Raw genomic sequence first — 57671 nt, 5'->3', positions numbered from 1 at the left:
CCCACACCGAGACGGTACCTCCCGCCGCCGCGCTGGAAGAGGCCGCGCAGCGCCTGATCGCCCAGCACGCCGATGCCTTGCCAGATCTGTCCGGCCTCATCGTGCTCCTGCCCAGCCTGCATGCCGTCGCCCCCTTCGCGCGGGCGCTGGCGCAGGCCGCGGGTCGATCCACCCTGATTCTGCCCCGCCTCACCACCCTGCCCCAGCTCGCCGCGCAAATGCCTCTGTTGCAGCCGACGACATCCGAGCTCGAGCGCCAGGGACTGCTCTACGGCGCCCTGCGCGAGCGGGGCTGGTTGCGCGAGCAAGACCGCTGGAGCATGGCACGGGCGCTTATGAGCCTGTTCGATGAGCTCACCTTGCACCGGGTGGCCTTGCCCGAGGACGAGGCAGACTTCGCCCGCCGTCTTGCGGCGGCCTATGGCGCGCGCGAGGGCCCATCCCTGCGCTTCGAGGCCCGCCTGGTGCACAGCCTCTGGCAGGTGCACAATGCCGTATTGGCCGATCGCCCAGATGCGACGGCGGCCTACGTGTTGCGTCTTTCCCGTCTCGCACGCGAGGCGCCCGCGCCCCTTTATGCCGTGGGTCTTGGCCAGCTTGCGCCGGTGGAGGTGGAGTGTCTCCTCCGTTATGCCGAGCGCCAGCCGGTCCGCGTGTTCGCCCCCGCCCTGCTGGAGGCAAGTAAGGACCCTGTGCAGGAGGTGTTGGCCGCGGCCTGGATGGCCGGCCCGGACACGCTGGGGGAGCGGGCGCTTCGACTGCGTGAACGTCATCCGGCAAGCCCCCTCGCCAACCGCTTGCGTCTTTCGGCTGCCCACGGTCTGGAACAGGCAGCGCAGCTTGCCGAGCATAAGCTGCGCCGTTGGCTCGCCGAAGGCAGGCAAAGCATCGCCATCGTGGCCCAGGACCGGCTGGCGGCACGGCGGCTGCGGGCGCTTTTGGAACGCTGCGACATCCTGGTGTCCGACGAAACGGGCTGGACGCTGTCCACGGCGGCGGCCGCTTCGGTGGTGATGCGCTGGCTGGATCTAATGGCCAGCGACTTCCATCACCGGGAACTCCTCGATTTCCTGAAGTCGCCGCTTATCTTCTCGGATGTGCCCGCGCCGGCGCGACGGGAAGCGGTGTACGAGCTGGAGCGACTCATTCGCAGCCGCAATCTAGTCTCGCGGCTCGCCCACTACCGGATTGCGGCGCGCGAGACGGGTTCCACAAGCCTGGCCCTGCTCGACCGCCTGGAAGCGGCGCGCAGACTCTGGCCGCGCGAGGCTAAACCACTTGCCGACTGGTTCGCCACGCTACGGCAGACGCTGGACGGCCTGGGTATCACCCAGGCCCTGCGGGCGGATCTCGCCGGCGCGCAATTGTTTGCGCTGCTCGCCACCCTGGAAGAGGATGCACAGAAAACACCTGGTCGCTTCCATCTCGCCGAGTGGCGGCGGCTGCTGGACGAAGCCCTGGAAGCGACCACCTTCCGCGATGCCAGCATCGACAGCCCCGTAGTGTTCACCCATCTGGCGGCGACGCGGCTACGCCGCTTCGATGGCGTCATCCTGTTGGGCGCCGGCGCTGAGGAACTGCCGTCGCGCCCCGAGGGCAGCCCCTTCTTCAACGAGGCCGTGCGCGCCGAGCTCATGCTCCCCACGCGCCGGCAGACGCTGGAATCCCAGCGCAAAGATTTGGCCGGCCTGCTCTCGGGGGCAAACGAGGTGCTCGCCATCTGGCAAAGCGAAAAGGATGGGGAAACCCATCTGCCCAGCCCCTGGTTCGACGTGCTGGCCACGCTGCACGAAATGGCCTGGGGGGATGATCTCGCCCTGCGCGAGGAGTTGCGCCCGATCTCGCCGCCACGCAGCGGCGCGACACCGCGGCCTGCCCCGCGCCTGGCGCCGGCGCAGGTGCCCACCCGCATTTCCGCCAGCGGCTACAACAGCCTGCTGGCCTGTCCCTATCAGTATTTCGCCCGTCACGTGCTTGGCCTCAACGAGGAAGACGAGGTGACGGTGGAAATGGAAAAGCAGGATTTCGGCCAGGTGGTGCATCGCATCCTGGCCCGCTTCCACGCTCGCCATCCCGTCATCACGCGACTCGGCGAAGAAGAGGCCGAGCGAATCCTGCGCGCCATCACCGAGGAAGTGTTCGCGCCGCTTTTGGCGCAAAACTACCTCAACCACGCCTGGAAGCTCGCCTGGGAGGCGGTTTTACCCGACTACCTCGCGTGGCAGCGTAGCCGCGAGCAAAACGACTGGCGCGTGGCCGGCCAGGAAATCGCCCGCCGTCGCCGGCTCGCGCTCGACGACGGCACGGCCGTGGAGCTCGTCGGCACCCTGGACCGGCTGGACCGCGCCGATGACCGGCTGGCGGTGCTGGACTATAAAACCGGCGATCCCAGCCGCCTGCGCAAGCGGCTAAAGGATGCGGGCGAAGACGTGCAGTTGCCGGTCTATGCCCTGCTCGCTGGAGAGCAAGTGGCGGAAGCCGCCTACATTGTCCTCGCCAAAGAGGGCCCGACACTGGTGCCATTCGCCCGTGATATTGCCAGCGAGGCCGCTTTGGTAGAGGCGCGGCTCGTGAACATCCTGGGGAACTTGCGGGCCGGTGCGCCCCTGCCCGCCCATGGACGTGAGGAGAGCTGCCGCCATTGTGAAATGGCGGGCCTGTGCCGACGCGCCTTCTGGGAGACCCTGCCATGAGTAGCGCCAGCGGCCTTGTGCGTCAGGCCCTGGATCCTCACGCCAGCGTGGTGGTGGAAGCCTGCGCAGGCAGCGGCAAGACATGGCTACTGGTGTCACGCATCCTGCGTCTGTTGCTGGCCGGCGCCGAGCCTTCCCAGATTCTCGCCATCACCTTCACCCGCAAAGCCGCGCAGGAAATGCAGGCCCGCCTCAACGCGTGGCTGCGCATGCTCGCCACCTGCACGGAAGGGGAAGCACGTGAGTTTTTGCTCGCGCGTGGCCTCACCGCCCAAGCCCTCCCCGACGTGCTGCCGCGGGCGCGGCACCTGTTCGAGCACGTGGCTGCCGCCGAGCCCGGGCCCACCATCGACACCTTCCACGGCTGGTTTCTGAAGATCTTGCGCCACGCGCCCTTGGCTTTCGCCGCGGCGGGTAACGTTACCCTGCTGGAGCACACGGCGGCGCTGCGGGAGCAAGCCTGGCAGGATTTTGCTGACCGCCTCGCCGCTCAACCGGACGGACCGGAAGCCCAGGCACTGGGCACGTTGTTCCGGGAATGGAGCCTTTCCAACACCCGCAAGGCGCTCGACGATTTCTTGCACAAGCGCACGGAATGGCAGGCCTACACCCGTGGCGCCGACGACCCACTAGCCCATGCCGCGGTCCGCTTGCGCGAAACCCTGGGCCACGTCCCAGGGCGGGATGCGGTGGCGGAATTTTTTGCCGCCGGCGGTGAAGAGGACGCCCATTTCCTCGCCCACCTCATGGCGCAGGGGACGGAAAAACAGCGTACCTGCGCCGCCACCCTGGCCCGCGACGGGCGCGCCGACGAGGACTATTTCCTGGCGATCCGCGAAGTCGCCCTGACCCGCGAAGGCACGCTGCGCAAGGAATGGGTCAAACTTGCCGAGCGCCATGGCGGCCCAGAGGCGTTGCAACGCTGCGAGCGGCTTGCCCAACGGCTGCGCGACGTAGAGGAGGCGCGGCTTGTCGCCCGTATCCAGTCTCTCAACGAAGCGGCCTTGCGCTGTGGCGCCGCTTATTCTGACCACTATCAGCGTCTCAAGGAAGCGCGCGGCGCGCTGGACTTCGCCGACATCGAGCTATTCGCCTGGCGGCTTCTGGCGCAAGGCGACTACGCCGAATACCTGCAGTACAAGCTGGATGCCCGCTACCGCCACATCCTGCTGGACGAGTTCCAGGACACCAATCCCGTGCAGTGGCAGATCCTCAAGACCTGGCTCGCGGCGGCCGAGGCCGCGGATCGTCGTCCCACGGTGTTCCTGGTGGGCGATCCCAAACAGTCCATCTATCGCTTCCGGGGCGCGGAGGCACGCCTGTTCGATCTGGCCAAGGATTGGCTCATGCGCCACTATGGCGCAGTGTATCTCGCCCAGGACGAATCGCGCCGCTGCGCGCCCGCGGTGATCGATCTGGTCAACCGCGTGTTCCAAGACGTGTCGGACTTTCCCCATTTCCGTTCCCACACGGCCCACGACGCGACCCTGCCCGGCGGCGTGCTCGTGCTGCCCCTCGCGCAAGTCCAGGAAGAGGCGGCTGCGCCACGCGCCACGTTGCGCGACCCGCTGCGAGAACCCCGACCCGAGGACCAGGACGCCCACGCCCTGGAAGCCAGCCAGCTCGCCGCCACCCTGCGCGACCTGGTGGGTCGGCTGCCGGTGCGTGAGGGAAAGACCGAGCGGCCCGCCCGCTTCCGCGACATCATGGTGCTCACCCGGACGCGCACGCCCCTCATCCACTTCGAACAGGCCTTCAAGGCCGCAGGCATTCCCTACCTGACCGCACGTCAAGGCGGGCTGCTCGACACCTTGGAAGCAGCCGACCTCACCGCGCTGCTGGAATTCCTAGTGCTGCCCTTCGCCGATTTGCGTCTCGCCCAGGTGTTGAAGAGCCCCCTGTTCGGCGCCGACGACGCGGACCTGCTGCTGCTGGCGGGCCGCAACGAGCGCACCTGGTGGCAGCGCTTAACCGCCCTGGTGGCGGAAGGCCAGGCGCCGCCCTGTCTTGCGCGCGCGGCGGAACACTTGGACCGCTGGCGCAGCCTCACGGACCGGCTGCCGGTACATGACCTGCTCGACCGCATCTACTTCGAAGGCGAGCTGCACGCCCGTTACGCCGCGGCGGTTCCCGCAGCGCAACAGGCGGGCGTGCAGGCCAATCTGCACGCCTTCCTGGAGCTCGCCCTGAAGATACAGAGCGGCCGCTACCCCTCCCTGCCCCGTTTCCTACAGGAGCTGGCCGCCTTGCGCGAGGCTGGCGAAGAGGCGCCGGACGAGGGCACGACGGATGCCGGGGGCGATGCCGTGCGCATCCACACCATCCACGGCGCCAAGGGGCTGGAGGCCCCCATCGTCTGTCTCATCGATGCCCAGCGCCGACCCAACGCCAACGACAGTTACCGGGTGCTGGTTAAGTGGCCGCCGGGCGCGGATGCGCCCACCCATTTCTCCTTCTACACCAAGCAGGACGAGCGCGACCGCGCGCGGCTCACTTTTTTGCAGGAAGAAGCGCGGCTGACCCGCAACGAGGAACTCAACCTGCTATACGTGGCCCTCACGCGGGCAAAGCAATATCTGATCGTGAGCGGCTCGGGCAAGCCGCAAGCAGAAAGCGGCTATGGCCGCATCCTGGCGGCGCGATGCAGCCATCCCCTCGATCTCGCCACTCTGCCGCCGCCCGTGGCCGCAACCGCCCCGCCCGCGCCCATAGACGCGCCCGTGGCCCCGCCCGCCGCGACAGCCGTGGGCCGGCGACTGGCTCCTGTCCACACGCCTGCCATCCAGCGTGGCATTGCCCTGCACCGCATCCTGGAAGTGCTCACCACACCGGCAGGCCCCCACCTCGACGACGCGCTGCGGCGGGAGCTGGGGCTTGCCCAGCCGGAATTCGAGGCCCTCTTGGAAGAAGCGAAAACGCTACTTACCGCCCCCCAGCTCGCCCGCTTCTTCGCAGACGGCCAATATCGCCGCGCAGTGAACGAACTTTCCTATGTGGGCCAAGACGGCGAGTTGCGCCGCATCGACCGTCTGGTGGAATTCGACGACGAAGTGTGGATCCTCGACTACAAGATGGGGGAGAGCGCCCCGGCCAATCCACCTGCGGCATACCGCGCCCAGCTCGCCGCCTATCGCGCGGCCATGGCGCCCATCTATCCCGAGCGGCGCGTGCGTGCCGCGGTGATCTTCGCCGATGGGCGGCTGATGGAAATCCTCGCGGATGACATGCGTGACTGATAGCTTCCCACTGCCGGCAATCGCGGCCAAAGCTGCTCCCACAGGGGGCGCGCCGCTTTAACAGCGATCTCGAGGCGGCAACCGCGTCGTCACCCTATCGCCTGCGGCCCGCGCCAACCACTGGGTTTCAGCGCCGGGGCGCGGCAAGCCGCGCATAGGCGCTGGCGCTAAACAGGAAGACCAAGGAAAGCGCAACTTCCAGCAGGGCCAGGCGCGAGGCCGGTGGCGCATCGGATGCGGCACGCACGATCCCCTCGGCGAAATAGAGCAGGATCAACATGGCCGACCACTGGTAGGTGTAACGCCTGCCGCGCAGGATGCCGAACAAGGGCAAAAGCAGCGGCAACACCTTGAGCACGAAAAACGACCCGCCGGGGCGCAGCGGCGCCCAGACGAGCTCCCAACCCAGGCAGAGGAAAATGAGCGCGGTGAGACTGATGATGGCACCGTAGTGGGCGACAGCGAGCCTCATCAGCCACCTCGATCAGCTTGCGCCAGGTTCACCAGCGCCTGGCGCACGCCCTGTGCATCCCATACCGGCTGGGCAAAGTCGATGCGCAATAGCCGGTCCCCGACGCGCAGATCGAAGCCATCGCAATCGATGCCCACCAGGCTGACCGCCCCCGGCGGCGCCACGCCCGCTCGCCGCGCATAGCGGCTGAGCACATCCCGGTGTTCCCGGTTCATGTGGGCGATGATTTCGTCCTCCACTTCCGCGAGCCGGCTTGCCAGGGCGAGATAATCGCCGGCGGTCACCCATACCGCCGCGCCGAAGCCGGGGATGCTGCGTAGCCGCACCGGCTCGAGGCGCCAAAAGGCAAAATCCAGCGCGAGGTAATCCGCCGCGTGGGGCAGATAGCGCAAATAGCGCGCGCGGCACTGCTCGATTTCGCCGTCCGGCACCAGGCGCGCCTCGCCTACCAGGGTAAAACGCGGAGAAGCCAGCACGTAGCCCTGCCACACCTCGGCCGCGGCGAGACTGAGACGCGCTTGATAGTGCAGGTTGCGGGTGTGTTCCGCCAGCGCACTGATCAGCATCACGGGCCGCCCCTGGTGGTCCGCCACGTATTCCACGAAGGACGCATAGGGAAAGCCCGGCATGTCGTGGGAATGGGTGGCGATCACGCCGGTGTGGCAGCGGCGCACAAGGCGCCGCGCGCGTTCTGCTGGATTCATGGCCCCTCCGATGGCTTACTCGGCGTGGCGATTATCCTCCATTTCCCACCGGCCGGCCTTCACCTTGACGCTCGCGAAGAGGCGATGCTACCGTCCGCCCCATGTCTGCCCGCCCCGCCCCGTGGCGCGTCCTGCGCCGCAGTCCGGCTTTCCTGCGCTTCGTCCTGCAGCGCTTCCTCGCGGATCGCTGCCCTCAGACCGCCGCGGCGCTGGCCTACACCACGCTGCTTGCCCTGGTGCCCTTGGTGACCGTGGCCCTGGTGGTGCTGGCGGCCTTCCCGGTGTTCGAGGAGATCATCACCGCGCTGAAGATTTTCTTGCTCACCCACATGGTGCCGGAGATCGCGGGCAGAATCATCACCGTTTACATGCTGCAGTTTTCGGAAAAGGCAGCGCGCCTCACCCTGGTGGGCATTGCCTTTCTCATGCTCACCGCCTTGATGCTGATGCACACCATCGAGGAATCGTTCAACGCCATCTGGCGCGTGCGTCAGCCGCGGCGACTCGCCCAGCGGTTCGTCACCTACTGGGCCGTGCTTACGGTCGGGCCGCTGCTCCTGGGTGCGAGTCTTTCCATCACGTCCTATCTGGTGAGCCTGTCCTTGGGTTACACACAACGCATCCCGTTCATCGGCGTGTACCTGCTGCGGCCGGTGCCCCTCGTGCTGATGTCGCTCACTTTCGCCCTGCTCTACATGCTGGTGCCCAACCGGTCGGTGGCATTCCGGCACGCGCTGGCAGGTGGGCTGGCAGCAGGACTTGCCTTCGAACTCATGAAAAAGGGCTTCGCCTGGTACATCACCAGTTTTCCCACCTTTCGCCTGGTCTATGGCGCCTTCGCGGCCTTACCCATCTTTCTCGTCTGGGTCTATCTCTCCTGGCTGGTGGTGCTGGCGGGCGCGGTGATCACCGCGAGCCTGCCCGCCTGGATGGCGGGCGCGACGGCAACTAGGCACAAACCCGGCTGGCATTTCGTCGCCGCGCTGGAGTTGCTGCTCGCGCTGGCCGCCGCCCAAGAGCAGGGCGAAACGCGCACACTTGAGGCCTTGCGGCGAGGACTCCCGGCCGATGTCGAGGAAACGGAGGCGCTGCTCGACACGTTGCGCACCGCCGGTTTGGTCGCCCGCAGCGACAATGGTGACTGGCTGCTGGCGCGGGCGCCGGGACACATCGCCTTGCGCGACGTGCATCGGCTATTTGTCTGGGATGCCAAGGCCACGTCCAGCCGCCATCCCGGCATCACCCGTTTCCTCGCCGCCCTGGCCGAAACGGGTGAGGGCGTGCTGGCGGCCACGCTGGCCGATCTCGCCGCCGGGCATCATTCCTGAAAGTCCGAAAGCCTACCGCAGGCAATCGCCCCACGCGGGCCACGGCGTCCTACTCGAACGCGAAGATCTCGAAACTGTCGGTCTGTTCCAGAAGCTGGCCGGCGCGCACGATGCGGCTTTCGTCTGCGCTGCGCAGCTCCAGCTCCCGCCGTGGATGAAACGTGCCGCGCGTGGCGAGCAGCCGCTCTGGCTGTTTCAGGGTAGGCATCGCAGGCAGCAGCAGCGCCGGCTGATAGGGGGCATCCGCCGCGGTGATGGTGGGTCGCACCGCGACGGGCAAGGCGCGGGGAGCGACGAACTGAGCCCCGACATGGAGGCGCTCACCGGTTTCGGTTTGGATCCAGCGCACCGCGGCGATGCCCCAGTCTCCTTGGCCGGTGCGCAAGCCGATCACATCGCCGACCCGGATGCGAGTCGCGCCCTGGGGCTCGTTGACCAGGGCCACACCGCCTGCGCTTTCATTGACCACTTGCCAAGTGGCGCAGTTGTAGGTGGCGTGCTGACCGGTGCGGTCGCCGGCCTGGGCCAACTGCACTGTAATTTGCATTTCCTCTTCCTGTTCGGGCCGCGCGGCGCCAAGCAGATCGTTCGTGCCCGCCAGGGTATGGTAGAGCGCGGACAACCCTGTGCAGATGTAGGCGGATTGATCTGCCGCCAAACGCTGGAACACCCGCTTGGGGCCTAGCCCCCACTGGGGCAGCAGGCGCTTCAACAAGGCGCGCGTGGCCGGATCGGCGGCTTCCGGCAGACCCGCATCCGCGGCGGACCGACCCGCCTCCACCGCTTGCAACTGCTGGTGCAGATGCCGCACGAAGGGCAGCGTGTTGAGGAGGATGTCGCTGCGGGCGTCAGTAGCGCCGCTGTGTTGAGCCAGTGGCCGCGGCGGCCTGTCCTCATCCAGCCGCACCAGGAACAAGCCGTGAGGCACGTCCGCTTTTGCCACGGGTTGCAACAGCGCCAACCCGGCGGTGCGGGCCAGATAGGCCTTCACCCGCGCCAGCTGGCCCTGCAAGAGCCGGTAGGGATCGGCCAGGGCGGTGAGGAGGATGCGCTTGTAGCTGTCGTTGACGCTGCCGCCCCCTTCCTCGGACGGCAGCGGTGTGTCGTGGTGCTGCTCCCGCGCCGCATACCAGTACACCTGGTTAAGCTCGGCCCACAGCCCCGCGGGCGTGGGCGCATAGGTTTCGTAACAGATGTCGAGCAGTTCCCCCAGACCCTCGACGATGCGCGCAGCGGCAAGGGGCACCAGTTTCTGTCCACCCAGCACGATGCGCCGCTGGGCGAGTTCCATCAGCGTAAGCTTGTAGCCATTGGTGAGCTCGCTCACGAGTTCCCGCGCCAGCTGGGCCGCCTGTTTGGGCCGCCCGCCCAGGGGAAGGGGTCGCCCCTCATATTCCTGACGTAGCGCGGGCAACAGGGCATGGATGGTCTGACGATATTGGCCGAGAAAGCGCAGGCGCGCCTCTTCGGAAAGCCGCACGCCCCGGCTCGCCACCAGGGCATCCGTCAGCTTGCGCGCAGCCTCGAAGCCGTTGGCCAAGGGCAGGGCTTCCAGCCATTCCTTCACCTGCCGGGGTCGCGTCTCCAGCACGATGCCCGAAGGCCGGGAAAGCGCTGGGATGGACAGCTTGAGGGTCATAGCGTCTTCTTTCCGCCCCTGGCACGACTGACTGTATCGCGGGATTGTGACATAGGGGCCAAGGGCGCGGCAATCGCGATCATGCCAGCAGAATGCCTCCACCCGTCAGCGCCGCAGGCGCCAGGCGAGCGCCAGGGCGCACGCGGCCAGCGCCCAGACGATCACCGCCCCCGCGGGCAGATCCCACAGGGCCGAGGCGGCCAAGCCTAGGGCGTAGCCCGCCGCACCGCACGCCAGGCCCAGGGGCACGGCACGCGCCTTAGGCAGGTGACGCACGGCCAGCGCCGGCACGATCAGGCTGGCGAACACCAAATACACCCCCACCATCTGCACCGACGCCGTGACCGCGCAGCCGAACACGCCATAGAACAGGAAGCGGGCCCGACTGCGGCGGCCAAGATAAAGTACGCCTGCGAGCACGGCGGTGACCCCCGCCAGGGCTGCCACCTGGGACCAGCCCACCCACAGGATCTGGCCGGCCAGCATATCCTGCAAATGCTCCCCGCCGTGGGGATTGTGGACCACCAGCAGAATGCCTGCGCTCGCCGCCAGCACGAATAGCACGCCGATCAGCGCTTCCTGCACCTCGGGCCAGCGTCTTTCCGCTTGGGTCAGGACGAATCCCCCCAGGAGGGCGGCGCCCACCGCGACCAGTTGCATGGCCAGGCCATGGGCTTCCCAGCCCGCCAGTTCCGCTCCCAGCACGCCCAGCGCCGCGAGCTGGGCGATGGCCAGGTCGATGAAGACGATGCCCCGCGCCAGCACCTGCAGCCCCAGGGGCACGTGGGTGACGAGCACCAACAGGCCGGCCACGAAGGCGGGCGCAAGCAAGCTGGGATCCAGGGTATTCATCGCGCCGCCTGCGCCGCCAACAGGCGGTTCAGAATGTCATCGAACAGCGTGTATAGATCGCGCGCTTGCGGCGTACCGCCCACGGTGGCTGGCAAGGCGACGGCGGGAATGCCTGCGCGCTCGGCTAGCCACACCGAGGCGCGCTCATCCTGGTAACTTGCGCGCAGCACCATTCGCGCGGGCTCGCGCCGCAAGGCCTCCAGCACCGCGGCGAGATGGGCGGCGGAGGGCTCGATGCCGGGCTTGGGTTCCAGCACCGCGACTTCCTTCAAGCCTAGCCAATGGAAGAGGTATTCGAACACCTTGTGATGCACCACCACCGGCATGTTCCTGAGCGGCGCGGCCTGCTTCTCCCAGCGCGCGATCGCCGCCTGAAAGCGCCCCCTGAAGTCCTCGAGCCGCGCCCGATAACGGGCTTCGTTGGCCGGGTCCAGTTCACCCATGCGCGCGGCGAGCGCCTCCGCCACCCGTAGCAGGTTGCGGGGGTCGAGCTGGATATGGGGATTGCCCGCGGGATGCACGTCGCCCTCGGCGCGATCCACCCGCAGCGGCACCTCGAGCAACCGCACGGCGGTGGCGGCCTCGAAGTAGCCCCGCCGTCCCGGTTGCACCTTGGGATTGGCCGCCTGGCGCAGCACCAGTGGCAACCATCCCACTTCCAGATCGGCGCCCGTGCACACCACCAGATCGGCCGCGCGGGCGCGGGCGATGAGGCTGGGACGGGCCTGGATGCGATGGGGATCCTGGAGCGCCGTGGTCGCCTCGTAGGCATGCACCTGATCGCCCCCGATTTCCCGCGCCAGCGCAGCCCATTCTGGCTCGCAGGCAAAGACCTCCAGCGCCGCCTGAGCGGGCAGCGCCAACAGCAACAAGCAAAACGCGAACAGTTTTTTCAGCATGGCAAATCTCCACTATCGAGGCAGACGTCCCTGCGCGAGACCTTTCCCTCGTCCGCGCGAGCGGGTATCACGGTCCACACGCAGGCCGTCCGCGATCTTGTAACGCTCGCAACCAGAATGGCCGCGATTCAAAAGGCATGGGCGCCATGCGCCCCCAGCGAGAGCACGTACTGCAAAAAGACCTGGTTGTCCGTCACGTCCCGCCGCGCGGCGTCGCGGGAAAACTGCAAGCGGAAGCGACTGTATTCCGACGGGCTGTAATCCACCATCATGCTGGCGCGATGGGGATCGTAGGCAGCGAGGAGAGGCAGTTGGCCGGTGTTGGCACCCGCATCCAGCGTCCCCGCATGCAGCCGGTCGTAACGAAGCCCCACCCGCCAGCGTGGCATGAATTGATAGACGCCTTGCGCATACCAGCCGGACTGCACACTGCGAAAGCCATCAGTAAACTCGTTCGAGCCTCCCAGGTCGTAGGTGAGACTGCCTTCGCTTCCGGCACGGTAATACTCCGACTGGAACTTGAAGTGGCGGACGCTTGGGTTACCCGCCGGCGCCCACTTCCACACCAGACTGGCAAGCCACAGATTGGAGCGGCCCGCGAAGGTGTTGGTGACGAGGTTGCCGCTGGCGTCATCTGTCTGGAACTGCCGGTCCCGCGGCCGCGTCTGCAGATAGGACAGGCCCGCCAGCCAGGCGTGGCTCACCCCCACGTCGCCACCGATGCGCGCCCCCAGCGACCACGCCCCGACCCCGTTCTTGTTACGTTCCGCTCCCGGGAAATTTTGGCCGCGGCCGACCTCCGCACCCAGCTCCAGGAAAGTCTCCGTGGGAGCGAGCCACTTCAGCTGCACCCCGTCTTGGGCATATTGCCCGCCCAGGAAGGCCTGCTGCGCCAGGGGTGCATCCACGAAGTCCCAGGCATGGGCGTGTTGCTCGTTGATGTAGCCAATGCCGGAGTAGAAGCGCCCAGCCTTGAGCGTGAAGCCCTTGGGCAGAGCCAGCGTCTGCAGATAGGCGTTCTCCACCGCGATCGAATTATCGGGGGCGGCGGCGAGCATGAATTCCCCTCGCAAATACGGATCGATGTTGGCGGCCAGCACGAGTTCGGACTCGCCCAGACTGAAACTGCGCGGCGGCGGCCCCACCTCGCCGCCGCTGGGCACGAACCCATCCAACCGGCAGCTCGCCGGATCGCGCTGCAGATTGGCGTAGGTGCCCGAGAGAATCAAAGAGATCGCCGGATTGAAGGCCGTGGCGGTGTTGCTGGGGCTGGGCTGCGCCCCCACGGACGCGCGCTCACGCTCGGCTTGGGCAAGTTTCGCCTCCAGTGCCGCGATGCGCGCCTCGTACTGACTGCGCAGGGCTTCAATTTCCGCGCGCAGCGCGGCGATGTCGGCATCCGCCGCCCAGGCGAATGCGGGCAAGGCGGCCAGAAGGCCGCCTGCGATGCAATGACGCAGGAACATAATCCCTCCTCGCAAAGAAGCTGTTCACGGCCGAGCCCGGCATCGGGCTCGGCCACCGAAACCACTTCAGGCAAGGACGGGTGGCGCGCGGGAACGGGTGGCAGTGAAGAAGCGCGGAGAAAAGCCCTGCGCCGGCGCAGGCACGGCCAGCGGCACGGGTGAAGCAGGCGCGAACAGGAGCGGCTGCGGCGTAAGCCCCGCACCCAGAGGCGCGTGCGCCACGCATTGCTCGCAGGCCGGCGAATGGGGCAGCTGCTTCTCCGCCGGCGCCCGGCTGCCATGCAAGTGACTCAAGGCATGGACGAACCCACCCTGCTGCGCGAACAGCAGCGCAGCTGCGAGTAGCAAAGACAGCCAGATGCGGCGCACGTAACCCCCGTTGGGCAAGCGGCTCATACTATTGCGCGTTACGTGAGTAGGCAACAGTCTTGTGTCGTCCCCGCGAAAGCGCTGACCCTGGAAAATGGCGAAGAATACACTGGATTCCCGCTTTCGCGGCAATGACGTTTGACTTACGCAGCCTGGCAACGACTTGCGTCACGCTCAATAGCAGCGTGGTGGGTCGAGCACAAGACGCTGGATTCCCACAGAAAACAGTGTCCCCGTGGCGGCTGGGCGTAGGCCACGGCCGGTTCAGTCCCCGCGCAGCGTAAGCTGGGCGTGGCCGCTTGCCAGTTCCAGCAGCAAATCGAGCTCGCAGTATTCCGGCTGCGGCTCCACCGGTGTGGGATCATCTGCACAGCTACAGCCGGCGAGGATGCCAGCATAGAACACGCCCACCCGTGCCCGCACCACGTTGTCCGTGCCCTCCACCCGGATCACACGCACCTGGTGAGGTTCGGGCGCCAGATGACTGGTCCCGCTAAGGCCTTCATTAAGTGGCAACGCCTCAGGCGGCAGGGCTTCCAACTCTCTTTGCAGCACGGTGAGGAAGTCCTCGCGACCCCAGGCGCGGGCAGACAACGGTAGCTTCAGGGGACTCGACATAGCAATCCTTTCAGATACCCACCCTCCGGAAACGATAGCCGCACCGGGTGGTCGGGACTTTGGTGGAAGCGCGCGACGATGCTTGCTTCCACGCCCGCATCGAGCGCGGCACCGGCGACGATTTTCTGGAACAGCGCTTCGGAGACACCGCCCGAGCAGGAGAAGGTCGCTAGCCACCCACCCGGCGCCAGCAGACGCAAAGCCAACCAGTTGATGTCCTTGTAACCCCGCGCGGCTTTTTCGACCTGGGCCGCAGTGGGCGCGAACTTGGGCGGATCCAGCACGATGAGGTCGAAACGTCGCCCGGCATCTCGATAGGCGCGCAGCATACGGAAGACGTCGCCTTCCACCCATTCCACGCGCGCGGCATCGAAACCATTGAGTGCCAGCTGGCGCTGGCCCCAGGCCAGTGCCTCGCCGGCGCTATCGATGGAGGTGACGTGGGTCGCCCCCTGCGCCAGGGCATGCAGCGTAAAGCCACCGGTGTAGCAAAAACAATTGAGCACGCGTCGCCCCTGCGCCAACCGACCCACTGCCTGCCGGTTGACCCGCTGGTCCAGATAGAAGCCGGTCTTGTGCCCACGGTGCACGTCCACCAGGAAACGCACGCCCGCTTCGACAATCTCGATCGCCTCCGGTGGCGCATCACCGCGCAACACGCCGACGCGTGGGGCAAGCCCTTCCAGCGCGCGCACGTCCAGGTCGGAACGCTCGAACACACGGGCCACGCCCGGCAGCGCCATGAGCGCATCGGCAATAGTCTCGCGCCAGGCGTCCGCGCCGGCGGTGCTAAGTTGCACGACGACCGTATCGCCATAGCGATCGGCGATCACCCCCGGCAAGCCATCGGCTTCACCATGGATCACGCGGCAGAAGTTGGGATCCAGATCCGGATGATCCCGGGCCGCCAAGGCCGCAGTAACACGGCGGTAAAAGAAGGCTTCATCCACCTCCTCCCTGGCATCGAAGCTCCAGACCCGGGCGCAAATCTGGGAGCGGGGATTGTAGGCGGCCCACGCCAGGAAGGCGCCACGGTCATCCTCCACCGCGACGGTATCCCCAGGCCGCACGCTGCCCACCACGCGCGCCACCGCCCCGGAAAAGATCCAAGGGTGACGGCGCCGCAAGGACTTGTCGCGGCCTGGTTTGAGGATGAGTCGGGTCATGGCGGCGTTACCATCGACTGCGTGTTACCTATTGAGCGTTACGTGAACTAGGTGGCATTGCTGTGTCGTCCCCGCGAAAGCGCGAACCCAGGAAAATGGCCAAGAACACTTGGGATTCCCGCTTGCGCGGCCATGACGTTTCACTTACGCGGCCTGTCAACGACTTTCGTAAAGCTCGATAGATGGCTGATGGTTTGCGCCCCAGGCGCGCCGCTAAAGCGCCGCCCACAACCCCTGTGGGCGGGGCGTAAGCCCCAATTGCTGCCGCTTAGGGTTTGGTGTTCTTCCTGGCGCGCGGATGCGTGGCATCGTACACCTTCGCCAGGTGCTGCCAATCGAGATGGGTATAGACCTGGGTGGTGGAAATGTTGGCATGTCCCAACATCTCCTGCACCGCGCGCAGATCGCCGCTGGATTGCAGCAGGTGGGAAGCGAAGGAATGGCGCAACATGTGGGGATGCACGTGCTGACCCAGGCCCAAGCGCTTCGCCCAGTATTCCACGCGCAGCTGCACCGTGCGCGGACTCATGGGCCGACCCCGCCGGCTGACGAACAGAGCGGCCACATCGGAAGCCGCCCATTGGGCGCGCACCGCCAGCCAGCGGCGCAGCGCCTCGAGGGCGAAGCGCCCCACCGGCACCACCCGCGTCTTGGCGCCCTTGCCGGTGACCCGCACCTCGCCACTTTGGAAATCCACGTCCTGCACGGCAAGGCCCGTGAGCTCGGACAGCCTGAGCCCCGAGGAATAGAGTAGCTCCAGCAACGCCTGGTCGCGCAGGGCCAGTGGCGTGTCGCCCTCCACCTGCATGAGGCGGCCAGCACGGTCCGGCGACAGCGCCGCCGGCAATTTCTTCTCCGCTTTCGGCGCACGCAAACCATCGCAGGGATTGCAGCCAAAACCATGATCGCGCGCCAGCCAACGGAAGAAAGTGCGCCACGCGGAGAGGATGCGCGCGGCGGACTTGCCCGACAGGCCGCTGGCGCTGAGCTGGCCGAGGAAGCGGCGGATGTGATGCACGCTCAACCCATCGAGGGGAACGGAGCCCGCCTTCTCGATAAGCAGCCGGACATCGCGTCCATAGGCGGCGACGGTATGGGGCGACAGCCGCCGCTCATGGGCCAGGTGCGATAGGAAGCCGGCGAGCAGGGACGCCGCGCCAGCGTGTGCCTCAGAGGGTTTCACTGGGAAGATAACGCTTGAGGGCGACGCTGATCAGTTCCCCCAGCCGCTTGAGATACAACGTGCCCATGCCTTGATAGAACCGCTGCGGGTCTTCGCTGGCCAGCACCAGGAAGCCGAATGCATGTTCCGCACGCAGGGCCACCATGGCGAAGGACTTGAGGCGGGCACTGTCCTCGCCGAACCAGGTCCCCGTCTCATAGAGGGCGTGCGAGCCGCAAACGGGATTGGCGAGGCTGTCTGCATACACGCGCAGTTCCTTACTGGTGCCGGAGAACTCTGTTACACCTGGGTGACTTTCCATGCCCTCCCACAGGCGCATGGCGACATGGGGTACAGCAAAATCCTCGCGCAGGTTGTAGTGGATGGCGTGCAAGGTCGCTTCCAGACTGTTGGCCATGAGCAAGGCCAGACTGAAGCGGTGCACCCGTTCCCCGAGGGCATCGTTTTCCTCGCCGAACTGGATCAGCTCGCGCAGCTTGGATTCGAGCAGGGCATTCTTGTCGCGCAAGGCCAGAAGCTGGCGCTCGGCAAGGGAGATGGTGCGACCGCCATGGGGATGGGGAATGTTGATCTCGGTGAGCAGGTGCGCGTGGGTTTCGAAGAATTCCGGATGTTCCCGAAGGTAGCGCGCCACGTCTTCCGCTTCCAGTTTCATCGTGGTCCTTTGCTGGTCCGTCCCTGAAAATGCCGAGTATAAAGCAAGCGCTGGCGCGCCGCGCCCGCTTTCGCTTTCACAGCTCGATCTCGCCCTCGAACACCGTCACCGCCGGCCCCGTCATGAACACGTGATGATTATCGCCCGCCCAGCGCACGGTGAGCTCACCCCCACGCGTGGCGACGCGCACGCGATGCGCCAACAGGCCACGCGTGATGCCGGCCACGACCGCGGCGCACGCCCCCGTGCCGCAGGCCAGCGTCTCACCTGCGCCCCGTTCCCACACCCGCAGGCGGATGTGATCCCGGCTTACCACTTCCATGAAGCCGGCATTGACCCGATTGGGAAAACTCGGGTGATGCTCGATGAGCGGCCCATCGTGGGCCACCGGTGCGGTCTCCACCTGATCCACGACTTGCACCGCGTGTGGATTGCCCATGGACAGCACCGACACCTCGACGATTTTCGCGCCCACACTCAGCAAATAGGTGGAGGCGCGCTTGTCGGTGAGAAATGGGATCTCCTTGGGCTCGAAGCGGGGCACACCCATGTCCACCGTCACCTGGCCATCGTCCTCCAGGCGCGGCACGATGATGCCAGCCTTGGTCTCGACGCGGATTTGCTTCTTATCGGTGAGCCCCTTGTCGTGGACGAAGCGCACGAAGCAGCGCGCACCGTTGCCGCACTGCTCCACCTCGCCGCCATCGGCGTTGAAGATGCGATAGCGAAAATCGGCATCCGCCACGGTGGGCCGCTCCACCAGGAGGATCTGGTCGCAGCCTACGCCGAAATGCCGGTCGGCGAGGAAGCGACACTGCTCGCGGCTGAGCTTCACGTCCTGGTGGATGGCGTCGAAAACGACGAAATCGTTGCCCAGGCCGTGCATTTTGGTAAAGCGTAGGCGCATGGCTTTTGATCGTGACATCACTCCACCCATTGAGCGTTACGTAAGTCGGTGACACCTTTACGTCGTCCCTGCGAAAGCGGGGACCCAGAAAACGGCCAAGAATACCCTGGATTCCCGCTTGCGCGGGAATGACGCAGGGGCGGGAATGACGCCTCCACCGTCATTCCGGGCGCCGAAGGCGACCCGGAATCCAGGAAGCGGCGGGGGCTAAGCCTCGACCCTCGATTGTAGAAAGTAAAGGCCTGACCCCAGGGCTCCGCTTGTAGAAAGTAAAGGCCTGACCCCGGACTTGTGCGAGCGCCGAAGGCGACCCGGAATCCAGGAAGCGGCGGTGGCTAAGCCTCGACCCTCGATTGTAGAAAGTAAAGGCCTGACCCCAGGGCTCCGAAAGTAAAGGCCTGACCCCAGGGCTCCTGGCCACGTGGGTCTGGATTCCCGCTTGCGCGGGCATGACGTTTGACTTGCGCAGCCTGTCAACGACTTTCGTGAAGCTCAATGGAACCGACGCCAAAGCCCCTCCCAGAAGCCCCTGTGGCAAGGGCTTGAGCCGCGCTCGAGCCGGGGCTCATTCATCCGCGGTAAAGGGCGCAACATCGAAGCCCGCCGGCGCTTCCAGGCGAACTTCGTCGGAAAATAGGGTGAAGTAGAGTATAGCGGGCGCGCCGCCCCGGTATTGGACTTCATAGCGGTCGAGAAAGGCCTTGCCCCGTGGCGCATCCGGGTGGTTGAAGAAGCAGCAGGGACCGAGGCTGCGGTAGTGCACCACCTCACCGCGCGGGCCGCGCAGCGCGTTGAGGTAGGCCCACTGGGCGCCATAGTCGCGACCGGCGCGAATGGGCTTTTCCCGTGTGCCATAACTGGGGTCCGTGCTCACCCCGCTAAGCCGCACCGTGCCGGCGGCGAGATGCCGGCGCAACTCGCGTAGTTCCAGGGCGCGGTCGGGCGTGTCCGGCCGGGCCAGCACCACCAGGAAGCGCTGGGCGCGCCCGTGGCCTTGGCGCGCCGCTTGCTCGAACCAGCTACGGGCCTGCGCCTCGTCCGCCTCCACGCCTCGCCCATCCAGCAATAGACGCGCCAGAAAATACTGGGCCTCGGCATGGCCCTTAAGCGCGGCGCGGCGCATCCACTGGGCCGCTTCGGCAAAGTCCCGATGGGCTGCCACGCGAATGTAATGAAGGCCCAGACGGAAACAGGCGTCGGCTTCGCCATGCTCCGCCGCGCGCTTAAGCCACGCGAGCGCGCCTTCCAGATCCTGGCCATCACCTGCGGCTTGCAAGAGCTCACCCAGGGCGATTTGCGCGGGCACGTAACCCGCGCTGGCGGCGCGAGTGAGCCAGCCCACGGCCTCGGCCCGGTCCGCCACCACGCCTGCGCCCTTGCGATACATTTCCCCCAGCACATACTCCGCCTCGTGCACACCCTGCTCCGCCAGCGGTGCGAGCATGACGAAGGCCTGGGCGTAATCGCCGGCGCGATAGGCGGCCTGCCCTTGTTCCAGGTCGTCGCCATGCGCCTGTGCCCGGGTCAGCCCCAAGGCCACCACACACAGGGCCGCGACCACGCGCCTAGAGGTTCGCCACATAGTCCTTGTACAGGCAGCGGTCCATCACAACGATGAGGCCGGCCTCACGCGCTCGCTGGGCGGCGGCCTCGTTGACGATGCCCTCCTGGATCCACAGCGCGGGAATCTTCAGGCGGATGCACTCGTCCACGATGGCATCCAGTTGCGCTGGCGCACGAAACACATCCACCAGATCGATGGTTTCCGGCACATCGGCCAGACGGGCATAGGCCTTCTCGCCCAGGATTTCCGTCACGCCTGGGCGGACCGGGATGATGTGGTAGCCAAAGCGCTTGAGCGCGCGCGCCACCTGATGGCTGGGCCGGTCCGGCTTGGGGGAGAGCCCCACCACGGCGATGGTCTTCACCCGTTTGAGCAACTCGCGAATCGCCTCGGGCGGTGGATTGACGAAGGTCATGACGCATTCCCCCCATCGGCTAGCCGGCCCCAGGCGAGCCAATGCCGATCGCTCACCGGCTCCACCTGGAAGTGCGCTAGTCCCGCTTTGGCGAGCTGGTCGGCCACTTCCCGTGGCTGATAGGCGGCGAGCAACGAGTTGAAGAAATCCCTGCGCAGCACGGCCGGCGCATCGGCCGCATAACAGGCGACCAGGCGCTCTGCTTCCTCGATGCAGTCGGGTCGCATCAAATCCATCACCAGCACGCAGGCGCCCGGCCGCGCTGTGGCGCGCAGGGTCTTCCACAATACCGATGGGTCGGCCAGATGGTGTAACAGGCTATTGGAGATCACGGCGTCGTAACGGCCTGCCAACGGCGCGGGCAGCCGAAGGTGCACAAGCTCGATGCGCGCCGTGAGAGCCTCCGCCGCGAGGCGCTGGCGCGCCAGTTCCAGCATGGCGGCGCTGCCATCGACGGCGGTGATGCGCGTGTGGGGAAAAGCCCGAGCGAAGCGCACGGTGACATCCGCCGGCCCGCAGCCCAAATCGAGCACGCGGCCGCCGTGGAAGTTGGGAAAGCGAAGCCGGAAATGCTCCACGAAGGCCTGATGCGGTTCGGCGAAATCCGCCTCGGCATAGGCCCGCGCTTGCTTTGGGTCCTCCATCAGTTCCGGTTCAGGAACGCGTTGCATGGTGCCTCTCAGTAGAGTCGCGGCTCGCCCGGGGGCCGTGTCTTGAAGCGCTTGTGCAGCCAAAAGTATTGCTCCGGCATCTCCCGCACGCGGTCCTCGATGAAGGCATTCATGCGCCGTGTGTCGGCGAGCACGTCGTTGCTCGGGAAATTCTCCCAGGGTGGATAGAAACGCAGCACATAGCCCTGTCCACCGGGAAGCTGCCGGGTGACCACCGGCAGCACCACGGCCTGCCCCAGCTTCGCCAGGCGTGCAAGCCCAGTGATGGTCGCTGCAGGCACGTCGAAGAACGGCACGAAGATGGAATCACGCGGGCCAAAGTCCATGTCCGGCAAATAATAGAACGGCACGCCTTGCCGGATCACCTTCACCACTTCGCGCACGCCATCCTGGCGCGAGAACAGGCGCTGCTCGTTGAAGCGGGTGCGGCCCTTGAGCAAAAGCCGGTCGAACACCGGATTCTTCTGCGCGCTGTAGATGGACGCCGCGTTCGCCTCCAACGCCAGCCGCGCCCCACCCATATCCAGTCCCACGAAATGGGGCGCAAACCAAATGAGCGGGCGGCCACGCACCGCCTGCCAGTGCTCCACGCCTTCCAGGCGCACCAGACGCCGGATGCGGCGCGGTGACGACCACCACAGTATGCCCCGCTCCAGGAAGCTGCGACCGAAGGCGCGGAAATGGCGGCGCACCAGCCGTTCCCGCTCGGCCCGGGAAAGCGCGGGAAAGCACAGGCCGATGTTGATGCGCGCCACCCGTCGCCGTTCGCGCCCCAGCGCGTAAAACAAAAGCCCCACCCCCTGGCCGAGGGGATTGAGTAGGGCAAGCGGCAGGAAATGCGTAAGCCAGACGAGGAAAATGCCAAACCGTGCGATCATCAGGCCGGCCTCGCGCCCCGCGGCCGCTTGTAACGGTTGTAACTCCACAGGTACTGCTCGGGGCATTCGCGCACCAGGCTCTCGATGGCCGCGTTGACGAGCCCGGCATCCTGCACCTTCTCGCCGGTGAAGGGGAATGGCAGAGGACGCAGCGAAAGATGGTAGCCGCGCCCGCGGGGCAGCCGCCGCGCCACCGCCAGAAGCACCGGCGCGCCCGTTTTCACCGCCAGCTTACTCACCAGCGTCATGGTGTAGGCCGGCCGTCCAAAGAACGGCGCCCACACCCCTTCGCCTGCGCCCGGCACCTGATCCGGCAGCAGCCCCACCGCCTCACCCCGTTTCAATGCCGCAAACAAGCGGCGCACGCCCGTGACATCGGTGGGCGCAAGCTTCATTCCGCCGCGGGCGCGCCCCTTCGCCATGGGGCTAGCCAACCAGCGCAATTTCGGCGGCCGGTAGAGCACGGTGAGGGGGATGCGTTGCGCGGCATAGAGGGCCGCCACCTCGAAGCAGCCCAGATGGGGGGTGAGCAAGATGAGGCCACGTCCTTCGGCGAGCGCCGCCTCCACGTACTGCCAACCCTCGCACCGCACCCATGCCACCACCTCCGGCAAGGGGCGTCCCCAGATCACGGCCAGCTCCATCATGGCCTTGCCCGCATGGGCGATGGCCGCACGACGCAGCCGGCGCAAGGCTGCCTCATCCGGCGCCAGTCTGCTCGCGGCGAGATGGTCACGGAAACGGCGGCGGTAACTGGGCGAGGCCGCGTACACCAGCCACCCCAACAGCGCGCCCACGGCATGCGCCGCCCACAGGGGCATACGCGCGGCCAGCCGCATCAACACGGCCATGGACGGCGCTCGCCTTGGGCGAGCGTAGGCAATGTGGTATCCTGCTGAATTCTTGCGAACTTCCAGAGAAAAACCGAAAAATGAGCGATTTTCTGTTCACTTCCGAATCGGTGTCCGAGGGCCATCCGGACAAGGTGGCCGACCAGATATCCGACGCGATTTTGGATGCCATCTTAACCCAGGACCCCCATTCCCGCGTAGCCTGCGAGACCCTGGTCACCACCAACCTGTGCGTGGTGGCGGGGGAGATCACCACCGGCGCGGTGCTCGACTACGGCCAGATCGCGCGGGAAACCATCAAGCGCATCGGCTACGACGATCCGGCCATCGGTTTCGACTACGAGACTGCGGCGGTGATGACCACCATCCACAAGCAGTCCCAGGACATCGCCATTGGCGTGAACGAAGGCGAAGGCCTCTTCCTGGACCAGGGTGCAGGCGACCAGGGCCTCATGTTCGGTTTCGCCTGCGATGAAACACCGCAGCTCATGCCCATGCCCATCTACTACGCCCATCGTCTCATGGAGCGCCAGGCCGAGCTGCGCAAGGATGGACGGCTGCCGTGGCTGCGTCCCGACGCCAAGTCCCAGGTGACCATCCGCTACGTGGACGGCAAGCCCAGCGCCGTGGACACCGTGGTGATCTCCACCCAACACCATCCCGAAGTCTCCCACGCCGTGCTCACCGAAGCGGTGATCGAAGAAATCGTCAAACCCGTCATTCCGGAAGCGATGCGCAAGGACACGCGCTACTTGGTCAATCCCACCGGCCGCTTCGTCATCGGCGGCCCCCATGGCGACACCGGGCTCACCGGCCGCAAGATCATCGTCGATACCTACGGCGGCGCGGCGCCCCACGGTGGCGGCGCCTTCTCCGGCAAGGACCCCTCCAAGGTGGACCGCTCTGCGGCCTATGCTGGCCGCTACGTCGCCAAGAACATCGTCGCCGCGGGGCTTGCCCGCAAATGCCAGGTGCAGGTGGCGTATGCCATCGGCGTGGCCAAGCCGGTGTCCCTCATGGTCAACACCTTCGGCACCGGCAAGATTCCCGATGAGCGCATTGTCAAACTGATCGAAAAACACTTCGACCTGCGCCCCAAGGGGATCATCCAGGCCCTCGATCTACTGCGGCCCATCTACACGCGCACTGCGACCTATGGCCACTTCGGGCGCGACGAACCAGAATTCACCTGGGAAAACACAGACAAGGCGGCGGCGCTACGCGCCGACGCGGGGCTGTGAGCGGATGCGAGGGTAAAGCCCCTCCCACAATGCCGCTAGGCCCTATGGGTGCAACTTCAGCCCCAATCCCCCTCTCCCTCCGGGAGAGGGGTCGGGGGTGAGGGGCCTCCCCTCTCCCCCTGGGAGAGGGGTCGGGGGTGAGGGCCGCCCCTCTCCCCGTGGGAGAGGGGCCGGGGGTGAGGGCCTCCCCTCTCCCCCTGGGAGAGGGGCCGGGGGTGAGGGCCTCCCCTCTCCCCCCTGGGAGAGGGGGTGGGGGTGAGGGCCCACAACGCCAACCCTTGCCCCTGCCAGTGGCCATTGTGGGAGGATGTGCTGTGGCCGCGGCTTGAGCCGCGATGGCCCGACAGAACTGTTGATCGCCCGCCGAGGGGCGCTGCGACCCGCCATCGGGCGGGCCAGGCTCGGCTGGGCGTTCGAGGGAAACAACGGCGCCCGTTCATTTTCAGGAGACCGTAATGAACGCACCTGCCAACTTCACCGATTTCAAAGTCGCCGACCTTTCGCTGGCGGACTGGGGCCGCAAGGAAATCGCCATTGCCGAAAGCGAGATGCCCGCGCTCATGGCCATCCGCGAGGAGTACGCCGCCGCCCAGCCCTTGAAGGGCGCGCGCATATCCGGCAGCCTGCACATGACCATCCAGACCGCGGTGCTGATCGAGACCCTCACCGCCCTGGGTGCGAAGGTGCGCTGGGCGTCCTGCAACATCTTCTCCACCCAGGATCACGCCGCCGCCGCGATTGCTGCGCGGGGCATTCCGGTGTTTGCCTACAAGGGCGAATCCCTCGAGGACTACTGGCAGTTCACCCACCGCATCTTCGAGTGGCCCGATGGCGGCGTAAGCAACATGATCCTGGACGATGGGGGCGATGCCACGCTGCTTCTGCATCTGGGCACGCGCGCCGAGCAGGACCCGAGCGTGCTCGACCATCCCGGCTCTGAAGAAGAGCGCGTCCTGTTCGCCGCCATTCGCGAGCGGCTCAAGCAAGATCCCACCTGGTATTCCAGCCGCATCCGGCACATCAAGGGTGTGACCGAGGAAACCACCACCGGCGTGCACCGGCTGTATCAAATGCACGCGAAAGGCGAGCTCAAGTTCCCCGCCATCAACGTCAACGATTCCGTGACCAAGTCCAAATTCGACAACCTCTACGGCTGCCGGGAGTCCCTGGTGGACGGCATCAAGCGCGCCACCGACGTCATGATCGCCGGCAAGATCGCCGTCGTGTGTGGCTATGGCGACGTGGGCAAGGGCAGCGCCCAGGCGCTGCGCGCGCTTTCCGCCCAGGTCTGGGTCACCGAAATCGACCCCATTTGCGCCCTCCAGGCCGCCATGGAAGGCTTTCGCGTGGTGACCATGGATTATGCCTGCGACAAGGCCGACATCTTCGTCACCGCCACCGGCAATTACCACGTGATCACCCACGATCACATGGCGCGAATGAAGCACAACGCCATCGTCTGCAACATCGGCCACTTCGACAACGAGATCGACGTTGCGAGTCTCGAGCAATACCGGTGGGAGGAAATCAAGCCCCAGGTGGACCACGTCATCTTCCCGGACGGCAAGCGCATCATCCTGCTCGCCAAGGGGCGGCTGGTGAACCTGGGCTGCGCCACGGGGCACCCCAGCTATGTCATGAGCTCATCGTTTGCCAACCAGACACTCGCCCAGATCGAGCTCTACAACCACACGGACAAATACCCGGTGGGCGTCTATACCCTGCCCAAGCATCTGGACGAAAAGGTCGCGCGGCTGCAGCTCAAAAAGCTTAATGCCCAGCTCACGGTGCTCACGCCTGAGCAGGCGGCCTACATCGGCGTGCCCATCGAAGGCCCCTACAAGGCCGATCATTACCGCTACTAAAGGCCACGCCACGGCGTGCGCCCAAGGCGTAGGGCGGGCAGGCCGACCGAGTCTGCCGCCATGCGCCCTGCACGCCGGGCATGCCGGGGTGAAACCATGACTGACACACGCACCTTCAGTTTCGAATTCTTTCCGCCCAAAACGCCCGAGGGCGTAGAAAAGCTACGCGCCACGCGCCGGCAGCTCGCCCAGTTAAACCCCGCGTTCTTTTCCGTGACCTTCGGCGCCGGGGGCTCCACCCGCGACCGCACCCTGGAAACGGTGCTGGAAATCCAGGCCGAGGGCTACAACGCCGCCCCCCACCTCTCCTGCATCGGCTCCACCAAGGACAGCATCCGGGAAGTGCTCGCCACCTACCAGGCCCATGGCATCCGCCACATCGTCGCCCTGCGCGGCGACCTGCCCTCCGGCATGGCCGATCCAGGCGAGTTCCACTATGCCAACGAGCTGGTGGCCTTCATCCGCCAGGAAACGGGCGACTGGTTCCACATCGAAGTGGCGGCCTATCCCGAATTCCATCCCCAGGCGAAGAGCGCGCGGGATGACCTCCTCAACTTCAAGCGCAAGGTGGAAGCGGGCGCCGATGCCGCCATCACCCAGTATTTCTACAATGCCGATGCCTATTTCCGCTTCGTCGAAGACTGCCAGGCCCTGGGCATTGGCATCCCCATCGTGCCGGGCATCATGCCCATCACCAACTCCGCCCAGCTCGCCCGCTTCTCCGACGCCTGTGGCGCGGAAATCCCCCGCTGGATTCGCAAGCGGCTGGAAGCCATGGCCGACGACCTGGACGACATCCGCGCCTTTGGTCTCGACGTGGTCACCGAGCTCTGCGACCGCCTGCTCGCAGGCGGCGCGCCCGGCCTGCACTTCTATACCCTAAACCAGGCCGGCCCCACCTCCACCATCTGGCAGCGGCTGGGCCTCAACTGAACGCCCCCCTCTCCCCCTGGGAGAGGGGCTGGGGGTGAGGGCCGCCCCTCGCCCCCTGGGAGAGGGGCCGGGGGTGAGGGCCGCCCCTCGCCCCCCCGGGAGCGGGGCTGGGGTGAGGGCCTCCCCTCGCCCCCTGGGAGAGGGCCGGGGGTGAGGGCCGCCCCTCTCCGCCTGGGAGAGGGCCGGGGGTGAGGGCACACAATGCCCACCCTTCCCCTATCGCAAGGGCCATTGCGGGCGCGGCGCAAGCCGCGAAGCGTGCCGATCGCATCCAAGGCACCAAAGCCCCTCCACAGAGCCTTCGCGGCCAGCCCGCTGGGAGCCCGTTCACCCACCTGTTGCAAAAACACAACACCCGCCTCGCCCGTTGCGAAAAAAGCCATGAAAAACTTGTCACGGCTCGGGGCTTACGGGCAGAATGGGCGCAACTTCTCGCATCAGGAGAGGTTGACTGGGCACGGGGCGGCACCCCGCCCCACCCTCGATTCACTCAACGCAAAGGAGAGACTCAATGAACAAGAAGCTTCTCGCTCTGGCCGTTGCCGGCGCCTTCGTGGCCCCGGTGGCGATGGCCGATACCAGCAATGTGGTGATCGGCGGTCAAATGCATTTTTCGTTGGACAGCCTGAAGGGCTGGAATGGCAAGACCGGCGCTGCTGCTGACCTGAGCAACAACTGGAACGTATCGTCCAACTCCTCGAACATCTACTTCAAGGGCACGGAAGACCTGGGCAACGGCCTGTCCGCCATCTGGCAAATCCAGACCTACTTCTCCGCTGGCGGCACCGGTAACTCTGATGCCGGGGTGGGCTACTACGACGGCTTCTCTTCCGGCAACACCTACGTCGGCGTGAGCAGCAAGAGCTGGGGTACCGTGATGCTGGGCAAGATGGAAGCCCCGTTCAAGCTGATCGGCCGCAAGGTTGACCTGTTCAACAACCAGATCGGTGACACCCGCAATCTGCTGCAGAAGGGTGCGAACCTCAATAATCTTCAAGCTTCTCCTGGCCCGGGTGTCGGCGCGGTCGGTCTGTCCCCGGGTTGGGAAAACCGCCCGCAGAACACCATCGCCTATGCCACCCCGAGCTTCAATGGTCTGACGGGGACGATCGCCTATGTGACCAACATGGAGGTCAACAACAACTTCGCGGGCGCCGCGGTTAACGGCACGACCAACGACTTTAGCGTCGATGCCTGGTCCGCCAGCGTCGTCTATGACAATGGTCCGATCTACGTCGGTCTGGCCTACGAGCGCCACAATCTGGCAAATATGAATGGTTTCGGCCCCTACGCCAACCTCAACGACGAGAAGGCCTGGCGTCTCGCCGGCGGCTACAACTTCGGCGACTTCAAGGTAACGGCTCTGTACCAGCGCGAGACGGATCTGTGTGTTGGCAACGTCGCCACTCCCGGCAACTGCACCAAAAACGACGGCGACCGCACGAGCTGGGGCCTGGGTGGCGCGTATAAGATGGGCGCGAACACCATCAAGGCCCAGTACTACCGCACTGGTGACACCGGCGACGTGAAGGACACCAGCGCCAACATGTGGGCGCTCGGTTTCGATCATGCCCTGTCCAAACGCACCACTGTGTACGCGGCTTATGCCAAGACCAACAACGACAACGCGGTGCGTTACAGCGCCTTTGGCGGCGGCCATGGCGACAACCCAATGGTTGGCGCTCCTGGCCCGCTGAATGGCAAGGACCCCAGCGGCTTCTCTCTGGGTGTGATCCACAACTTCTGATCGGCCTCGGCCAGTCAGGTTCGTGTGGCAACGGGCGCCTTCGGGCGCCCGTTTTTTATGGGCGCTGGGGTCAGGCCTTGGACGCTGGGGTCAGGCCTTTACTTTATACTCCCTAGGCAAGCGGATGGGGTCAGGCCTTTACTTTATACTCCCAGTCGCGTAGTCTTTCCCCATGACCCGCCCCCTCCGCCTCGAATTCCCCGGTGCCGTTTATCACATCACCGCCCGCGGTGACGGCCGGGAGAATATTTTCCTGGACGACGCCGACCGCCAGACCTTCCTCGATCTCCTTGCAAAGGAGGTGCAGCAGCAGCGCTGGCGCTTGTATGCCTACTGCCTGATGGGCAACCACTACCACCTGCTGCTGGAAACGCCGGAGGCCAATCTGGTGGCCGGCATGCGGCGGCTCAATGGGGTTTACACCCAGGCTTTCAACCGACGGCACGAGCGGGTGGGGCATGTGCTGCAGGGCCGCTACAAGAGCATTTTGGTGGACCGCGACAGCTATCTATTGGAGCTGTGCCGCTACGTGGTGCTCAATCCGGTGCGGGCCGGCATGGTGAAGCGGCCGGAGGACTGGCTCTGGAGCAGTTACCGGGCCACGGTTGGCAAGGTGCCCGCGCCGGAATGGCTGCAGGCCGACCGGGTGCTGGGCCAGTTCGGAGACGACCCGGCGGCGGCGCGGGAGGCGTACCGCCGTTTCGTCCGCGCGGGGATCGGCGCAGAATCGCCCTGGACGCAACTGAAAAGCCAGATCTATCTGGGCTCCGAGGATTTCCTGGCGCGCATGAGCAAGCTTGCCGCCGAGCGGGAGGTGGAAGGAGTCCCGCGCGACCACCGCCAGCCCGCCCGGCCCAGCGCCGAGAAGTTGTTGGAGGAGGTGTGCAAGGCTTACCGCTGTAGCGCGGAGGACATCCGCAGCCGTGCCCATCAGCCGCCCTTCCAGGCGTGGGTGTACCTCCTGCGGCGCGCGGCGAATCTTCCTTTGCGGGATGTGGCGCGGCAGGCGGGTGTTTCGCCGGGACGGATATCCCAGATCCAGCGGGCGCTGGAGGCGGAACCTCCGGCGAGCCTGGCCAGGTTGCTGGCAAAGTATAAAGTAAAGGCCTGACCCCAAATCCTCATAAGCCGCGGCTTCCGTGAACCCTCAGGCCGGCATCTCGTGCAGGCGGCCGCCCGCGAACACCAGGGCGCAGACGATGGGGCGGTGCGGATATACGCTGCGCATCGCTGCACGGTATTCGGCGAGCTGGGCGCGGTGACGTGCCGCACGGATGGGGTCAGGCCTTTACTTTATACTCCCAGTCGCGTAGTCTTTCCCCATGACCCGCCCGCTCCGCCTCGAATTCCCCGGTGCCGTTTATCACATCACCGCCCGCGGTGACGGCCGGGAGAATATTTTCCTGGACGACGCCGACCGCCAGACCTTCCTCGATCTCCTTGCGAAAGAGGTGCGGCAGCAGCGCTGGCGCTTGTATGCCTACTGCCTGATGGGCAACCACTACCACCTGCTGCTGGAAACGCCGGAGGCCAATCTGGTGGCCGGCATGCGGCGGCTCAATGGGGTTTATACCCAGGCTTTCAACCGACGGCACGAGCGCGTGGGGCATGTGCTGCAGGGCCGCTACAAGAGCATTTTGGTGGACCGCGACAGCTATCTGTTGGAGCTGTGCCGCTACGTGGTGCTCAATCCGGTGCGGGCCGGGATGGTCAAGCGTCCAGAGGACTGGCTCTGGAGCAGTTACCGGGCCACGGTTGGCAAGGTGCCCGCGCCGGAATGGCTGCAGGCCGACTGGGTGCTGGGCCAGTTCGGAGACGACCCGGCGGCGGCGCGGGAGGCGTACCGGCGTTTCGTCCGCGCGGGGATCGGCGCGGAATCGCCCTGGACGCAACTGAAAAGCCAGATCTATCTAGGCTCCGAGGATTTCCTGGCGCGCATGGGCAAGCTTGCCGCGGAGCGGGAGGTGGAAGGGGTCCCGCGCGACCACCGCCAGCCCGCCCGGCCCAGCGCCGAGAAGTTGGTGGAGGAGGTGTGCAAGGCTTACCGCTGTAGCGCGGAGGACATCCGCAGCCGTGCCCATCAGCCGGCCTTCCAGGCGTGGGTCTACCTCCTGCGGCGCGCGGCGAATCTTCCTTTGCGGGATGTGGCGCGGCAGGCGGGTGTTTCGCCGGGACGGATATCCCAGATCCAGCGGGCGCTGGAGGCGGAACCTCCGGCGAGGCTGGCCAGGTTGCTGGCAAAGTATAAAGTAAAGGCCTGACCCCACTGGTGCGGGTCCTGGAGGCGGAACCTCCGGCGAGGCTGGCCAGGCTCCTGGCGAAGTATAAAGTAAAGGCCTGACCTCACTGGTGTGACCCCACTGGTGCGGGTCGCCCATCCCGCCACCCGCTCGGCCCTGGAATGTGGATGTGACAGTCAAACCGGAATCTCAAGCGCTCGCGGCGCAAGCCAGCCGCTGCGTGGCATGCGGGCTGTGTGTGCCCCATTGCCCCACCTATCGTAAGCTGGAATCGGAGGCAGATTCGCCCCGCGGCCGGGTGATGCTCATCCGGGCGCTGGCCGAGGGCAGGCTCGCCGCCGAACCCACGCTCGTCACGCATCTGGATCGGTGTCTGGTCTGCCGCGCCTGCGAAGCGGTATGTCCGGCGGGGGTGAAGTATGGCGAGCTCATCGACGGCGCGCGGGCCTGGCTGGCGGCCGAGGGCAAAAAACCCCGTGGGCTGGCGGGTTGGCTGCCAGCAGTGTTGTCGGCGCCGCCTTTGCTTGCCGCTGCGGCGATGCGGCTGCGTGGCTTCTATCCCGCGCGGGGTGAACGGCAGGGGACGGTGTCTCTGTTCCTGGGCTGTGTGACGCGACTCGCGGATGGGTCCACCCTGCGGGCGGCGATTTTTGTCCTCACGCATTTGGGCTTCGATGTGCGGGTGCCGCGGGGGCAGGGCTGCTGCGGCGCGATGCATCAGCACGCAGGGGAGCAAGAGCAGGCGGCGCAGCTTGCGCGAAAGAACATCGAGGTGTTCGCGAAAACCAGCTTGGACGCCACAGAGCCTATTCTTTTTTGCGCCACGGGCTGCGGCGCGACACTCGTGGAATATGCCCGCTACGGCACTGAGGGCGAGGCGTTTGCCCACCGTGCACAGGATGTAGTCTCTTTTCTCGCCCGCGCCCCGGGCTGGGAGCGACTCCCCATCGCGCCGCTTGCCCAAACCGTGGCCGTGCACGAACCCTGCAGCGGTCGTAACGTGCTACGCAACGCGGCGGATGTGTATGGGTTGCTTGGACGCATTCCCGGCTTGCAGGCGGTGCCTCTGGCGGGCAATGAGCAGTGTTGTGGCGCGGCAGGGCTTTATTTCCTGCGACAGCCGGCACTCGCCCGCCGTCTGCGGGCTGATAAAATGCCCCGGGCAGGCGATGCGCTGCGCATGCTGGTGAGCACCAACCAGGGTTGTGCCCATTGGCTTAAGCAGGGGCTAAGCGAGGCAGGGCATCGGCTGGAAGTGGAGCATCCCGTGCAACTGGTGGCAAGACAATTGGGGTTTACTGGAAGATGCTGAATCTGGACACGCTCATCCTCGCCTTTGACCGCGGCCTGCGCACCCTCTTCGCGCCTGCCCCCACGGTGCGGCCCGTGCCAGGGCGGGACCTGGCAGAAGCCAGCCTCACCGAAGCCGAGCAGCGCCACGCCGCGGGACTCATGCGCGTCAACCACAGCGGTGAAGTGTGCGCCCAGGCGCTCTACCAGGGCCAGGCGCTCACCGCGCGCAACCCCCAGGCCCGCGCGGCGCTAAGGCAAGCGGCGCAGGAAGAAACCGAGCATCTCAATTGGTGTGAGACCCGGCTCCGGGAGCTTGGCTCCCACAAGAGCTATCTCAACCCCATTTGGTACACCGGCTCCCTGGCCATTGGCATGGCCGCGGGCGCTCTGGGTGATAAGTGGAACCTGGGTTTTCTTGCGGAGACCGAACGCCAAGTGGAAGCCCATCTCGCAAGCCATCTCGCGCGCCTGCCCGCGCAGGACGCAAAAAGCCGGGCGATCGTGGAGCAAATGAAGATCGACGAAGCCAAGCATGCCACCACCGCCATCGAACACGGCGGACGTCCCCTGCCCCTGCCGGTGCGTCTGGGCATGCGGCTCACCTCCAAGGTGATGACGAGCCTGGCTTACTGGGTGTGAGAAACCTTAAAGGGCCGGGGGACGGCGTCGATCGCGGCTAAAGCCGCGCTCGCAATGGCCGCTACCAGCCACGCCCACACAACTGCTTGGCATCGCCATGGGCCCTCACCCCTAGCCCCTCTCCCAGGGAAGAAGGGCTCCATCGCGGCTAAACCCACCCCCACAGTAGCCACTCCGACAATAGGTGCTGCCACAGGGGCGTGGCATGCCTGTAGGCCTTCACCCCGCCCTCTCCCGAAGGGAGAGGGGTATTCAGGGGCAGAGACTTCAGTCCCAGCTCAAGGCGCCGCCGGTCTGGTACTCGATGACGCGGGTCTCGAAGAAGTTTTTCTCTTTCTTGAGGTCAATCATCTCGGCCATCCAGGGGAAGGGGTTGGTGGCACCGGGGTAAAGTTCATCCAGGCCGATTTGCTGGCAGCGGCGATTGGCGATGAAGCGCAAGTATTCCTTGAACATGGGCGCGTTGAGACCCAGCACGCCGCGGGGCATGGTGTCCTCGGCGTAGGCGTATTCCAGTTCGACCCCCTTGCGGATCAAGGCGCGGATTTCCTCGCGGAAGGCCGGTGTCCAGAGGTGGGGGTTTTCCATCTTGATCTGGTTGATGAGGTCGATGCCGAAATTGCAGTGCATGGACTCGTCGCGCAGGATGTATTGGTACTGTTCCGCGGCGCCGGTCATCTTGTTCTGGCGTCCCAGCGCGAGGATCTGCACGAAGCCCACGTAGAAGAACAGCCCTTCCATGATGCAGGCGAACACGATCAGGCTCTTGAGTAGCTTCTGGTCGTTCTCGGGCGTGCCGGTCTTGAAAGCGGGATCGGTGAGGGTATCGATGAAGGGGATGAGGAATTCATCCTTGGCGCGGATGCACGGCACTTCGTGGTAGGCATTGAAGATTTCCCCTTCGTCCAGCCCCAGGCTTTCCACGATGTATTGGTAGGCATGGGTGTGGATGGCTTCTTCGAAGGCCTGGCGCAACAGGTATTGGCGGCATTCCGGCGCGGTGATGTGGCGATAGGTGCCAAGCACGATGTTGTTGGCGGCAAGCGAGTCGGCGGTGACGAAGAAGCCCAGGTTGCGCTTGACGATGAGCCGTTCGTCCTCGGTGAGGCCGTTGGGGTCCTTCCAAGTGGCGATGTCCCGGCTCATGTTGATTTCCTGGGGCATCCAGTGGTTGGCGCAGCCGGCCAGGTATTTCTCCCAGGCCCATTTGTATTTGAAGGGCACGAGCTGGTTGACATCGGCGGCGCCATTGATGACGCGCTTGTCTTCCACCCGCACGCGGCGGTATTTGATGTCGTCGAAGTGCGGCTCGGGCTCGCGCGCGGCAGCGTCGTGCGCGGCGGTGTAACCGCGGGGCAGCGGACGAGAATCGTCTTCAAAGCTCAGCATGCTGTGTTCTCCTCGTTGGTGTTCGCTCGCTGTGGCTGTCACTGGCAGGCTTCGCATTCCTCAAAGCCAGGGTCACCCGGGCGCAGGGTGCAGGCTTGGCCTTTGATTTCCGGCTCTGGCAGGCGCGCGCCCGCCATCATGGGTGCGCCCGCGGCCACGGCGCCAAGCCCGCTGGCGGCGCTGCCCGCCATGCTCCCCTGGGCCGGCACGGCATTGAGCTCGCCCCCCTTGCCGGTGGATTTCTCGGCGGAAGTGGCCGCCAGGGTGCGCAGGTAGTAGGTGGTCTTAAGGCCCCTGATCCAGGCGAGCTTGTAGATTTCGTCCAGCTTCTTGCCGGAGGCGCCTGCCATGTAGATGTTGAGGGACTGGGCCTGATCGATCCATTTCTGGCGGCGTGCCGCCGCTTCCACCAGCCAGCGCGGCTCGATCTCGAAGGAGGTGGCGTAGAGGTGGCGCAGCTCAGCGGGCACGCGGTCGATGCGGGAAAGCGAGCCGTCGAAGTACTTGAGGTCGCCCACCATCACCTCGTCCCACAGACCCAGTTTCTTGAGGTCCGCCACCAGGTATTTGTTGACCACGGTGAACTCCCCCGAGAGATTGGATTTCACGTAAAGGTTCTGGTAGGTGGGCTCGATGGAGGCCGACACGCCGACGATGTTGGCGATGGTGGCAGTGGGGGCGATGGCCAGACAGTTGGAGTTGCGCATGCCCACTTGTTGGATGCGCCTACGCAGGGCGTCCCAGTCCAGGGTTTCAGAGTCGTCGTATTCCAGATGGCCGCCGCGTTCTTCCGCGAGAAGTTTCAAGCTGTCCTTGGGCAGGATGCCACGATCCCAGAGGGAGCCCCTGAAGGTGCTGTAACGGCCACGCTCTTCGGCCAGTTCCGTCGAGGCCCAGTAGGCATAGTAGGCCACCGCCTCCATCGAGCGGTCGGCGAATTCCACCGCCTCCTGCGAAGCATAGGGAATGCGCAGCTCGTAGAGGGCATCCTGGAAACCCATGATGCCCAGGCCTACCGGACGGTGCTTGAGGTTGGAGGTGCGCGCCTTGCCGACAGCGTAGTAGTTGATGTCGATCACGTTGTCCAGCATGCGCATCGCGGTGCGGATGGTTTTGCGCAGCTTGTCGTGATCGAGCCGGCCATCGCGAATGTGGTTTACCAGGTTGACCGAACCCAGGTTGCACACGGCGATCTCGTTCTCGTTGGTGTGGAGCGTGATCTCGGTGCACAGATTGGAAGAATGCACCACGCCCACATGTTGGTTGGTGTAGCGCACACTGCACGGATCCTTGAAGGTGATCCAGGGATGCCCCGTCTCGAACAACATAGTGAGCATCTTGCGCCACAGCTGCAGCGCCGGGATGCGGCGGAAGTTTTTGATCTCGCCCCGTGCCGCTTTCTCTTCATAGGCCAGATAGGCGCGCTCGAATTCGCGCCCGTATTTGTCGTGCAGATCCGGCACTTCGTTGGGGGAGAACAGGGTCCACTCGCCGTTTTCCATCACCCGTTTCATGAACAGGTCGGGTATCCAATTGGCGGTGTTCATGTCATGGGTGCGCCGTCGGTCATCGCCGGTGTTCTTGCGCAGCTCCAGGAATTCCTCGATGTCCAGATGCCAGGTTTCCAGGTAGGAGCACACGGCGCCTTTGCGTTTGCCGCCCTGGTTCACGGCGACGGCGGTGTCGTTCACCACTTTTAGGAAAGGAATCACGCCTTGGGATTTGCCGTTGGTGCCCTTGATGTGGGAGCCCAGAGCACGCACCGGCGTCCAGTCGTTACCCAGGCCGCCGGCGAACTTCTGCAGCATGGCGTTTTCCTTGATGGCCTGGTAGATACCGTCGAGATCGTCCGAGACGGTGGTGAGATAGCAGGACGACAGCTGGGAATGGCGCGTGCCCGAGTTGAACAGGGTGGGCGTGGAGCTCATGAAATCGAACTTGGAGAGCACGTCATAGAATTCGATGGCGCGCGCCTCACGATCGATTTCGTTCAAGGCCAGGCCCATGGCCACGCGCATGAAGAAGATTTGGGGTAATTCGATCCGCCGTTCGTCGATGTGCTGGAAATAGCGGTCATACAGGGTTTGCAGCCCCAGATACCCAAACTGCAGATCCCGCGAGGCATCCAGCGCCGCACCCAGCCGCGCCAGGTCGAACTGGGCCAGGCGCTCGTCGAGCAGCTCCGCCTCGATGCCCTTCTTGATGAAGTGCGGAAAATATTCTGCATAGCGCGTGGCCATCTCCGCCTGGGAGACTTCCTCGCCCAGCACTTCAAAGCGGATGCTATTGAGCAGCAGACGCGCGGATACCTGGGAATAGGCGGGATCCTTCTCGATCATGGAACGCGCAGCAAGGATGGCGCTCTTGCGCACCTCCTCCATGCGCACACCATCATAGAGGTCGCGCATCACCGCTTCTAAAATGGCATCCGGCGAGACCTGGTCGCCCAGCCCCTCGCAGGAAGCTTCGATCAAGGCCTTCAGCCGCGCCAGGTCCAAGGGCCGGGTGATGCCGTTTTCCACCACGTTGAGAATCGGCGCCGGCTGCGCCGCCTGCTGTTTCTGCGCGGCACGCGCCCGCGCCCGTTCTTCCCGATAGAGCACATAGGCGCGGGCCACGTCGTGCTCCCCGGAGCGCATCAGCGCCAGCTCCACCTGGTCCTGGATGTCCTCGATGTGAAAGGTGCCGCCATTGGGCTGGCGGCGCATCAGGGCATTCACCACCTGCTGCGTCAACTGCTCCACCAGCTCGCGCACCCGCGCCGAGGCCGCGGCCTGACTACCCTTCACCGCGATGAAGGCCTTGGTCATGGCGATGGCGATCTTGTTGGGCTCGAACGCCACCACGCTGCCATTGCGACGGATGGTCTTGTAGTCGGCATAAGTCTTGTCGTTGACGACCGCCGTGGCAGCGTAATCCATGGGGCGACTCGTCAAGCTGGGATCGGTGGCGACAGGGGAGGGTTGCATGCGGTGGTCTCCTCTTCTGGAACGGCTTTTTTCGAAAAAGCTTAAAAATGACCAGCTTAGCCGGCTTGTCCACAACCACAACATCTTGTGGTCGCGGGTAGTTTGGAGCCCTAATTCTAGGGATCTCGGTGGAGGTGTCAACTAGAATTTCCGCTCGCGCGCAAACGCCCGTGGCACGGCCTTTGCGCGCATGTACGCTGGGCGCGCGCTTCCGGATTGGGGCGCGATGCTATGATCAAGGCATGATCTAGGCTGACGAAAGCATGGGACTGCGGGAGACCGTCCCGCCCGCGCAAGGCCAGGCGCCACGCAGTCAAGTCACGCTCGATCATCTCCTGCGACCCCTTGCCATGAAAAACACCGCGGTACTCCTCATCAGTTGCCCAGACCAGAAGGGACTGGTCGCGGCCATCGCCGACTTCCTGCTGCGCCACGACGCCAATATCCTCCACGCCGATCAGCATCAGGATGCGGAACGCAAGCTGTTCCTCATGCGCGTGGAGTGGGATCTCGCCGATTTCCGCCTGGACCTCTCGGCGTTCGAGACTGCCTTCCGTCCGGTGGCAGACAAGTTCGCCATGAACTGGCGCCTCGCCCTCTCCGCGCAGCGGCCGCGCATGGCGGTATTCGTCTCCAAATATGATCATTGCCTGGCGGATCTCCTCTACCGTCACCAGGCAGGGGAATTGCACTGCGACATCCCCCTCATCATCAGTAACCACGAAGACACCCACTGGCTGGCCGAAGCCTATCGCATCCCCTTCCAGCACATGCCGGTGCACAAGGACTCCAAGCGCGAGGTGGAAAGGGACCAGCTCGCCCTATTGCGCCACCACCATGTGGATTTCATCGTGCTGGCGCGCTACATGCAGGTGCTATCGCCCGAATTCATCCATCACTATCCCAATCGCATCATCAACATTCACCACTCCTTCCTGCCCGCCTTCCATGGCGCGCGACCCTACCACCGGGCCTACGAGCGGGGCGTGAAGCTGATCGGCGCGACCAGTCACTACGTGACGGAAGTGCTCGACGACGGTCCCATCATCGAACAGGACGTGGTGCGCATCTCCCATCGCGACCAACTGGAAGACCTGATCCAGAAAGGCGCCGACCTGGAAAAGATCGTGCTTTCGCGGGCCGTTCGCTGGCACATCGACAACCGCGTGCTGGTCTATGCCAACAAGACGGTCGTGTTCGACTGACCCGCCGAGTGGGCAGGCCGGGCGTGGGCGCGGCTGTTCATTGAGCGTTACGTAAGTCGTTGACAGGCTGCGTAAGTCAAACGTCATTCCCGCGAAAGCGGGAATCCAGGGTATTCCTCGCCATGTTCCTGGGTCCCCGCTTTCGCGGGGACGACACAAAGGTGTCACCTATTTACGTAATGCTCAATAGGAGAGGCCTTAGCCGCGATTGCTGCCCGAAGCTGAACAATCGCCGCTTGCGCGCCTCCCACAGGAGGAAGGCCAGCTCGCCAGCCGGGCAGCTTTGGCAAGGGCTGCTGTTTTGGTAGTCGTCAGGAGCCGTTCTTCGGCAGCAACACCCACATGCGCCCCTGCTGGCGCATGGCGCCGGCCAGGCGCCCTGCTTCCTCGCCGAAGCCCCAGAAGAAATCCGCGCGCACCACGCCTTTGATGGCGCCGCCCGTGTCCTGGGCGAACATCAGGCGTTTCAGGGGGACGTCGCGGTTGGGCCAGGTGGTGGCGAGAAAAACGGGCGCGCCCAAGGGCACGGCGCGCGGATCCACCGCCAGGCTGCGGCCGGCAGCGAGGGGCACACCCAGCGCGCCGGGCGGGCCATCCGGTCCCTGCGGCGGCGGTGGCGGCAATTCCCGGAAGAAGACATAGCTGGGATTGGCGGCGAGGAGTCGCGGCAATTTGTCCGGATGCTGCTCCCCCCAGCGGCGAATGCCCTGCATGGAAGCCTGCTCTGGCCTGAGCTCGCCCCATTCAACGAGCTTTTTGCCAATAGAGACATAGGGGTGGCCATTCTGGTCGGCGTAACCCACGCGCAGAATCTCGCCGCTGTCCAGCAGAATGCGGCCAGACCCCTGGATGTGCAGGAAAAAGAGCGCCACCGGATCGTCCACCCAGGCGATCACCCTGCCCGCGAGCGGCCTCGTCCCGGAATCGATCTCCTCGCGGCTGTAATAGGGCACGACGCGATTGCCCACCAGCCGCCCGCGCAGACGATAAGACTTGAGCTCGGGATAGACACTGGCGAGTTCGATCGTCAGAAGATCGTCTGGCACGCCGTAGATGGGATGGCGAAAACGCTCGCTTTGATTGCGGCTGCCCAAGAGCAGGGGCTCGTAGTAACCGGTGATGAGGCCAGTGTCGCTGCCGTCGCTGGCAGAGAGGCGATGGGGCACGAACCATTGCTCGAAGAAACGGCGCGCCGCAGCGTCGTCCGCGGGTATCTGCCGCGCTGCGGCCTGGCAGGGGGCGCTCCAGGCGCGCTGGCGCTCAAGCGCCTGGCAGGAGGCGAGCAAGGCGGGCCAGGCGCCGGCCGCATCGTTGCCTTCCCAACCTTCCACCGCGCTCCAGGGTACGGGCGTGAGCACCGGCGTGGGCGCAACCGGCGTCACGGACGGTTTCGGCGGCAGCGCGCAGGCAGCGAGCGCAAGCAGTATGGCCACGCTTTTCAGGTAGGATGCGAGCGTGCAAACGAAGGAGGAAGCCCGCATGGGATGGCTGCTACTGGAAGCGGGCATCGCCCTGGCATTACTGATTCTCATCGTCTGGTTCACCTTGCCCAAGCGCGGCAAGGACGACAAGTGAGCATCGCGAGGCGAGCCGACACGCCGCGCCATTGGACGGCCATGGCGGGGCGAGTGGGCGCGTAGCCTCGGGGTTTCACCGCCCGCCGTCATTGCCGTGCAAGCCGAAGTCCCGGCCCGCGCAGCCCCTGGTCTGCGCGGTCGTCTGGACCCCGGCTCTCGCTTTGCTCAGCCAAAATGACAGTGCTCGCCGCTAAAGCGCCTGCCACAAACCCTGCCGCAAATACCCTGTGGGAGCGGCTTGAGCCCCAATTGCTCACAAACCCGGCTGCACCCAGGGTTCATGGGGCATGCGCGGGTTCAATGCAGCACGCGCGGCACGCTCAGCACGAATTCTGGGATGGGCGCGTCGAAGCGGGTGCCATCCTCGGCCACCATCTGGTAGCTGCCCTTCATGGTTCCCACCGGCGTGGGGATGGCCGAACCACTGGTGTATTCGTAGCGCTCACCCGGCTTGAGGAAGGGTTGTTCCCCCACCACGCCCAGTCCCTTCACCTCCTGCACGTGGCCTTCGCCGTCGGTGATGATCCAGTGGCGGCTGATGAGCTGGGCAGCGACCGTGCCGGTGTTGGTGAGGGTGATGGTGTAGGCGAACACGTAGCGGCCGGCTGCTTCGTCCGATTGCTCTGGAAGGTAATCGACGCGCGCGGTGACGGTGATTTCGTACTTGGTGCGCTCGGCCATAGCGGACTCGCGAAGAACGGCAGGCCCGCTATTGCACACGAATTCCCGCGCATAGGCAAGGCCGGGCGTTTACGGGTAAAATGCAACGCTTTGTTTCCGATCGAGGATTTTTCGTCATGGCCCAGTTCCGCATTGCGCCTAGTATCCTGTCCGCCAACTTCGCCAAGCTGGGGCAGGAGATCACGGACGTCATCGCCTCCGGCGCCGACATCATCCATTTCGATGTGATGGACAACCATTACGTGCCCAATCTCACCATCGGCCCGCTGGTGTGCGAGGCGATCCGTCCCCTCACATCCGCCATCATCGACGTGCACCTGATGGTGAAGCCGGTGGACCGCATCATTCCGGATTTCGCCAAGGCCGGGGCCAACATCATCACCTTTCACCCGGAGGCCTCCGAGCACATCGACCGCTCCCTGGCGCTGATCAAGGATCAGGGCTGCAAGGCCGGGCTGGTGTTCAACCCCGCCACGCCGCTCCACTGGATGGACCACGTGATGGATAAGCTCGACATGGTCTTGCTCATGAGCGTGAACCCAGGCTTCGGCGGCCAGAAGTTCATCCCGGAAGCGCTCAACAAGCTGCGCCTCGCGCGCCAGAAAATCGACGCCTATCGGGAGAAAACCGGGCGGGAAATCTGGCTGGAGATCGACGGGGGCGTGAAGGTGGACAACATCGCCGAGATCGCCCGCGCCGGGGCCGACACCTTCGTGGCCGGCTCCGCCGTTTTCGGCGCGGGCAAGGAGTCCGACCCGCATCGCTACGACTCCATCATCGCCGCGCTGCGCACAGAACTGGCGAAGGTCTGACGGCGCCCGCCCCATGGACGCAAAGCAAAACGCGTCGTCACCGCCAATGGGCTCCGCACCCGCTGCGTCTGGGACTGCGGCATCCGTGAGTGCCCCTTTTCCCCTCGACATCAAAGCGGTGGTTGTCGATCTCGACGGCACCTTGCTGGATACCGCGCCGGACCTGGCCGCGGCCGCTAACCGCATGCTCGCCGACCTGGGTCGCCCCCCCGTGCCCATGGAGGTGCTCAAGACCTACATCGGCAACGGCGTGTCGCGGCTGGTCAAGCGCGTGCTCACCGGAGACATGCAGGCCGAGCCGGACCCGGAACTGTTCGATCATGCCCTCAAGCTCTACCAGCGCCACTACGCTTTGCACGTGGCCGACGCCTCGCGCCCCTTCCCGGGCGTGCGCGAGGGGCTGGAGGCCATGAAAGCAGCGGGTTTTAACCTGGCCTGCATCACCAACAAGGCCGAGCAGTTCACCATCCCGCTTCTGCTCGCCACGCACCTACACGGTTATTTCGAGCTGATCCTGTCGGGAGATACCCTGCCGCGCAAGAAGCCCGATCCCCTGCCCTTGCTGCACGCCTGCGAGCACTTCCGCATCGCGCCGCAGGAACTCTTGTTGATTGGCGACTCTCTGAACGATGCGCAAGCCGCGCGCGCCGCCGGTTGTCATATCTTCGTCGTGCCCTACGGGTATAACCGCGGCCGGCCGGTGGCGGAGCTCGACGTGGATGCCGTGGTGCCCAGCCTGCTTGAAGCAAGCAAGCTCATCAGGAACGCCGCCTGATCATGTTTGCCTCCGAGATTCGTTTCCTGCTTTTGTCCCGGCGATGGTGCTGACGCACTGCGCCGCGGTGCGGGTCGCGTTGCCCGCAAGGAATGAACGAATCTCAAGGAACTGACATGAACGAGCAAGACTTTCTCAAATACGGCCGCGACGGCTACAACCGGGTGCCTTTGGTGCGCGAACTGCTGGCCGACCTGGATACGCCCCTGTCCGTCTATCTCAAGCTGGCCAACCAGCCTTTCACCTATCTATTCGAATCGGTGCAGGGGGGCGAACGCTTCGGGCGTTACTCCTTCATCGGGCTGCCAGCGCGCACCCGCCTGGTGGTGCGTGGCCACCAGGTGAGCGTGGAGAGTGACGCGGGCAATGAGGAGCAGGCAAGCTACGCCGATCCGCTGCAATTCATCGAGGCCTTCCGGCGCCGTTTCCGCGTTGCACAGCGCCCCGGCCTGCCGCGCTTCTGTGGCGGCATGGTGGGCTATTTCGGCTACGACACCGTGCGCTACATCGAGAAGAAGCTCGCGCAGGTGGACAAGCCCGACCCCATCGCCACGCCGGACATCCTGCTCTTGCTCTCGGAAGAGTTGGTGGTGGTGGACAGCGTCATGGGCAAGCTTTATCTCGTGGTATATGCCGATCCCGGTGAACCGGGCGCCCATGCCCGCGCGGCTGCCCGCCTGGATGCGCTGGAAGCGCAACTGCGCGCTCCCCTCAGCACGCCCGCGGCACCCGTTTTCCCCCGCGCAGAGGCACGCTCCGAATTCGGCGAAGCGGCGTTCAAGGAAGCGGTGGCGCGCGCCAAGCGCTACATCTTCGACGGCGACATCATGCAAGTCGTGCTCTCCCAGCGCATGAGCCAGCCTTTCGCCGCGCCGCCGCTCAACCTCTACCGCGCCCTGCGTAGCCTCAATCCCTCGCCCTACATGTTTCACTGCGATTTCGGCGATTTCCACGTGGTAGGCGCCTCACCCGAGATCCTGGTGCGTCTGGAAGGCGACACGGTCACCGTGCGGCCCATCGCCGGCACGCGCCCCCGTGGCCGCACACGCGAAGAAGACGAAGCGTTGGCGCAGGAACTGCTGGCCGACCCGAAAGAACGCGCAGAACACCTCATGCTCATGGACCTGGGGCGCAACGACGTGGGCAAGGTGGCGCGCATCGGCAGCGTGCGCGTCACGGAGAACATGGTGATCGAACGCTACTCCCACGTCATGCACATCGTCTCCAACGTGGAAGGAACGCTCCGGGACGGCCTCGATGCCATGGACGTGCTGCGTGCCACCTTTCCGGCCGGCACCGTGAGCGGCGCGCCGAAAGTGCGTGCCATGGAAATCATCGACGAGCTCGAGCCCATCAAGCGCGGCCTCTATGCCGGCGCGGTGGGCTATCTGGGCTTTAATGGCGACATGGACCTCGCCATCGCGATTCGCACCGCGGTGGTCAAGCATGGCATGCTCTACGTCCAGGCGGGCGCCGGCATCGTCGCCGATTCCGTGCCGGAAAACGAATGGCAAGAGACCCGCAACAAGGCCCGCGCCGTGCTACGCGCCGCGGAGCTGGCGCTGGGTGGGCTTGCGGCCAAGCAGGAATGAGGTGCCATCATGCTGCTGATGATCGACAATTACGACAGCTTCACCTACAACCTGGTGCAGTATTTCGGCGAGCTGGGCCAGGAGGTGCGCGTGTTCCGCAATGACGAGATCGATCTGGCGGGTGTGGCCGCCCTTGCACCCGATTCCATCGTCATCTCGCCCGGCCCCTGCACGCCCAGCGAGGCGGGCATTTCCGTGCCACTCATCCAGGCCTTCGCTGGCCGCGTGCCGATCCTGGGCGTCTGCCTGGGGCATCAGGCCATCGGCCAGGCCTTCGGTGGCCGCATCGTGCACGCCAAGCAGCTCATGCACGGCAAAACCTCCCTCATCCACCACAAAGACGTGGGGGTGTTCCGAGGACTACCCAATCCCCTCACCGCAACCCGGTATCATTCGCTGGTGATCGAGCGCGAGACCCTGCCGGACTGTCTGGAAATCACCGCCTGGACCGACGATGACGAAATCATGGGCGTGCGCCACAAGAGCTTGCCGGTAGAAGGCGTGCAGTTCCATCCGGAGTCCATCCTCACCGAATATGGTCACGAGATGCTGGCAAATTTTCTGAAGACCGCCTCCGCCACGCGGGCAGCGGGTGGATAGGGGACATCTCGCGGCGACGCTCAACGGAGGAGAATCGCCGCCAGGGCGCCTCCGAAAGGCGGATGCCCCTGTGGAAGCGGCTTTAGGCGCGACTGCTGGCGGCATTTCCGCTTGTGCGAAAACGATAAAAGACACCCCTCGATCTACGGACAATCCAAGGGAAAGGCAAGGAAGAGGCTGAACCGGAGGCCAAAATGACACCACAGCAAGCCCTCACGCGGCTCATCGATAAGCACGACTTGAGTCGAGATGACATGCTCGATCTCATGCACCAAATCATGACCGGCGCGCTCACGCCGGTGCAGATCGCGGGCATTCTCGTCGCGCTACGCGCCAAGGGCGAGACGGTTACCGAGCTCGCTGCCGCAGCCGAGGTGATGCGCAAGCTGGCCACACCTGTGCCCTTGCAATGGGACGAGCACCTGGTGGATACCTGCGGCACCGGCGGGGATGGCGCCCATACCTTCAACATCTCCACCGCCGCCGCCATCGTCGCCGCAGCAGCGGGCGTGAAGGTCGCCAAACACGGCGGCCGTTCCGTCTCCAGCAGCTGTGGCAGCGCCGATGTGCTGGAAGCATTGGGCGTCAACGTCAACCTCACGCCGGACGAGGTGGCACGCTGCGTACAGGAAATCGGCGTGGGTTTCATGTTCGCCCCCAACTACCATAGCGCCATGCGCTATGCCGCGCCCGTGCGCCGCGAGCTGGGCGTGCGCACCTTGTTCAACCTGCTTGGCCCCCTCACCAATCCCGCCGGCGCCAAGAACCAGGTGATGGGCGTGTTCGCGCGTGACCTGGTGGGCACGCTCGCACGCGTGCTACAGGCGCTGGGCAGCCGCCATGTCATGGTAGTGCATGCGGCAGACGGGCTGGACGAAATCAGTCTGGGTGCCGACACCTACGTGGCCGAGCTGAAAGATGGTCGGGTGAGCGAATACACCCTCAACCCGCAGCAGTTCGGCTTCGATCCCGCCGCCTCGGAACGAATCGCCGTCCACAACATCGAGGAGGCGAAAACGATGATCGTCAGTGTGTTCGACAACGTGGACGGCCCCGCCAAAGACATCGTCTGTCTCAACGCCGGCGCCGCGATCTATGTGGGTGGCAGCGCCAGCACGCTGGGCGAAGGGATCCAACGCGCCCGCGAAGCCATCGAATCTGGGGCGGCCAAAGCCAAGCTCACGGCGCTGCGGGCGTTTTCCCAGCGCTTTGCCACCAAGACACACTGAGACTTGAGCCGACGGAGGCATGGCTTGCCCCATGCGCGCACATGACGGTGATTTTTGCGGTCGGTGAGCGAAGCCAGACGCCGGCCATCGCGGCGATAGCCGAACCCACAGGGCTTGTGCCGACTGGGTGTGGAAGGCGCTTTCGCAGCGACCGGAAGGCAGGGGCCGGATTCCGGCTATTATCGCCCTGTGCGTGCCCTCACCCCCGGCCCTATTGAGCGGTACGTAAGTCGTTGACAGGCTGCGTAAGTCAAACGTCATTCCCGCGAAAGTGGGAATCCAGGGTAGTCCTCGCCATGTTCCTGGGTCCCCGCTTTCGCGGGGACCACACAAAGGTGTCACCTACTTACGTAATGCTCAATATTTCAGAAGAATAAGGGCGCCTCGGTTTCGATTCGCGGGCCAACGCGTCCGAGCGGCGGGAATGAAGGGGATGGGGAATGCCGATCCTTCCCCAGGTCCGCGCCCTCTGTTAGGGTTTGCATCGGTTTCGTCTGGGTAGCCAACATGTCCGATATTCTTGCGAGAATCCTTGCTACCAAGGGCGAGGAAATCGCCGCCGCGAAAAAGCGCGAGCCGCTCGAGGCCATGCGCGCCGCGGCGGAGTTCGCGCCGCCGCCACGCGACTTCACCGGCGCGATCGCCAGCCGCATCGCCGCCGGCCAGGCAGCGGTGATCGCCGAGATCAAAAAGGCCAGCCCGAGCAAGGGCGTGTTGCGGGAGGATTTTCGCCCCGCCGAGATTGCCGCAAGCTACGAGCGGGGCGGCGCCGCCTGTCTGTCCGTGCTCACCGACCGCCCCTTCTTCCAGGGCAGCCCCGACTATCTGCGCGAGGCGCGCGATGCCTGCTCCCTGCCCGTGCTGCGCAAGGACTTCATCATCGATCCCTACCAGGTGTACGAAGCGCGGGCCATGGGCGCGGATTGCATCCTGCTCATCGTCGCCGCCTTTGCCACTGCTGCGACGGGCAGGCCCGGCGCTGGCGACAAAGGCTTCGACCTGGCCACCATGCGGGAACTGGAGTCAATCGCTCACACACTGGGCATGGCCGTGCTGGTGGAAACGCACGACAGCAGGGAACTTGACGCGGCGCTCGCGCTCACCACGCCCCTCATCGGCATCAACAACCGCAACCTCCGCACCTTTGACGTGAGTCTCGACACCACTCTGAGCCTGTTACCACACATTCCCGCGGGACGGCGCATCATCACCGAATCGGGCATCCTCGCCCCTGAACACGTACGCCTCATGCGGGAGCATGGCGTCCATGCCTTTCTGGTAGGCGAAGCCTTCATGCGCGCCGCCGATCCCGGGGCAGAACTCGCCCGTCTGTTCGCGTGAAACACCTCATCATTCCCGCGCAAGCCGGGCGTTAAGCTTGGCGGTTGGCTCGCCCATCGTCATTCCCGCGCAAGCGGGAATCCAGGCGCAGGTGGAGGCGTCATTCCCGCGCAGGCGGGAATCCAGGCGCAGGTGGACCAAGCCACCGCCGTTTCTGGATTCCGGGTCGCCTTCGGCGCCCGGAATGACGGGGGCCCATTCCCGCGCCCCTCCGTCATTCCCGCGCAGGCGGGAACCCAGGGCCAGGTGGAGGCGTCATTCCCGCGCAAGCGGGAATCCAGGCGCAGGTGGACCAAGCGGCCCTGCCAGGTGAGTCCCTGGAGAGCCCTGGGGTCAGGCCTTTACTTTCTACCAGAGAGCCCTGAGAGCCCTGGGGTCAGGCCTTTACTTTCTACCATCGAGGGTCGAGCCTTAGCCCCCGCCCTTTCTGGATTCCGGGTCGCCTTCGGCGCCCGGAATGACGGTGGAGACGTCATTCCTGCCCCTACGTCATTCCCGCCCCATCGTCATTCCCGCGCAGGCGGGAATCCAGGCGCAGGTGGACCAAGCCCCCGCCGTTTCTGGATTCCGGGTCGCCTTCGGCGCCCGGAATGACGGTGGGGGGGGCATGCCCGCGCCCATCCGTCATTCCCGCCCCGGCGTCATTCCCGCGCAAGCGGGAATCCAGGCGCACGTGGACCAAGCCCCCGCCGTTTCTGGATTCCGGGTCGCCTTCGGCGCCCGGAATGACGGTGGAGGGGCATGCCCGCGCCCATCCGTCATTCCCGCGCAAGCGGGAAAATCCAGGCGCAGGTGGACCAAGCGGCCCTGCCAGGTGAGTCCCTGTGGGCGTTGGGGGCGGTTAGGGGCGCTTTTACGCACCCTTGATGCGCAGCGCAGGCCCCAAATGAAAAACCCGCCGGCTGGCGCCGGCGGGTCTCTCCTCCGCTCGGAGCCGGGGTCACTCAGAACTTCACTTCTTCCACCGTGCCGCCAGCAGCCTGAGTGAGCGCCTTGCGGATGGCTTCCGGGCTCTTCATGATGTTCATGAAGCTGTTCTTGCCCATCATGGACAGGTCGGGGAAGCTGATGGCGATACGGAAGCGGGCGTAGAGCGCATAAGCCTTGTTGCCGGACACCAGGATCTCGTAGGGCAGGTGGGCGGCCGACTTCACGTCCTTGAAGTCGATCTCGCTCATGATGTACTTGTCATCCATGTACTTGTCCGCCTCGGTATTGCCCTTCATGGCCACACCGAACACCGTCTCCTGCTTGCCCGGGATGTCGATGCGGTAGACCTTGGTCACCCCGGCCACGCCCTTGGCGAGGTTGGCTTCCACCGTCCTCACGCCGTCTTCATAGCTCTTGTACTCGGCCAGGACGCTGGGCTCGTCGAAATACTCCATGCCGACCATGTAGTGGTACTTGCGCAGCTTGGAAGCGGAAAGCCCCTTGGCGCCGAACTCCTCCACGCGGCCCAGCGCCTTCTCCAGCGCGGCTGCGACGTTCTTTAGGTCGCCCTTCATGCGGTAGGCATGGGCCCAGTAGGGCGGATTGGTATAGGACACCTGCACCTCGTCACCCACCTTTACCACCGCCACGCGCATGGCCGCGCCGAAGCCGCCATGCTCGCTCTGGGCGGCGGTGCGTTTGAGCTCGTCATTGGTGACGGCGATGATGGTCGTATTGGCGTAGGGGCTGTAGGCCCCCACCACCTGGAAGCCGTGGGCGGTGAGGGCCTTCTTCACTTCTTCCACCTTGGCCGCCTGATCGCCCGGACCCTTGGATGCCAGGACAAAAGGTTTGAGCAGGTCATCGGCCAAGGCAACGCTGGCCATCAAAGCCAGACAAAGCGCGGCAAACCATTGGGTCATTCGTTTCATGATGTCTCCTCTATTTGCGGGCCGCCTGCGGGCGGCTTTAGGTACAGGGCAAGAGGCCAGGGGCCCCAGGGGCCAAAAAAAAGCTGAAAGTCGAACCGCAACTTTCAGCTTTTTGCCACAATGGCCCAGGCCTTAGAACTTCATGCCGTAGGCCACGCCGAAGCTGTCTTCGTACATGGTGTTGTTGATGTCAGCGTTGGGACCGGTGCCGTTGACCGTATTCTTGAAGGCATGCATGTAGGCAAAGGACAGCTCACCGCCGCTTGGCATGCGCCAGGTGGCGCCCAGGGTCAGGTGATCCTTGACCACGCCCGGCGCCAGGATGTTGAAGAAGGTCTCCGTGCCGGCATAGGGCGCATCGGTGGTGCTATAGCCTGCGCGCAGGGTCCATGCCTTGTTCAGGTCATAGGACACACCCAGCTTGTACACGGTGATGTCTTCCCAGCCGAAGCCCGGGCCGTTGCTGTCGCCAAGCAACCAGGGCGCAGTGCCCTTGTTGGCAATGGACTTGATGCTGCCGTAGTTGATCTGCTGCACATCACCCGCGATGGTGAGCTGGGGGGTGGCCTTCCAGGCAAAGCCGATGCCGTAGTTTTCGGGAATGTCGAAATCCCCCTGCTCCGCGAACAGGCCCTTGTACTTGTCGAACTTCTGCATCCAGGTGCGGGACTGGTAGGCCACACCCACGCTGAAGGTGGGCGTCAACTGCCCCGTCCAGCCCAGCCCGATGCCATAGCCCCAGGAGCTGTCATAGCCGTTGTTGGTGACGTTGTTCGGGGAAGACGACCATGTAGTGTTGTCGAAATTCTGCAACCCATAGGCCTTGAAGCGCTGGTAGGCGATCTTGAGGCTCACCCCCACGGCGTGGTTTTCGTTCACCTTCATGGACAGGGTGGGGGAGATGAAAAGCTGCATCAGGTCCACGCCGAGATTGCCATTCCCAAACACGAGATTGGAGGTCCTGCTATTGAAGTCCCCATAATCGGTATTCATCCCCCCATTGCCATACACCGACACGCCGAAGGACATGTTGTTGGAAAGCATCTGGTTGTAGCCAAACTCGGGGATGAAGAAGTTTTCCGTGTCGTTGCCGTCGTAAGTCCCAGGGAATGGAGTGCTGGAATCCAACGTGCTTTCCCGCTGCGGGCGGAAGTAATCCAGACCCACGTCCCAGCGGCTGCCCACCAGCACCATGTTGGCGGGGTTGGTGGCGGCGGCCAGGGCGTCCTGGCCATAGGCATAGCCCACGCCGGCCATGCCCTTGGACTTGATGCCGTAGCCGTGGGAGAAGTAACCATTGGTGGCGAAAGCCGGGGCGACCACGCCAGCCAGCATGAGCGCGCCTGCGAGAGCACGAAGTTTCATTTCTTTCCTCCTTGGGAGCGGTTGTTGATGATTGGGTCTTGGCAACAACGCCTTGCGTCGTTGGGGCGATCATACACAACGATGCAAGTGTGGCAAAGAATTTTAGTAGGGAATGACCAGTGACGGGGGCTCGACTGTTGCAAAAATGCGACAGGCGAACCAGCAAAGCAATCGAGTCCGCCGCTAAAACCCCTCCCACAGAAAGCCCAAGGTTTGTGCAAGGGCCTTGTGGGAGGGCTTCAGCCCCGCCCCTCAGCCCGCGAAGTTGGTCTCGGCGAAGGACCAGTTGGCCAGGTGTTCCAGGAAGGTTTCCACGAACTTGGGCCGCTGGTTGCGGTAGTCGATGTAGTAGGCATGCTCCCACACGTCCACGGTGAGCAGGGGCTTGTCACTCGTGGTGAGGGGCGTGCCGGCGTTGCTGGTATTGACGATGTCCACGGAGCCGTCGGCTTTCTTCACCAGCCAGGTCCAGCCGGAGCCAAAATTGCCCACGGCGCTGGCCTGGAAGGCCTTCTTGAATGCTTCGAAGCTGCCCCACTTCTTGTTGATGGCCTCAAGCAACGCACCCGTGGGCATGCCACCCCCCTTAGGCTTCATGCTGTGCCAAAAGAAGGTGTGGTTCCACACCTGGGCGGCATTGTTGAAGATGCCTCCCGCCGGCGCCGTGCGGATGATGTCCTCCAGGCTCTTGCTCTCGAACGCCGTGCCCTTGATCAGGTTGTTGAGATTGGTGACATAGGCCTGATGGTGCTTGCCGTAGTGATACTCCAGCGTCTCGGCGCTCATGTGGGGCGCGAGCGCATCCTTGGGCCAGGGCAGCGGCGGCAGTTGATGTTCCATGGGATGACTCTCCTGCTTGTGTTGATGGTTGCGTGGGGCGGGAATTGTATGCGGCGCCGTCGCGTTGGACAATGTTGACAAATGCGCTCGCGGATGGGCTGCCTTGGGTCACCCCTCGATCGCGGCCAAAGCGCGCCCGCAAGCCCTTTGCACAAACCCTTGCCTTTCTGTGGGGGGCGCTTAAGCCGCGATCTTGGGCGCCCATCGGGATTCCCGCCTTCGCGGACATGGCGGGGTGAGCTGGGTCGCCCGAGACTGGATGCCCACCTGCCTGGGCGAGGGTTTAGCTGCGCTCAGTTGCCTTCGAGCTGCCGGCGGACGCGTTGCAGGTCTTGCGCCTCGAGGGGAAAGGGATAGGAGCGGATGTCAGACGGGGGGGAGTCGCCATAGGGTCGGTTGCAGGCGGAGACATCGGCCTCGGGGCCAGGACAGCCGGAGGTACGGAAGGGCTTGCCACTGGCGATGATTGCTTCGAGTGTTTCCCGCGGCAGTCCAAAGTCGGTGAGGCGGCCCGCGGCGTCGAAGCGCATCCGCTCGATGCGCCCGCCGGCGTAGTCGATGAGGTAGCGTCCAAGCTGCACGCGCCGCCATTGCCCAGGATCGCACGCGGGCCAATCCTCCATGAGGGCGCCCCGCTCAGGAAAAAAGGCGAACAGGTGGTTGTGCCCGCCCAGGTCGCGAATGGTCTGGCAGAGGGTCAGCATTTCCTGTTCGGTCTCGCCCATGCCGCAGATGAGGTGCACGCCGAAACGCTCCGGCCCGAACACTTCCGCCGCCCAGTGGATGGCCTGCCAGTATTTCTCCCAGCGATGGGGGCTGTTCACGCTGCGACCGCGTGTGCGCTCGAAAATGGCCGGCGTGACCGCGTCCAGCGCCACGGTGAAGATCTCCGCGCCGAGGGCCTTCAGTTCCACCAGATCGTCGCGCTTCATGGTGGTGGGGTTGGAAAGAATCGATACTGGCACGTGCGGCACCGCCCGCACCCATTTTGCAAGCAGCACGCGGGTGTCGGCATCGGAATCGGGATGGGTGATCATGGAGATGCACATGCGCTGGAAGCAGCCACGGTCGGCACCCGAGCGCATGCGCGCGATGACTTCGTCGAAGCGGCACGTGGGCCAGTCCACACGAATGAAGTTGCGGTCGGCGTAATCGCGCGCCTCTTCGCGATGACGCGCCAGGCCGCAATAGGCGCAGTTGGCGCGGCAGCCTTCAGGATAGGTCACCAGTAGATTGAGACAATGGGTGCAGTCGGTGCGGTACATGCGGCCTGGCATGAGGCCGAGGGTGATGGCCGCAGCAGTGCTCATCTGCACGTATTCGGGCGAGCGCATCTCCGGGGTGCGGCGCCGCAGATCGGGACGATAGAAGTGGATGGTCTGCTCCATCGCTTTTTCCTATCACAGCGTTAGGTCGGCACGTCAAGCCCCCGCCTCGTTCACGCGCAAGCGGGAGCCCTGGGGTCACGGGAGCCCTGGGGTCAGGCCTTTACTTTCTACAATCGAGGGTCGAGCCTCAGCCGCCGCTTCCTGGATTCCGGGTCGCCTTCGGCGCCCGGAATGACGGTGGAGGGGGCATGCCCGCGCCCATCCGTCATTCCCGCCCCTTTGGTCATACCCACACCTCTCCGTCATTCCCGCGCAAGCGGGAATCCAGATCCACGCGGCCATGGCCCCCGCCGCTTCCTGGATTCCGGGTCGCCTTCGGCGCCCGGAATGACGGTGGAGGCGTCATTCCCGGCCCTGCAGGAGCCCTGCAGGAGCCCTGGGGTCAGGCCTTTACTTTCTACAATCGAGGGTCGACTCTTAGCCACCGCCGCTTCCTGGATTCCGGGTCGCCTTCGGCGCCCGGAATGACGGTGGGGGGCATGCCCGCCCTTGCGTCATTCCCGCCCCTCCGTCATTCCCGCGCAAGGGAGTCCTGGGGTCAGGCCTTTACTTTCTACAATCGAGGGTCGAGCCTTAGCCCCCGCCGTTTCTGGATTCCGGGTCGCGTTCGGCGCCCGGAATGACGGTGGGGGGCATGCCCGCCCTTGCGTCATTCCCGCCCCTCCGTCATTCCCGCGCAAGCGGGAATCCAGCGTATTCTTGGCCCTTTTTCCTGGGTCGGCGCTTTCGCGGGGACGACACAAAGGTGTTACCTTCCGTAATGCTCCATAAGATCACGACGCAAAAGCCACGCCCTGTGGCGCCGCATGGCTTGCCCAAGGCGCCTGGAAATATTCTGGAAACGCCGCCCATGCCCGACGGAATTCCGCATCCGTGCGCCGGGTAGCCTGCCACAGGGCCTGTCGGCGTGCCACGGCGCGTGCAAGACTGGCACCGAACACATCGCGTAGCTCCGCTTCGTACGCCTCCAGCGCGCGGGAACGCCCAGCGAGCCAAGCTGCGGCGGCCTGGCCCGCATACTCACCGGAAGCGACCGCCGCTGCGATGCCCGCGCCGGTCACCGGATGGGTAAGCCCCGCCGCATCCCCCGCGAACAGCACGCGCCCCACCGCCAGCCGCGGGCGCAAGCCTGCAACGGGGATGGCGCCGCCGGTGCGCCGCAGCACGGTGGAGGCCACTCGGCCCGCTTTCACGAGGCTGTCATGCAGCGCATCCAGCACGCCCTTCATCTGCCGGGCGGAGCCCGTTAGTCCCACGCCCACATGCGCCCTTCGCCCCCTCGGAAACAACCAGGCATAGCCGCCGGGATAGGCGTCCGACAGCCAGACATCGGTGTCCGGCCAAGATGCGGATAGGGGCACGGTGTATTGCCGGGTGAGGAGGCTGGCCAGCGGCGGCAGGCCAAGCAGGCGGGCCACGGCGGAATGGGGCCCGTCCGCGGCGATGAGCAGGCGATAGACGATGGTGCGTGCGCCGCCACCGTCCTCTACGATGGCCCCATGGCTTGCGGCATCCAGCGCAGCAAGCACGGTCCCGGTGGAAAGTTGCGCGCCGGCTGCCACGGCCCGCGCCGCCAGGGCCTGATCGAACACTGCACGGTCGATCATCAGTCCAGGCAGGTCTGCATACACCCAGGACCCGGAGGGTAGACAGGTGTTCATACCCCGGATGGGCTGGCGCACCGCTTGCGTGCTCTGGGCCAAGCCGGCGAGCGGCAGGGGCACGAACTCCGCGCACTGGACGGGCTGGCCCACCTGCCGGCGCCGTTCCACGATGAGCACGGAAAGCCCGCGGCTCGCGGCGGCGGCCGCGGCGCTGGCGCCCGCCGGGCCGCAGCCCACCACCAGCACGTCCACCGCGGCCGGATTCATGATGCGTCCTTGGTCCGCGCGCCGGCGAGCGCGGCCTGCGCCACCGCGACGAAGTCGGCGGGGCGAAGGCCCGCCAGATCCACCTCGCGCGCGGCAAAGAAGGCATGCACCGCCGCCTCCAACTGCGACGCACGCACATCCCGCAACGCCGCTTCCAGGTCGAGAAGGGCGCGCCTGGGATGGACGAAGAAGTCTCCCGTGAACTGGATTTGCTCGATGCGATCCCGCGCTGCATCGTAGGCCATCCCCACCCGCACCAACCCTGCCGGAAATTTGCGCATCGCCTGAAGCCGCACCGCGCCGCCGCGCATGCCTTCGCCGAATACCCAGGCCGGCTCGCGCACCTCGGCAAGCGCCGTGGCGAACCGCCGTTGCTCGGCCTCGTTAAGCCCGGCGGGCGCAAACCCGACCTGGAAAGCCTGGCCGAAAGCCTGGGCGAGCGCGGTCTGCACCGTGGCCAGGGCAGGCGCAGCACCCAATAGCTCAGCAAGGCTGGCCACACGCTCGCGGGCGCTGGTGAGGGCCTTGTCCGCGAGCTTCTCGGCGGGAATGCGCAGCACGCGCAGCATGCGGCTTACGTCGAACTCGATGAGCAGCGTGCCCTGATACATGAGGGCCTCGCCTTCGAACACGCCGCCGGTGCCCGAGATCTTGCGCCCACCTACTTCGATGTCGTTACGGGGCCGAAAGCGGGCGTCCACCCCGAGGGCAGAAATACCCTGCGCGGCTGCCTCGCAAATGCGTTGGGCGATTAGGCCAAGCTGCGCGACCCCGAGCGTGCTGCGATGTAAATAAAGCTCCCATCCCAATTGCCCGGCATCGAAATAGATGGCGCCTCCGCCGGTGATGCGCCGCTGCACCTCGATGCCGTTATGCTGGCAGTAATCGAGATCCAGCTCCTGGCGGGGGTCTTGATGGAAGCCTACCAGCGCACTGGGCGTAAAACGCAGGAAACGCAAGGTGTTGGGCCCCTCGCCCGCCGCACGCGCTTCCAGTAGCGCGCGGTTGAAGGCGATATTCTCCGCCGCGCCGCGCAAGCCCGTATCCAGTAGCCGCCAAATCTCAGCCATGGGTCACCACCGGCACGGGAAAAGCAGGCGGGCGGCCCGGCGGCGCCTCAGCCGCGCCCAGGATTTCGGCGCCCAGGGCCACCTCCCCGGCCAGGGCGCAGCAGCCCGGCATGACGTGAACTTCGCGCCCCAGACGATGCGCGAGTTCCACCACGCCTTCGGCGGGATGGGCGACGGCATTAAGCCCGGCCAGCACCGCGTAGGCGTCGATTTTTAGCCGCGCGCGCCCCGGTGGCCGTGCACAGCCAAGCAGAATGGGGAGGCCGGGCAGCGCCCGCCGCGCGTCGAGAAAGAAGCGGCCCACGGCTTCCGGATTGGGCGTGGCGAAGGGCCGCGTCGGCGGCGCGTAAAAGGGCATGGCCACCACCAGCACCAGGGCGTGGGGGCGGTGGCGCGCCACCATCTCGAGCGCCTGCCATTCTCCCAGCAGGCGGCCATAATGCAGCCCGAGCACGATGTGGGGCACCACGCGCAGCCCACTGGCCACGAGGGCAGCGAGACTCGCCTCGAAATCCGCCACGGGTCGCTTGAGGTGATAGACCTGGGTCAGCGTGTCCTGGGCGCCGATGACATCCATCATGGCCACGTCGATGCCAGCCTCAGCCAAGGCCCGCGCGCGTGTCTCATCGGTGAGCGCCGTGTGCAGCGCGATTCCAAACCGGGGGAAGCTGTCCTTGATGCGGCGCAGCACGGGCAGATAGGGGTCGTACTCCACCTCGTTGCGCCGGTTCGAGCCGCCGGTGAGCAGCATGCCATGGGCGCCGCGGGCAATTTCCTCGTTTACCACCCGCCACAGGGCATCGGGCGTGGGCGCGGGAATCATGGGCGCAAGGATTTTCGCCTTGCAGTGATCGCAGGCCAAGGCGCAGTCTGGGCCGGTGATGGACACGGCAGGCCAGCGCCCCATCCCGCAAGATGCGATCTCGCTCGAACGATAGGCCTTGAAGCTCGGGACGTGGAAACGAACGGGAGAAGGGGTCGCTTGCGCCAGCAATTCGCCGACGAGCCTGGCGTCCAAGGGCGCGGCATCGAAGGCTTCGATGCCCCAGCTGGGATCCGGCTCGCTAATCATGGCAAAGCGCTGCGACGGCGCCAGGCGCTCATGCGCAACCCGCGAAACCCTCCGCCTCCATTTTCACTTCGAAGGCGTTGAGGGCAGCCTCGCCAGTGAGGAGGGTGCCCACCTCCTCCTCCCATGCCGAGGGTTGCATGCGCACCATCCAACCGGTGCCATAGGGATCTTCATTGGCTAGGCCCGGTTGGGCGTCCAGGGCTTCGTTGACGGCGATGATTTCGCCACTGACGGGCGCCTTCACCGGTCCCACCCACTTGCCGGATTCCACCGTCGCCACCGAGCGTTCCTGCTCCACGTGCCGGCCCACCGCCTTGGGTGTAAAGGCGACGATGGGACCTGCCAGCGCGGTAGCATAGGCGGTCATGCCCACGGTCACGCTGCCATCGGCCTCACGGCGGCACCACACGTTGGATTCCACGTCGTAATAGAGATCGTCCGGAAAGGGACAGCCGCGTACCGTGCTCATCGTCGCTCGCAACGCGCCCACGGCGCGCTTGCTGATGGGAAGTGGGTGTGACGGAATTGTAACCCAGTTCGCGCGCTGCACCCTCGATACCACTGCTTAGCGTGGGGATGCTGCTGTGGGCGGGGCTTTAGCCGCGATTGCCGAGCGTATGCCGAAAAAACCGGGAATCCAGGCACGGCTCACGACGGTCAGCACAGACGGCCGGAGCACAAAAAAGGCGGCACGATGGCCGCCTTTCTTTGCCGTGAACGGGGCTTAGATGAAGAGGCAAATGTCGCTTTCGCCCGCGAATTCGAAGAAGGTGGCGGCACCGCCATATTCCAATCCGTCGATGAAGTCCTCGTGCTCGAAGCCGAACAGATCGACGGTCATCTGGCAGGCGATGAACTTCACGTCCGCTTCCCTACACAAGGTGCGCAGTTCCTCGATCGTCGCCACGCCGTTGTTGGCAATGGTCTTCTTCATGAGGGCGGTGGCCAGCGATTCGAAACCAGGCACGATGGCCTGCACGGCGTTGGGGATGTTCCAGTTGATGCTCTGGAACCACTTTGGTCCAAAGGGCATCTTCATGGGCATGCCCGGATTACCCAAGGGGCTCACCTTGAGGCCGCTCAAGTCCTTGCGCAGGATCTGCAGACCATAAAAGGTGAAGAAGACCTGGACTTGATAGCCCAGCGCCGCGGCGGTGGACGCGAGGATCAGGGGCGGGTAGGCCCAATCGAGCGTGCCTTTGGTGGCGATGATCGCGAGTTTCTTTTCATCCATCGTGTGTGCCTCCTCTCAAAGTTGGGTCGCGCCCGTTTCTGTCCAACCGTCGTTATCCTTATGCGCAGGTGTGAAAATTGCGGGGTTTATTTTTTCTTCATGAAGAAGACGAATTCGCCACCGGATTCGGCGGAGGACACCAGCTCATTACCGGTCTGCTTGGCGAAGGCCTGCATGTCTTTGACGGAACCAGGATCCGTGGCGATGACCTTGAGCACCTGACCGCTGGACATCTCGGCGAGCGCTTTCTTGGTACGGAGAATGGGCAGCGGGCA

Annotated in this window: 49 protein-coding genes and 1 riboswitch (2 of these 50 running past the window's edge); of the genes, 18 read left to right on the top strand and 31 right to left on the bottom strand. The window is 65.0% G+C overall.

The window, feature by feature from the left end; all coding sequences use genetic code 11:
- Both V6E02_RS09100 and V6E02_RS09095 read left to right on the top strand, forming a co-directional pair.
- On the top strand, positions 1–2693 hold the 3' portion of the coding sequence (locus V6E02_RS09100) for a PD-(D/E)XK nuclease family protein (protein ID WP_347308476.1). 22 nt of this gene lie to the left of the window's left edge; 2693 of the gene's 2715 nt are visible here — the last part of the coding sequence; its start codon lies off the left edge, out of view; it ends in the stop codon at positions 2691–2693.
- Positions 2690–5929 carry a UvrD-helicase domain-containing protein gene (locus tag V6E02_RS09095; RefSeq protein WP_347308475.1) on the top strand — a complete coding sequence of 1080 codons (3240 nt, stop codon included), beginning with the start codon at positions 2690–2692 and terminating at the stop codon, positions 5927–5929. The genes V6E02_RS09100 and V6E02_RS09095 overlap by 4 nt, the downstream gene beginning before the upstream one ends.
- A gap of 127 nt (positions 5930–6056) precedes the next feature.
- Here the strand turns inward: V6E02_RS09095 and V6E02_RS09090 are convergent, their stop codons facing one another.
- Both V6E02_RS09090 and V6E02_RS09085 read right to left on the bottom strand, forming a co-directional pair.
- Positions 6057–6401: a DUF2069 domain-containing protein gene (locus V6E02_RS09090; protein ID WP_347308474.1), complete on the bottom strand. Its 345-nt coding sequence runs from the start codon at positions 6399–6401 to the stop codon at positions 6057–6059.
- Positions 6401–7105, bottom strand: coding sequence for a HugZ family pyridoxamine 5'-phosphate oxidase (locus V6E02_RS09085; protein ID WP_347308473.1), 705 nt, complete (start codon positions 7103–7105; stop codon positions 6401–6403). Before V6E02_RS09085 ends, V6E02_RS09090 begins: the two co-directional genes overlap by 1 nt.
- A gap of 101 nt (positions 7106–7206) precedes the next feature.
- Here V6E02_RS09085 and V6E02_RS09080 point away from each other — a divergent pair, with 101 nt between their 5' ends.
- Positions 7207–8433, top strand: a complete 1227-nt coding sequence (locus V6E02_RS09080) for a YihY family inner membrane protein (protein WP_347308472.1) — start codon at positions 7207–7209, stop codon at positions 8431–8433.
- A 49-nt stretch (positions 8434–8482) separates the two neighbouring features.
- Here the strand turns inward: V6E02_RS09080 and V6E02_RS09075 are convergent, their stop codons facing one another.
- The 15 genes from V6E02_RS09075 to V6E02_RS09005 form a co-directional block, all read right to left on the bottom strand.
- Positions 8483–10072, bottom strand: coding sequence for a cyclic-di-GMP receptor FimW-related protein (locus V6E02_RS09075; RefSeq protein WP_347308471.1), 1590 nt, complete (start codon positions 10070–10072; stop codon positions 8483–8485).
- A gap of 105 nt (positions 10073–10177) precedes the next feature.
- The gene (locus V6E02_RS09070) at positions 10178–10924 is read right to left on the bottom strand and encodes a metal ABC transporter permease (RefSeq protein WP_347308470.1); all 747 of its coding nucleotides are present in this window, start codon (positions 10922–10924) and stop codon (positions 10178–10180) included.
- The gene (locus V6E02_RS09065; RefSeq protein WP_347308469.1) at positions 10921–11823 is read right to left on the bottom strand and encodes a metal ABC transporter substrate-binding protein; all 903 of its coding nucleotides are present in this window, start codon (positions 11821–11823) and stop codon (positions 10921–10923) included. The genes V6E02_RS09070 and V6E02_RS09065 overlap by 4 nt, the downstream gene beginning before the upstream one ends.
- A gap of 128 nt (positions 11824–11951) precedes the next feature.
- On the bottom strand, positions 11952–13289 hold the full coding sequence (locus V6E02_RS09060; RefSeq protein ID WP_347308468.1) for a TonB-dependent receptor: 1338 nt from the start codon (positions 13287–13289) through the stop codon (positions 11952–11954).
- A 66-nt stretch (positions 13290–13355) separates the two neighbouring features.
- Positions 13356–13685, bottom strand: a complete 330-nt coding sequence (locus V6E02_RS09055) for a hypothetical protein (RefSeq protein ID WP_347308467.1) — start codon at positions 13683–13685, stop codon at positions 13356–13358.
- Positions 13686–13922: 237 nt separating this feature from the next.
- Entirely contained in the window at positions 13923–14276 is a 354-nt protein-coding gene (locus V6E02_RS09050; RefSeq protein ID WP_347308466.1) for a hypothetical protein, read from the bottom strand.
- Positions 14261–15442 carry a class I SAM-dependent rRNA methyltransferase gene (locus V6E02_RS09045; protein WP_347308465.1) on the bottom strand — a complete coding sequence of 394 codons (1182 nt, stop codon included), beginning with the start codon at positions 15440–15442 and terminating at the stop codon, positions 14261–14263. The genes V6E02_RS09050 and V6E02_RS09045 overlap by 16 nt, the downstream gene beginning before the upstream one ends.
- Positions 15443–15710: 268 nt before the next feature.
- A complete protein-coding gene (gene xerC, locus V6E02_RS09040; RefSeq protein WP_347308464.1) occupies positions 15711–16625 on the bottom strand; it encodes a tyrosine recombinase XerC in 915 nt (304 codons plus the stop codon).
- Positions 16612–17280: a DUF484 family protein gene (locus V6E02_RS09035; RefSeq protein WP_347308463.1), complete on the bottom strand. Its 669-nt coding sequence runs from the start codon at positions 17278–17280 to the stop codon at positions 16612–16614. The genes xerC and V6E02_RS09035 overlap by 14 nt, the downstream gene beginning before the upstream one ends.
- A gap of 76 nt (positions 17281–17356) precedes the next feature.
- A complete protein-coding gene (gene dapF / locus V6E02_RS09030) occupies positions 17357–18187 on the bottom strand; it encodes a diaminopimelate epimerase (protein WP_347308462.1) in 831 nt (276 codons plus the stop codon).
- Positions 18188–18752: 565 nt separating this feature from the next.
- Complete coding sequence (locus tag V6E02_RS09025) at positions 18753–19769, bottom strand: tetratricopeptide repeat protein (protein ID WP_347308461.1); 1017 nt, start codon at positions 19767–19769, stop codon at positions 18753–18755.
- Positions 19753–20166: a CoA-binding protein gene (locus tag V6E02_RS09020; RefSeq protein ID WP_347308460.1), complete on the bottom strand. Its 414-nt coding sequence runs from the start codon at positions 20164–20166 to the stop codon at positions 19753–19755. Before V6E02_RS09020 ends, V6E02_RS09025 begins: the two co-directional genes overlap by 17 nt.
- Positions 20163–20837: a class I SAM-dependent methyltransferase gene (locus V6E02_RS09015; protein WP_347308459.1), complete on the bottom strand. Its 675-nt coding sequence runs from the start codon at positions 20835–20837 to the stop codon at positions 20163–20165. The genes V6E02_RS09020 and V6E02_RS09015 overlap by 4 nt, the downstream gene beginning before the upstream one ends.
- Before the next feature lie 8 nt (positions 20838–20845).
- Positions 20846–21715 carry a lysophospholipid acyltransferase family protein gene (locus tag V6E02_RS09010; protein WP_347308458.1) on the bottom strand — a complete coding sequence of 290 codons (870 nt, stop codon included), beginning with the start codon at positions 21713–21715 and terminating at the stop codon, positions 20846–20848.
- Positions 21715–22566: a lysophospholipid acyltransferase family protein gene (locus V6E02_RS09005; protein ID WP_347308457.1), complete on the bottom strand. Its 852-nt coding sequence runs from the start codon at positions 22564–22566 to the stop codon at positions 21715–21717. Before V6E02_RS09005 ends, V6E02_RS09010 begins: the two co-directional genes overlap by 1 nt.
- 80 nt (positions 22567–22646) lie before the next feature.
- Here V6E02_RS09005 and metK point away from each other — a divergent pair, with 80 nt between their 5' ends.
- The 8 genes from metK (at position 22647) to coq7 (ending at position 32524) form a co-directional block, all read left to right on the top strand.
- The gene (metK, locus tag V6E02_RS09000; RefSeq protein ID WP_347308456.1) at positions 22647–23807 is read left to right on the top strand and encodes a methionine adenosyltransferase; all 1161 of its coding nucleotides are present in this window, start codon (positions 22647–22649) and stop codon (positions 23805–23807) included.
- Positions 23808–24166: 359 nt separating this feature from the next.
- Positions 24167–24248, top strand: a riboswitch (S-adenosyl-L-homocysteine riboswitch).
- A 14-nt stretch (positions 24249–24262) separates the two neighbouring features.
- A complete protein-coding gene (ahcY, locus tag V6E02_RS08995) occupies positions 24263–25672 on the top strand; it encodes an adenosylhomocysteinase (protein WP_347308455.1) in 1410 nt (469 codons plus the stop codon).
- A 96-nt stretch (positions 25673–25768) separates the two neighbouring features.
- On the top strand, positions 25769–26605 hold the full coding sequence (gene metF, locus V6E02_RS08990; protein ID WP_347308454.1) for a methylenetetrahydrofolate reductase [NAD(P)H]: 837 nt from the start codon (positions 25769–25771) through the stop codon (positions 26603–26605).
- Between the two features lie 511 nt (positions 26606–27116).
- Positions 27117–28352, top strand: a complete 1236-nt coding sequence (locus V6E02_RS08985) for a porin (protein WP_347308453.1) — start codon at positions 27117–27119, stop codon at positions 28350–28352.
- Positions 28353–28524: 172 nt separating this feature from the next.
- Positions 28525–29463: an REP-associated tyrosine transposase gene (locus V6E02_RS08980; protein WP_347308452.1), complete on the top strand. Its 939-nt coding sequence runs from the start codon at positions 28525–28527 to the stop codon at positions 29461–29463.
- Between the two features lie 211 nt (positions 29464–29674).
- Positions 29675–30613 (top strand): REP-associated tyrosine transposase, encoded by a 939-nt coding sequence (locus V6E02_RS08975; RefSeq protein ID WP_347308451.1) that lies wholly within the window; start codon positions 29675–29677, stop codon positions 30611–30613.
- 148 nt (positions 30614–30761) lie between these two features.
- Positions 30762–31904, top strand: a complete 1143-nt coding sequence (locus V6E02_RS08970; RefSeq protein WP_347308450.1) for a (Fe-S)-binding protein — start codon at positions 30762–30764, stop codon at positions 31902–31904.
- Positions 31901–32524: a 2-polyprenyl-3-methyl-6-methoxy-1,4-benzoquinone monooxygenase gene (gene coq7, locus V6E02_RS08965; protein ID WP_347308486.1), complete on the top strand. Its 624-nt coding sequence runs from the start codon at positions 31901–31903 to the stop codon at positions 32522–32524. The genes V6E02_RS08970 and coq7 overlap by 4 nt, the downstream gene beginning before the upstream one ends.
- A 267-nt stretch (positions 32525–32791) precedes the next feature.
- Here the strand turns inward: coq7 and V6E02_RS08960 are convergent, their stop codons facing one another.
- Together V6E02_RS08960 and V6E02_RS08955 are read right to left on the bottom strand one after the other, a co-directional pair.
- On the bottom strand, positions 32792–33817 hold the full coding sequence (locus tag V6E02_RS08960) for a ribonucleotide-diphosphate reductase subunit beta (RefSeq protein WP_430626793.1): 1026 nt from the start codon (positions 33815–33817) through the stop codon (positions 32792–32794).
- 134 nt (positions 33818–33951) lie between these two features.
- Positions 33952–36882: a ribonucleoside-diphosphate reductase subunit alpha gene (locus V6E02_RS08955; RefSeq protein ID WP_430626792.1), complete on the bottom strand. Its 2931-nt coding sequence runs from the start codon at positions 36880–36882 to the stop codon at positions 33952–33954.
- Between the two features lie 263 nt (positions 36883–37145).
- Between V6E02_RS08955 and purU the strand changes: the two genes are divergently transcribed.
- Positions 37146–38087, top strand: coding sequence for a formyltetrahydrofolate deformylase (gene purU, locus V6E02_RS08950; RefSeq protein WP_347308448.1), 942 nt, complete (start codon positions 37146–37148; stop codon positions 38085–38087).
- A gap of 311 nt (positions 38088–38398) precedes the next feature.
- Here the strand turns inward: purU and mltA are convergent, their stop codons facing one another.
- Both mltA and apaG read right to left on the bottom strand, forming a co-directional pair.
- Positions 38399–39568: a murein transglycosylase A gene (gene mltA / locus V6E02_RS08945; RefSeq protein ID WP_347308447.1), complete on the bottom strand. Its 1170-nt coding sequence runs from the start codon at positions 39566–39568 to the stop codon at positions 38399–38401.
- 393 nt (positions 39569–39961) lie between these two features.
- On the bottom strand, positions 39962–40345 hold the full coding sequence (gene apaG, locus V6E02_RS08940) for a Co2+/Mg2+ efflux protein ApaG (protein WP_347308446.1): 384 nt from the start codon (positions 40343–40345) through the stop codon (positions 39962–39964).
- 116 nt (positions 40346–40461) lie between these two features.
- On the opposite strand from apaG, the gene rpe reads away from it, so the two are divergent.
- From rpe to trpC, 6 genes are all read left to right on the top strand, one after another.
- Positions 40462–41157: a ribulose-phosphate 3-epimerase gene (gene rpe, locus V6E02_RS08935; protein WP_347308445.1), complete on the top strand. Its 696-nt coding sequence runs from the start codon at positions 40462–40464 to the stop codon at positions 41155–41157.
- 85 nt (positions 41158–41242) lie between these two features.
- Positions 41243–41932, top strand: a complete 690-nt coding sequence (locus V6E02_RS08930) for a phosphoglycolate phosphatase (protein WP_347308444.1) — start codon at positions 41243–41245, stop codon at positions 41930–41932.
- Positions 41933–42048: 116 nt separating this feature from the next.
- Complete coding sequence (gene trpE / locus V6E02_RS08925; RefSeq protein WP_347308443.1) at positions 42049–43524, top strand: anthranilate synthase component I; 1476 nt, start codon at positions 42049–42051, stop codon at positions 43522–43524.
- Between the two features lie 9 nt (positions 43525–43533).
- Positions 43534–44124: an anthranilate synthase component II gene (locus tag V6E02_RS08920; protein ID WP_347308442.1), complete on the top strand. Its 591-nt coding sequence runs from the start codon at positions 43534–43536 to the stop codon at positions 44122–44124.
- 194 nt (positions 44125–44318) lie between these two features.
- Entirely contained in the window at positions 44319–45353 is a 1035-nt protein-coding gene (gene trpD / locus V6E02_RS08915) for an anthranilate phosphoribosyltransferase (protein ID WP_347308441.1), read from the top strand.
- Between the two features lie 507 nt (positions 45354–45860).
- Positions 45861–46694, top strand: coding sequence for an indole-3-glycerol phosphate synthase TrpC (trpC, locus tag V6E02_RS08910; protein ID WP_347308440.1), 834 nt, complete (start codon positions 45861–45863; stop codon positions 46692–46694).
- 944 nt (positions 46695–47638) lie between these two features.
- Here trpC and V6E02_RS08905 read toward each other — a convergent pair.
- From V6E02_RS08905 to V6E02_RS08860, 10 genes are all read right to left on the bottom strand, one after another.
- Positions 47639–48556: a hypothetical protein gene (locus tag V6E02_RS08905; protein ID WP_347308439.1), complete on the bottom strand. Its 918-nt coding sequence runs from the start codon at positions 48554–48556 to the stop codon at positions 47639–47641.
- Between the two features lie 132 nt (positions 48557–48688).
- Positions 48689–49921 (bottom strand): OmpP1/FadL family transporter, encoded by a 1233-nt coding sequence (locus V6E02_RS08900; RefSeq protein ID WP_347308438.1) that lies wholly within the window; start codon positions 49919–49921, stop codon positions 48689–48691.
- A 252-nt stretch (positions 49922–50173) separates the two neighbouring features.
- A complete protein-coding gene (locus V6E02_RS08895; protein ID WP_347308437.1) occupies positions 50174–50761 on the bottom strand; it encodes a superoxide dismutase in 588 nt (195 codons plus the stop codon).
- A gap of 293 nt (positions 50762–51054) precedes the next feature.
- Positions 51055–52149 (bottom strand): radical SAM protein, encoded by a 1095-nt coding sequence (locus V6E02_RS08890; RefSeq protein ID WP_347308436.1) that lies wholly within the window; start codon positions 52147–52149, stop codon positions 51055–51057.
- A gap of 773 nt (positions 52150–52922) precedes the next feature.
- Positions 52923–54020, bottom strand: coding sequence for a geranylgeranyl reductase family protein (locus V6E02_RS08885; protein ID WP_347308435.1), 1098 nt, complete (start codon positions 54018–54020; stop codon positions 52923–52925).
- A complete protein-coding gene (locus V6E02_RS08880; RefSeq protein ID WP_347308434.1) occupies positions 54017–55090 on the bottom strand; it encodes a lipoyl protein ligase domain-containing protein in 1074 nt (357 codons plus the stop codon). The genes V6E02_RS08885 and V6E02_RS08880 overlap by 4 nt, the downstream gene beginning before the upstream one ends.
- Positions 55083–56162: a radical SAM protein gene (locus V6E02_RS08875; protein WP_347308433.1), complete on the bottom strand. Its 1080-nt coding sequence runs from the start codon at positions 56160–56162 to the stop codon at positions 55083–55085. The genes V6E02_RS08880 and V6E02_RS08875 overlap by 8 nt, the downstream gene beginning before the upstream one ends.
- A 28-nt stretch (positions 56163–56190) precedes the next feature.
- Entirely contained in the window at positions 56191–56631 is a 441-nt protein-coding gene (gene gcvH / locus V6E02_RS08870) for a glycine cleavage system protein GcvH (RefSeq protein WP_347308432.1), read from the bottom strand.
- 255 nt (positions 56632–56886) lie between these two features.
- Entirely contained in the window at positions 56887–57396 is a 510-nt protein-coding gene (gene dsrE2, locus V6E02_RS08865) for a sulfur carrier protein DsrE2 (RefSeq protein WP_347308431.1), read from the bottom strand.
- A gap of 86 nt (positions 57397–57482) precedes the next feature.
- A protein-coding gene (locus V6E02_RS08860) for a sulfurtransferase TusA family protein (RefSeq protein ID WP_347308430.1) crosses the window boundary here: on the bottom strand, positions 57483–57671 show its 3' portion. The gene runs 39 nt beyond the window's last position; only the last 189 of its 228 coding nucleotides appear in the window; its start codon lies beyond the right edge, outside the window; the stop codon is at positions 57483–57485.

The organism is Thiobacter sp. AK1 (assembly GCF_039822265.1).
Lineage (GTDB): Bacteria > Pseudomonadota > Gammaproteobacteria > Burkholderiales > Thiobacteraceae > Thiobacter > Thiobacter aerophilum.
Note: the sequence above shows the minus strand (reverse complement) of the source record. Positions and strands in the feature narration are given on the sequence as shown.

Bases quoted from the DNA above. Each gene is read 5' to 3' on its own strand.
- V6E02_RS09060 (WP_347308468.1), bottom strand. From the start codon at position 13,289: ATGTTCCTGCGTCATTGCATCGCAGGCGGCCTTCTGGCCGCCTTGCCC.
- V6E02_RS09095 (WP_347308475.1), top strand. From the start codon at position 2,690: ATGAGTAGCGCCAGCGGCCTTGTGCGTCAGGCCCTGGATCCTCACGCC.
- gcvH (WP_347308432.1), bottom strand. From the start codon at position 56,631: ATGAGCACGGTACGCGGCTGTCCCTTTCCGGACGATCTCTATTACGAC.
- dsrE2 (WP_347308431.1), bottom strand. From the start codon at position 57,396: ATGGATGAAAAGAAACTCGCGATCATCGCCACCAAAGGCACGCTCGAT.
- V6E02_RS09050 (WP_347308466.1), bottom strand. From the start codon at position 14,276: ATGTCGAGTCCCCTGAAGCTACCGTTGTCTGCCCGCGCCTGGGGTCGC.
- metF (WP_347308454.1), top strand. From the start codon at position 25,769: ATGACTGACACACGCACCTTCAGTTTCGAATTCTTTCCGCCCAAAACG.
- trpC (WP_347308440.1), top strand. From the start codon at position 45,861: ATGTCCGATATTCTTGCGAGAATCCTTGCTACCAAGGGCGAGGAAATC.
- V6E02_RS08955 (WP_430626792.1), bottom strand. From the start codon at position 36,882: ATGCAACCCTCCCCTGTCGCCACCGATCCCAGCTTGACGAGTCGCCCC.
- rpe (WP_347308445.1), top strand. From the start codon at position 40,462: ATGGCCCAGTTCCGCATTGCGCCTAGTATCCTGTCCGCCAACTTCGCC.
- apaG (WP_347308446.1), bottom strand. From the start codon at position 40,345: ATGGCCGAGCGCACCAAGTACGAAATCACCGTCACCGCGCGCGTCGAT.
- V6E02_RS09055 (WP_347308467.1), bottom strand. From the start codon at position 13,685: ATGAGCCGCTTGCCCAACGGGGGTTACGTGCGCCGCATCTGGCTGTCT.
- V6E02_RS08895 (WP_347308437.1), bottom strand. From the start codon at position 50,761: ATGGAACATCAACTGCCGCCGCTGCCCTGGCCCAAGGATGCGCTCGCG.
- V6E02_RS08985 (WP_347308453.1), top strand. From the start codon at position 27,117: ATGAACAAGAAGCTTCTCGCTCTGGCCGTTGCCGGCGCCTTCGTGGCC.
- V6E02_RS09015 (WP_347308459.1), bottom strand. From the start codon at position 20,837: ATGCAACGCGTTCCTGAACCGGAACTGATGGAGGACCCAAAGCAAGCG.
- V6E02_RS09070 (WP_347308470.1), bottom strand. From the start codon at position 10,924: ATGAATACCCTGGATCCCAGCTTGCTTGCGCCCGCCTTCGTGGCCGGC.
- V6E02_RS08875 (WP_347308433.1), bottom strand. From the start codon at position 56,162: ATGATTAGCGAGCCGGATCCCAGCTGGGGCATCGAAGCCTTCGATGCC.
- V6E02_RS08900 (WP_347308438.1), bottom strand. From the start codon at position 49,921: ATGAAACTTCGTGCTCTCGCAGGCGCGCTCATGCTGGCTGGCGTGGTC.
- V6E02_RS08920 (WP_347308442.1), top strand. From the start codon at position 43,534: ATGCTGCTGATGATCGACAATTACGACAGCTTCACCTACAACCTGGTG.
- V6E02_RS08880 (WP_347308434.1), bottom strand. From the start codon at position 55,090: ATGGCTGAGATTTGGCGGCTACTGGATACGGGCTTGCGCGGCGCGGCG.
- V6E02_RS08890 (WP_347308436.1), bottom strand. From the start codon at position 52,149: ATGGAGCAGACCATCCACTTCTATCGTCCCGATCTGCGGCGCCGCACC.
- V6E02_RS08885 (WP_347308435.1), bottom strand. From the start codon at position 54,020: ATGAATCCGGCCGCGGTGGACGTGCTGGTGGTGGGCTGCGGCCCGGCG.
- trpD (WP_347308441.1), top strand. From the start codon at position 44,319: ATGACACCACAGCAAGCCCTCACGCGGCTCATCGATAAGCACGACTTG.
- V6E02_RS09005 (WP_347308457.1), bottom strand. From the start codon at position 22,566: ATGGCCGTGTTGATGCGGCTGGCCGCGCGTATGCCCCTGTGGGCGGCG.
- trpE (WP_347308443.1), top strand. From the start codon at position 42,049: ATGAACGAGCAAGACTTTCTCAAATACGGCCGCGACGGCTACAACCGG.
- V6E02_RS08980 (WP_347308452.1), top strand. From the start codon at position 28,525: ATGACCCGCCCCCTCCGCCTCGAATTCCCCGGTGCCGTTTATCACATC.
- V6E02_RS09010 (WP_347308458.1), bottom strand. From the start codon at position 21,715: ATGATCGCACGGTTTGGCATTTTCCTCGTCTGGCTTACGCATTTCCTG.
- dapF (WP_347308462.1), bottom strand. From the start codon at position 18,187: ATGCGCCTACGCTTTACCAAAATGCACGGCCTGGGCAACGATTTCGTC.
- purU (WP_347308448.1), top strand. From the start codon at position 37,146: ATGGGACTGCGGGAGACCGTCCCGCCCGCGCAAGGCCAGGCGCCACGC.
- V6E02_RS09085 (WP_347308473.1), bottom strand. From the start codon at position 7,105: ATGAATCCAGCAGAACGCGCGCGGCGCCTTGTGCGCCGCTGCCACACC.
- V6E02_RS09090 (WP_347308474.1), bottom strand. From the start codon at position 6,401: ATGAGGCTCGCTGTCGCCCACTACGGTGCCATCATCAGTCTCACCGCG.
- V6E02_RS09025 (WP_347308461.1), bottom strand. From the start codon at position 19,769: ATGTGGCGAACCTCTAGGCGCGTGGTCGCGGCCCTGTGTGTGGTGGCC.
- V6E02_RS09045 (WP_347308465.1), bottom strand. From the start codon at position 15,442: ATGACCCGACTCATCCTCAAACCAGGCCGCGACAAGTCCTTGCGGCGC.
- V6E02_RS09065 (WP_347308469.1), bottom strand. From the start codon at position 11,823: ATGCTGAAAAAACTGTTCGCGTTTTGCTTGTTGCTGTTGGCGCTGCCC.
- V6E02_RS08975 (WP_347308451.1), top strand. From the start codon at position 29,675: ATGACCCGCCCGCTCCGCCTCGAATTCCCCGGTGCCGTTTATCACATC.
- mltA (WP_347308447.1), bottom strand. From the start codon at position 39,568: ATGCGGGCTTCCTCCTTCGTTTGCACGCTCGCATCCTACCTGAAAAGC.
- ahcY (WP_347308455.1), top strand. From the start codon at position 24,263: ATGAACGCACCTGCCAACTTCACCGATTTCAAAGTCGCCGACCTTTCG.
- V6E02_RS09035 (WP_347308463.1), bottom strand. From the start codon at position 17,280: ATGAAACTGGAAGCGGAAGACGTGGCGCGCTACCTTCGGGAACATCCG.
- V6E02_RS08905 (WP_347308439.1), bottom strand. From the start codon at position 48,556: ATGAAACGAATGACCCAATGGTTTGCCGCGCTTTGTCTGGCTTTGATG.
- V6E02_RS09080 (WP_347308472.1), top strand. From the start codon at position 7,207: ATGTCTGCCCGCCCCGCCCCGTGGCGCGTCCTGCGCCGCAGTCCGGCT.
- V6E02_RS09075 (WP_347308471.1), bottom strand. From the start codon at position 10,072: ATGACCCTCAAGCTGTCCATCCCAGCGCTTTCCCGGCCTTCGGGCATC.
- metK (WP_347308456.1), top strand. From the start codon at position 22,647: ATGAGCGATTTTCTGTTCACTTCCGAATCGGTGTCCGAGGGCCATCCG.
- V6E02_RS09020 (WP_347308460.1), bottom strand. From the start codon at position 20,166: ATGACCTTCGTCAATCCACCGCCCGAGGCGATTCGCGAGTTGCTCAAA.